At 54.3% G+C, this 57,671-nt stretch carries 47 protein-coding genes (2 of these 47 running past the window's edge); 32 read left to right on the forward strand and 15 right to left on the reverse strand.

Annotated elements, in window-relative coordinates; all coding sequences use genetic code 11:
• The 4 genes from IEW12_RS21545 to IEW12_RS21560 all read left to right on the forward strand — a co-directional run.
• On the forward strand, positions 1 to 930 hold the 3' portion of the coding sequence (locus tag IEW12_RS21545; RefSeq protein WP_188568182.1) for a DegQ family serine endoprotease. Its footprint begins 594 nt before the window's first position; only the last 930 of its 1,524 coding nucleotides appear in the window; the start codon falls outside the window, past its left edge; it ends in the stop codon at positions 928 to 930.
• Positions 931 to 1,088: 158 nt separating this feature from the next.
• Positions 1,089 to 1,337 (forward strand): glutaredoxin family protein, encoded by a 249-nt coding sequence (locus IEW12_RS21550; RefSeq protein ID WP_188568183.1) that lies wholly within the window; start codon positions 1,089 to 1,091, stop codon positions 1,335 to 1,337.
• On the forward strand, positions 1,334 to 1,951 hold the full coding sequence (gene rnhB, locus IEW12_RS21555) for a ribonuclease HII (protein ID WP_188568184.1): 618 nt from the start codon (positions 1,334 to 1,336) through the stop codon (positions 1,949 to 1,951). Before IEW12_RS21550 ends, rnhB begins: the two co-directional genes overlap by 4 nt.
• Complete coding sequence (locus IEW12_RS21560) at positions 1,948 to 2,730, forward strand: TrmH family RNA methyltransferase (RefSeq protein ID WP_188568185.1); 783 nt, start codon at positions 1,948 to 1,950, stop codon at positions 2,728 to 2,730. The genes rnhB and IEW12_RS21560 overlap by 4 nt, the downstream gene beginning before the upstream one ends.
• A gap of 45 nt (positions 2,731 to 2,775) precedes the next feature.
• Here IEW12_RS21560 and ppsR read toward each other — a convergent pair whose 3' ends face one another.
• Positions 2,776 to 3,624: a posphoenolpyruvate synthetase regulatory kinase/phosphorylase PpsR gene (ppsR, locus tag IEW12_RS21565; RefSeq protein ID WP_188568186.1), complete on the reverse strand. Its 849-nt coding sequence runs from the start codon at positions 3,622 to 3,624 to the stop codon at positions 2,776 to 2,778.
• Between the two features lie 343 nt (positions 3,625 to 3,967).
• On the opposite strand from ppsR, the gene ppsA reads away from it, so the two are divergent.
• From ppsA to IEW12_RS21585, 4 genes are all read left to right on the forward strand, one after another.
• Positions 3,968 to 6,397, forward strand: a complete 2,430-nt coding sequence (gene ppsA / locus IEW12_RS21570; protein WP_188568187.1) for a phosphoenolpyruvate synthase — start codon at positions 3,968 to 3,970, stop codon at positions 6,395 to 6,397.
• Positions 6,398 to 6,706: 309 nt separating this feature from the next.
• Positions 6,707 to 7,138, forward strand: a complete 432-nt coding sequence (locus IEW12_RS21575) for an NfeD family protein (protein WP_188568188.1) — start codon at positions 6,707 to 6,709, stop codon at positions 7,136 to 7,138.
• Between the two features lie 100 nt (positions 7,139 to 7,238).
• Positions 7,239 to 8,189, forward strand: a complete 951-nt coding sequence (locus IEW12_RS21580; protein ID WP_188568189.1) for an SPFH domain-containing protein — start codon at positions 7,239 to 7,241, stop codon at positions 8,187 to 8,189.
• A gap of 121 nt (positions 8,190 to 8,310) precedes the next feature.
• Positions 8,311 to 9,012 (forward strand): DNA alkylation repair protein, encoded by a 702-nt coding sequence (locus IEW12_RS21585; RefSeq protein ID WP_188568190.1) that lies wholly within the window; start codon positions 8,311 to 8,313, stop codon positions 9,010 to 9,012.
• Between the two features lie 184 nt (positions 9,013 to 9,196).
• Here the strand turns inward: IEW12_RS21585 and IEW12_RS21590 are convergent, their stop codons facing one another.
• Positions 9,197 to 11,455 (reverse strand): sialidase family protein, encoded by a 2,259-nt coding sequence (locus IEW12_RS21590; RefSeq protein ID WP_188568191.1) that lies wholly within the window; start codon positions 11,453 to 11,455, stop codon positions 9,197 to 9,199.
• A gap of 293 nt (positions 11,456 to 11,748) precedes the next feature.
• On the reverse strand, positions 11,749 to 13,149 hold the full coding sequence (locus IEW12_RS21595) for an aminotransferase-like domain-containing protein (protein WP_188568192.1): 1,401 nt from the start codon (positions 13,147 to 13,149) through the stop codon (positions 11,749 to 11,751).
• A gap of 278 nt (positions 13,150 to 13,427) precedes the next feature.
• Between IEW12_RS21595 and IEW12_RS21600 the strand changes: the two genes are divergently transcribed.
• Positions 13,428 to 13,661 carry a hypothetical protein gene (locus tag IEW12_RS21600; protein ID WP_188568193.1) on the forward strand — a complete coding sequence of 78 codons (234 nt, stop codon included), beginning with the start codon at positions 13,428 to 13,430 and terminating at the stop codon, positions 13,659 to 13,661.
• Positions 13,662 to 13,849: 188 nt separating this feature from the next.
• On the opposite strand, the gene IEW12_RS21605 is transcribed toward IEW12_RS21600, so the two are convergent.
• The 9 genes from IEW12_RS21605 to dapC all read right to left on the reverse strand — a co-directional run bounded on the left by IEW12_RS21605 (position 13,850) and on the right by dapC (position 25,299).
• On the reverse strand, positions 13,850 to 15,871 hold the full coding sequence (locus IEW12_RS21605; RefSeq protein ID WP_188568194.1) for an alpha/beta hydrolase family protein: 2,022 nt from the start codon (positions 15,869 to 15,871) through the stop codon (positions 13,850 to 13,852).
• Positions 15,872 to 16,096: 225 nt separating this feature from the next.
• Positions 16,097 to 17,185: a CaiB/BaiF CoA transferase family protein gene (locus tag IEW12_RS21610; protein ID WP_188568195.1), complete on the reverse strand. Its 1,089-nt coding sequence runs from the start codon at positions 17,183 to 17,185 to the stop codon at positions 16,097 to 16,099.
• Positions 17,186 to 17,197: 12 nt separating this feature from the next.
• The gene (locus IEW12_RS21615) at positions 17,198 to 19,183 is read right to left on the reverse strand and encodes an ATP-binding cassette domain-containing protein (RefSeq protein ID WP_188568196.1); all 1,986 of its coding nucleotides are present in this window, start codon (positions 19,181 to 19,183) and stop codon (positions 17,198 to 17,200) included.
• A 134-nt stretch (positions 19,184 to 19,317) separates the two neighbouring features.
• Positions 19,318 to 20,208 (reverse strand): 50S ribosomal protein L3 N(5)-glutamine methyltransferase, encoded by an 891-nt coding sequence (prmB, locus tag IEW12_RS21620; protein ID WP_188568197.1) that lies wholly within the window; start codon positions 20,206 to 20,208, stop codon positions 19,318 to 19,320.
• A 67-nt stretch (positions 20,209 to 20,275) separates the two neighbouring features.
• Positions 20,276 to 21,403 (reverse strand): succinyl-diaminopimelate desuccinylase, encoded by a 1,128-nt coding sequence (gene dapE / locus IEW12_RS21625; RefSeq protein ID WP_188568198.1) that lies wholly within the window; start codon positions 21,401 to 21,403, stop codon positions 20,276 to 20,278.
• Between the two features lie 4 nt (positions 21,404 to 21,407).
• A complete protein-coding gene (locus tag IEW12_RS21630) occupies positions 21,408 to 21,782 on the reverse strand; it encodes an ArsC family reductase (protein WP_188568199.1) in 375 nt (124 codons plus the stop codon).
• 113 nt (positions 21,783 to 21,895) lie between these two features.
• The gene (locus IEW12_RS21635) at positions 21,896 to 23,032 is read right to left on the reverse strand and encodes a PilT/PilU family type 4a pilus ATPase (RefSeq protein WP_188568200.1); all 1,137 of its coding nucleotides are present in this window, start codon (positions 23,030 to 23,032) and stop codon (positions 21,896 to 21,898) included.
• 151 nt (positions 23,033 to 23,183) lie between these two features.
• Positions 23,184 to 24,011, reverse strand: a complete 828-nt coding sequence (gene dapD, locus IEW12_RS21640; RefSeq protein WP_188568201.1) for a 2,3,4,5-tetrahydropyridine-2,6-dicarboxylate N-succinyltransferase — start codon at positions 24,009 to 24,011, stop codon at positions 23,184 to 23,186.
• Positions 24,012 to 24,078: 67 nt separating this feature from the next.
• On the reverse strand, positions 24,079 to 25,299 hold the full coding sequence (gene dapC, locus IEW12_RS21645; protein WP_188568202.1) for a succinyldiaminopimelate transaminase: 1,221 nt from the start codon (positions 25,297 to 25,299) through the stop codon (positions 24,079 to 24,081).
• A 322-nt stretch (positions 25,300 to 25,621) separates the two neighbouring features.
• Here dapC and smc point away from each other — a divergent pair, with 322 nt between their 5' ends.
• The 5 genes from smc to def all read left to right on the forward strand — a co-directional run bounded on the left by smc (position 25,622) and on the right by def (position 34,156).
• Positions 25,622 to 29,146 (forward strand): chromosome segregation protein SMC, encoded by a 3,525-nt coding sequence (gene smc, locus IEW12_RS21650; RefSeq protein WP_188568203.1) that lies wholly within the window; start codon positions 25,622 to 25,624, stop codon positions 29,144 to 29,146.
• Positions 29,143 to 30,267 (forward strand): cell division protein ZipA C-terminal FtsZ-binding domain-containing protein, encoded by a 1,125-nt coding sequence (locus IEW12_RS21655; protein WP_188568204.1) that lies wholly within the window; start codon positions 29,143 to 29,145, stop codon positions 30,265 to 30,267. Before smc ends, IEW12_RS21655 begins: the two co-directional genes overlap by 4 nt.
• 3 nt (positions 30,268 to 30,270) lie before the next feature.
• Positions 30,271 to 32,640 carry an NAD-dependent DNA ligase LigA gene (ligA, locus tag IEW12_RS21660; protein ID WP_188568205.1) on the forward strand — a complete coding sequence of 790 codons (2,370 nt, stop codon included), beginning with the start codon at positions 30,271 to 30,273 and terminating at the stop codon, positions 32,638 to 32,640.
• A 13-nt stretch (positions 32,641 to 32,653) separates the two neighbouring features.
• Positions 32,654 to 33,532: a UTP--glucose-1-phosphate uridylyltransferase GalU gene (gene galU, locus IEW12_RS21665; protein ID WP_188568206.1), complete on the forward strand. Its 879-nt coding sequence runs from the start codon at positions 32,654 to 32,656 to the stop codon at positions 33,530 to 33,532.
• A 90-nt stretch (positions 33,533 to 33,622) separates the two neighbouring features.
• Positions 33,623 to 34,156, forward strand: coding sequence for a peptide deformylase (gene def / locus IEW12_RS21670; protein ID WP_188568207.1), 534 nt, complete (start codon positions 33,623 to 33,625; stop codon positions 34,154 to 34,156).
• Positions 34,157 to 34,245: 89 nt separating this feature from the next.
• Here def and IEW12_RS21675 read toward each other — a convergent pair whose 3' ends face one another.
• The 3 genes from IEW12_RS21675 to map all read right to left on the reverse strand — a co-directional run bounded on the left by IEW12_RS21675 (position 34,246) and on the right by map (position 38,480).
• The gene (locus IEW12_RS21675; protein WP_188568208.1) at positions 34,246 to 34,992 is read right to left on the reverse strand and encodes a pseudouridine synthase; all 747 of its coding nucleotides are present in this window, start codon (positions 34,990 to 34,992) and stop codon (positions 34,246 to 34,248) included.
• A gap of 96 nt (positions 34,993 to 35,088) precedes the next feature.
• The gene (locus IEW12_RS21680; RefSeq protein WP_188568209.1) at positions 35,089 to 37,650 is read right to left on the reverse strand and encodes a [protein-PII] uridylyltransferase; all 2,562 of its coding nucleotides are present in this window, start codon (positions 37,648 to 37,650) and stop codon (positions 35,089 to 35,091) included.
• A complete protein-coding gene (gene map / locus IEW12_RS21685) occupies positions 37,650 to 38,480 on the reverse strand; it encodes a type I methionyl aminopeptidase (RefSeq protein ID WP_188568210.1) in 831 nt (276 codons plus the stop codon). The genes IEW12_RS21680 and map overlap by 1 nt, the downstream gene beginning before the upstream one ends.
• Before the next feature lie 312 nt (positions 38,481 to 38,792).
• Between map and rpsB the strand changes: the two genes are divergently transcribed.
• The 18 genes from rpsB to IEW12_RS21775 all read left to right on the forward strand — a co-directional run.
• The gene (gene rpsB, locus IEW12_RS21690; RefSeq protein WP_188568211.1) at positions 38,793 to 39,542 is read left to right on the forward strand and encodes a 30S ribosomal protein S2; all 750 of its coding nucleotides are present in this window, start codon (positions 38,793 to 38,795) and stop codon (positions 39,540 to 39,542) included.
• A 117-nt stretch (positions 39,543 to 39,659) separates the two neighbouring features.
• Positions 39,660 to 40,541, forward strand: a complete 882-nt coding sequence (gene tsf / locus IEW12_RS21695) for a translation elongation factor Ts (RefSeq protein ID WP_188568212.1) — start codon at positions 39,660 to 39,662, stop codon at positions 40,539 to 40,541.
• Positions 40,542 to 40,798: 257 nt separating this feature from the next.
• Positions 40,799 to 41,515: a UMP kinase gene (gene pyrH, locus IEW12_RS21700; protein WP_188568213.1), complete on the forward strand. Its 717-nt coding sequence runs from the start codon at positions 40,799 to 40,801 to the stop codon at positions 41,513 to 41,515.
• A gap of 157 nt (positions 41,516 to 41,672) precedes the next feature.
• Positions 41,673 to 42,233 carry a ribosome recycling factor gene (gene frr / locus IEW12_RS21705; RefSeq protein ID WP_188568214.1) on the forward strand — a complete coding sequence of 187 codons (561 nt, stop codon included), beginning with the start codon at positions 41,673 to 41,675 and terminating at the stop codon, positions 42,231 to 42,233.
• 41 nt (positions 42,234 to 42,274) lie between these two features.
• Positions 42,275 to 43,027, forward strand: a complete 753-nt coding sequence (gene uppS, locus IEW12_RS21710; RefSeq protein ID WP_188568215.1) for a polyprenyl diphosphate synthase — start codon at positions 42,275 to 42,277, stop codon at positions 43,025 to 43,027.
• Positions 43,028 to 43,042: 15 nt separating this feature from the next.
• Positions 43,043 to 43,861 (forward strand): phosphatidate cytidylyltransferase, encoded by an 819-nt coding sequence (locus IEW12_RS21715; RefSeq protein ID WP_188568216.1) that lies wholly within the window; start codon positions 43,043 to 43,045, stop codon positions 43,859 to 43,861.
• 5 nt (positions 43,862 to 43,866) lie between these two features.
• A complete protein-coding gene (ispC, locus tag IEW12_RS21720; protein ID WP_188568217.1) occupies positions 43,867 to 45,096 on the forward strand; it encodes a 1-deoxy-D-xylulose-5-phosphate reductoisomerase in 1,230 nt (409 codons plus the stop codon).
• Positions 45,093 to 46,457, forward strand: a complete 1,365-nt coding sequence (gene rseP, locus IEW12_RS21725; RefSeq protein WP_188568218.1) for an RIP metalloprotease RseP — start codon at positions 45,093 to 45,095, stop codon at positions 46,455 to 46,457. The genes ispC and rseP overlap by 4 nt, the downstream gene beginning before the upstream one ends.
• Positions 46,458 to 46,789: 332 nt before the next feature.
• A complete protein-coding gene (gene bamA / locus IEW12_RS21730; protein WP_188568219.1) occupies positions 46,790 to 49,153 on the forward strand; it encodes an outer membrane protein assembly factor BamA in 2,364 nt (787 codons plus the stop codon).
• 45 nt (positions 49,154 to 49,198) lie between these two features.
• On the forward strand, positions 49,199 to 49,717 hold the full coding sequence (locus IEW12_RS21735) for an OmpH/Skp family outer membrane protein (RefSeq protein ID WP_229751270.1): 519 nt from the start codon (positions 49,199 to 49,201) through the stop codon (positions 49,715 to 49,717).
• Positions 49,718 to 49,725: 8 nt separating this feature from the next.
• Positions 49,726 to 50,781, forward strand: a complete 1,056-nt coding sequence (lpxD, locus tag IEW12_RS21740; protein ID WP_188568220.1) for a UDP-3-O-(3-hydroxymyristoyl)glucosamine N-acyltransferase — start codon at positions 49,726 to 49,728, stop codon at positions 50,779 to 50,781.
• Between the two features lie 2 nt (positions 50,782 to 50,783).
• Entirely contained in the window at positions 50,784 to 51,272 is a 489-nt protein-coding gene (gene fabZ / locus IEW12_RS21745; protein ID WP_188568221.1) for a 3-hydroxyacyl-ACP dehydratase FabZ, read from the forward strand.
• Between the two features lies 1 nt (position 51,273).
• Entirely contained in the window at positions 51,274 to 52,062 is a 789-nt protein-coding gene (gene lpxA, locus IEW12_RS21750; RefSeq protein WP_188568222.1) for an acyl-ACP--UDP-N-acetylglucosamine O-acyltransferase, read from the forward strand.
• A gap of 8 nt (positions 52,063 to 52,070) precedes the next feature.
• Entirely contained in the window at positions 52,071 to 53,237 is a 1,167-nt protein-coding gene (lpxB, locus tag IEW12_RS21755; protein WP_268237264.1) for a lipid-A-disaccharide synthase, read from the forward strand.
• Positions 53,238 to 53,276: 39 nt separating this feature from the next.
• Complete coding sequence (locus tag IEW12_RS21760; RefSeq protein ID WP_188568223.1) at positions 53,277 to 54,056, forward strand: TatD family hydrolase; 780 nt, start codon at positions 53,277 to 53,279, stop codon at positions 54,054 to 54,056.
• Between the two features lie 41 nt (positions 54,057 to 54,097).
• Positions 54,098 to 54,805: an ankyrin repeat domain-containing protein gene (locus tag IEW12_RS21765; RefSeq protein WP_188568224.1), complete on the forward strand. Its 708-nt coding sequence runs from the start codon at positions 54,098 to 54,100 to the stop codon at positions 54,803 to 54,805.
• A 521-nt stretch (positions 54,806 to 55,326) separates the two neighbouring features.
• Entirely contained in the window at positions 55,327 to 57,060 is a 1,734-nt protein-coding gene (locus tag IEW12_RS21770; RefSeq protein WP_188568225.1) for an ABC transporter permease, read from the forward strand.
• 9 nt (positions 57,061 to 57,069) lie between these two features.
• A protein-coding gene (locus IEW12_RS21775) for an ABC transporter ATP-binding protein (protein ID WP_188568226.1) crosses the window boundary here: on the forward strand, positions 57,070 to 57,671 show its start. It continues 703 nt past the right edge of the window; 602 of the gene's 1,305 nt are visible here — the first part of the coding sequence; its start codon is at positions 57,070 to 57,072; its stop codon lies off the right edge, out of view.

A 57,671-nucleotide genomic window follows, 5' to 3' on the forward strand; every position in this document is an offset into this window, starting at 1 on the left:
AAGATACGCGCGGGCGAATGGGTGATCGCCATCGGTTCACCGTTTGACCTGGAAAACACGGTGACGGCGGGTATCATCTCGGCCAAGGCGCGCGATACCGGCGACGAAACACCGCTGATCCAGACCGACGTTGCCGTCAATCCGGGCAATTCAGGCGGGCCCTTGATCAATATGCGTGGCGAAGTGGTTGGCATCAACTCGCAGATCTATAGCCGTTCCGGTGGCTACATGGGGATCTCGTTTGCGATTCCTATCAATGAGGCAATGCGCGTTGCTGAGCAATTGAAATCTTCCGGCAAGGTGACACGTGGCCGTATAGGCGTACAGATCCAGTCGGTATCCAAGGAAATTGCCGAATCCATAGGCCTGAAAACTCCTCAGGGTGCTTTCATCGCTGCAGTGGAGCCGGGTGCTCCGGCAGAGAAGGCAGGCTTGCAGGGCGGTGACGTGATCCTGAAATTCAATGGCGTCGCCATCGATAAGTCGATAGACCTGTCTCGCCTGGTCGGCGGTACCAAGCCTGGCACCAAGGCCAGCGTTTCAATCTGGAGAAACGGCGCTATCCGCGAAATGAGCGTGACCGTTGCTGAAGTCGTCACAGAAAAAGATAAGGCTCCGCAAAAATCCGAGAAAAAAGGCAAGAAGGAGCAGGCTGCCAATGCGATAGGCGTTACCGTCAGCGACCTCAGTGATGCGCAAAAGAAAGAGCTGCATGTCACTAGCGGAGTCGTTGTGGAGACGGTAGATGGGCCGGCAGAGCGCGCAGGTCTGCAGCCAGGCGATGTTATTTTGACCATGAATAATCTCGAGGTCAAAGATGCCAAGCAGTTTTCCGCCATGCTGGCGAAGGCCGACACCAAGAAAGCGGTAGTTTTGCTGGTGCGCCGCGATGGTATTTCGCAATTCGTGCCTATCCGTCCTTTGCAGTAATTCCTCATTATCCTGCGCTAGCCAGTGCATATAAAGCTGCCCACGGAAGTGGGCAGCTTTTTTTATAACAGGCTTGGGTCGTCAAGACTTATAATGCAGCCGTTATTGTTGTTTCTTCCAATTCCGCCGCCCAGGCGTTGTTTACCTGTTCTACCTCCATGATCCAGTTCACTCTCTATTCGCGAAGCTATTGCCACCTCTGCGACGACATGCTGCAAGCCCTGCAGGCCTATAATGCTGAGCAGGCATTTACCGTCAAAGTTGTGGATGTGGACGCCGATGATGCCTTGGTCGCGCTGTATGATGAGCTGGTACCGGTGTTGATCGGTAAAAAGGGCGACGGTGAGGAGCAGCAAATCTGCCATTACTTCCTGGATCACGCAAAGCTGAAAGATTTCCTGTCATGAGCAAAGCCGGCGCTACGCTACCCTTATTCGACCTGTTCGACTACGAAGGCGAAATTATCTGCGGAGTCGACGAGGCAGGCCGCGGCCCGCTGGCCGGCCCGGTAATGGCGGCTGCGGTAATACTGGATCCGGCACGGCCCATTGCCGGCTTGCGCGATTCCAAAAAACTGACTGAGCAGAAGCGCGACTTGCTGGCCCTGGAGATCAAGCAATATGCGCTGGCCTGGGCTGTTGCCGAATGCTCGGAGCAGGAAATCGATGAATTGAATATCCTGCAGGCGAGCATGCTGGCGATGCGGCGCGCTGTAGAGGCGCTGAAGATCGTGCCGACGCTAGCCCTGATAGATGGTAACCGCTGCCCGGTGATGGCGATACGCTCAGAGGCCATCGTCAAGGGGGATGACAAGGTTGCTGCCATTTCTGCCGCATCAATACTGGCCAAGACCGCGCGCGACCTGGCTTTGGCGAAGCTGCATGAAATCTATCCGCAATATGCGCTGGACCAGCACAAGGGCTATCCTACTGCCTTGCACCTGGAACGCCTGCGCGAGCACGGCGTATCGGCGATACACAGAAAATCCTATGCCCCGGTAAGGGCATTGCTGAACATATGAAATCCATCACCTCACGCGATAATCCGCTCTACAAAGAGCTGAGGCACCTTGCCACCAGTTCGCAGGCGCGCCGCAAGGCCGAGCGCACGCTGCTGGACGGCGTGCACTTGTGCGAAGCCTATCTGCAGCATGGCGGCGTGCCGCAGTTGTGCGTCGTCGCCGAAAGCTGCCTCGCCCACCATGAAGTGGACCCTTTGCTGGCGCGTTGTGCGGCTAGCGGCACGCAAACCATTTGCCTGCCGGACGTGCTCTACAATGCGCTGAGCCAGGTAGAGCATGGCGTAGGACTGATGTTCATCATCGCCACGCCCAATCCTGCGTTGCCCAAGAGCGTGGACCAGTCCTCGGTAGTGCTGGATAATTTGCAGGACCCGGGCAACCTGGGGTCTATCCTGCGCAGCGCGGCAGCGGCAGGCATCAAGAATATATTTTGCAGTTCAGGCACGGTCTTTTCCTGGTCGCCCAAGGTCATGCGTTCCGGCATGGGCGCGCATTTTCTGCTGAATATTTACGAGAATGTGCATCTGGAAGAATTGCTGAAAGATGTGCGCATACCGGTGCTGGCAACCAGCTCCCATGCGGCGGAAACTATTTACCAGGTCGACCTGAATCAGCCCGTGGTATGGCTGTTCGGTCATGAGGGGCAGGGGGTTGCGCCGGAACTGATGGACCTCGCGACGCATAATGTCACGATACCCCAGCGCGGAGAAATAGAGTCGCTGAACGTGGCAGCGAGCGCCGCGATCTGCTTCTTTGAGCAAGTCAGGCAGAGCCTGTAAAAAAAACCGGCCGAGCATGCACTGCTGGCCGGGTATTTGTTTGTCTTAGTACACTCGTACGTCTGATTTGATCTCTTGCAAAATAGTCGTCGAGATTTCCTCGATTGATTTTGCCGTCGAAGACAGCCAGCGTATGCCTTCCCGCTTCATCATGGCTTCTGCCTCATTGATCTCATAGCGGCAATTTTCCAGTGATGCATATTTGCTGCCGGGGCGCCGTTCATTGCGTATCTCGGACAGGCGTTCCGCAGCAATACTCAATCCAAATATTTTTCCCTTGAATTCCGGCAGCGCCGAAGGCAGTTTACCGCGCTCGAAATCATCAGGTATCAGCGGGTAGTTTGCCGCCTTGATACCGTACTGCATCGCCAGATACAGGCTGGTTGGTGTTTTACCCGAGCGGGATACGCCGACCAGTATCACGTCGGCAGTGGACAAATTCTTGTTGGATTGTCCATCATCATGCGCCAGTGAAAAATTGATCGCCTCGATGCGATTTTTGTATTCTTCCGAATCGGCGATATTGTGGCTGCGTCCTATTGTATGGGTAGACTTCACGCCCAGCTCTTGCTCCAGAGGCGAGACAAAGGTCTGGATCAGGTCCATATGCATGCCTTTGGACTTGAATACGACATTGGCCAGGTCGGTCTTGACCAGGGTGGAAAAAACGATGGGGCGCTTGCCATCCGGCGTGACCGCCTCATTGATGCGGCGTACGGCATCATGGGCCTTTTCCAAAGTGTCGATGAAGGGCAGGCGTACCTGCTTGAATTTCATGTCAAACTGGGTCAATACGGAGTGACCGAAGGTTTCCGCAGTGATGCCTGTGCCGTCCGATACAAAAAATACGGTGCGATTGGCGGAAGGCAAGGGCTGATTGATTTTATCGGTCATGGTATTGGCTGGGTGCTTAATAAAGGAAGCAGAATAAGGGAAACAAACAAAAATATTGCTTTTAAGAACTAATATTGTTTAAAAAATTTTCAATATATCAACCCAGGCGATGAATAAGCTTATATATAAGTTGGTAAATGAATTGGCAAACAAGTCCGCAAATAAGCTGATAAATATTGAAACAAAAAAGACGCTAAATTCTAATGTCCCTACAGTAAATTTTGCAGCACACCATGTAAAATGGCAGCCAACAGGATTTACAGTTCTCTTGCGCCAAGAATAACAAAAAAAGAGCAATGGACGAAGCAGCACGAAAGATTTCTTACCATCAAAAGAGGTTGTTATGTCCAACGCAGTTACGACAGGAGGGGCTGACGGCAAGTACGTCGCTTCGTTCGAGCATTTACGCATGACGGATGTTGAGTCCGTCGGCGGCAAGAATGCATCCTTAGGCGAAATGATCAGCCAGCTGGCCACAGCCGGCGTTCGTGTACCGGGTGGTTTTGCTACCACGGCACAGGCATTCCGCGATTTTCTTTCCTACAGCGAAAACGGCGGCACAACACTGGCCGCACGTATTGCCAGCCGCCTGGAAACCCTGGATATCGAAGACGTCAAGGAACTGGCGAAAGCCGGCGCTGAAATACGTCAATGGATCATTGATACGCCGTTCCAGCCACGCCTGCAACAGGAAATCGACGAATTTTATAAAAAATTGGTGGCCGATTCTGTCGGTGAAGTCTCTTTTGCGGTGCGCTCGTCTGCGACAGCGGAAGACTTGCCGGATGCTTCTTTTGCCGGCCAGCAAGAAACTTTCCTGAACGTTGTCGGCATAGAAAACGTGCTGGAAGCGATGAAGCATGTGTTTGCATCGCTTTACAACGACCGTGCGATTTCCTACCGTGTACATAAGGGCTTTACCCACGCTGAAGTCGCCTTGTCTGCCGGCGTGCAGCGCATGGTACGTTCCGACCTGGGCGCGGCAGGCGTGATGTTCACGATTGATACCGAGTCCGGCTTCAAGGACGTGGTATTCATCACTTCCAGCTACGGCCTGGGTGAAACTGTCGTGCAGGGCGCGGTGAACCCGGACGAATTCTATGTGCACAAGCCAATGCTGGAACAGGGCAAGCTGCCTGTGATTCGCCGCAATATCGGCTCCAAGCTGATCAAGATGGAATTCACCGGCGAAGCCAAGGCTGGCCGGTCCGTGAAAACTGTTGACGTGCCGGTAGAACTGCGCAACCGCTATTCGCTGAATGACAATGAGATTGTCGAGCTGGCGAAATATGCGGTGATCATCGAAAACCATTACGGCCGTCCTATGGACATCGAATGGGGTAAAGATGGCCGCGACGGCAAGCTGTACATCCTGCAGGCGCGTCCTGAGACAGTGAAGTCGCAGCAAAAGGCGACCGATGCGCAACAACGTTTCAAACTGAAGGGTACTAGCAGCGTCCTGGTATCTGGCCGCGCTATCGGCCAGAAGATCGGTGCCGGCCGCGTACGCGTGATCCATGATCCTTCCGAAATGGAAAAAGTGCAGCCGGGCGACGTGCTGGTAGCCGATATGACCGACCCTAACTGGGAACCGGTAATGAAACGCGCTTCCGCTATCGTCACCAACCGGGGCGGCCGTACCTGCCACGCGGCGATTATCGCGCGCGAACTCGGTGTGCCGGCGGTAGTCGGCTGCGGTGACGCGACCGACGTGCTGAAAGACGGCACATTGGTCACAGTCTCCTGCGCTGAGGGCGACGAAGGCAAGATCTATGACGGTTTGCTGGAAACCGAAGTGACAGAAGTCGCCCGCGGCGAGTTGCCCAAACTGCCTCTGAAAATCATGCTGAACGTTGGTAACCCGCAACTGGCATTTGATTTCCAATCGGTGCCGAATGCCGGTGTGGGCCTGGCCCGTCTGGAATTCATCATCAACAATAATATCGGCGTACATCCCAAGGCTATCCTGGAATACCCGAACATTGATGCCGACCTGAAAAAAGCGGTGGAATCGGTAGCTCGCGGCCACGCATCGCCAAAGGCATTCTATGTAGACAAACTGGCGGAAGGTATCGCCACCATTGCGGCGGCATTCTGGCCTAAACCTGTCATCGTGCGTTTGTCCGACTTCAAGTCCAACGAATACAAGAAACTGATAGGCGGTTCCCGTTACGAACCGGATGAAGAAAATCCTATGCTGGGCTTCCGTGGCGCAGCGCGCTACCTGGCCAAGGATTTTGCCGAGTCTTTCGAAATGGAATGCCAGGCGATGAAACGCGTCAGGAACGATATGGGCCTGACCAACGTTGAGATCATGGTGCCTTTCGTGCGTACGCTGGGGCAGGCCGAGAAAGTGGTCAACTTGCTCGGTAAAAACGGCCTGAAGCGTGGCGAGAACGGCTTGCGCCTGATCATGATGTGCGAAGTGCCTTCCAATGCAATCCTGGCTGATCAGTTCCTGGAATTCTTTGACGGCTTCTCTATCGGCTCCAATGACCTGACCCAGTTGACACTGGGCCTGGACAGGGATTCGGGTATGGAGTTGCTGGCAGCAGACTTCGACGAGCGCGATCCAGCGGTGCGCGCCTTGTTGTCGCAGGCCATCGCATCATGCCGCAAATTGGGCAAGTATGTGGGTATCTGCGGCCAGGGCCCATCGGATCATCCGGATTTTGCAGAATGGCTGATGAAGGAAGGGATAGAGTCCATTTCCCTGAATCCTGATTCAGTGATTGATACATGGCAAAAACTGGCGGCGGTCAGCAAGTCTTGATCTTTGCGCCGGATTGATGGATAAAAATGCGGGCTGATGTTGATAGCCCGCGTTTTTTGTTGGAGCAATACAACAGGCCGGCCTTCATGATGTGAAACGGTTGAATTCCTGAAAAAACAGACTACACTGCAAGCATTGAAACAAAACAAGAAAAATATCAATACCAGTCATCTCTATTTGAAAGCCCCTGTCACTTACCGGTGATGGGGGCTTTTTGTTTTGTGCTTGGGCCAATGGAAAGAGCCAGATGAGTGTTTTAACAGAAGGAGAAAACAAGAGTGCAGCACTGTTTGATAAGAGAGGAAATCAATGAGTATCTGGATTAGCTGGATGGTGGCGGCAGGAGTGGTCGTTATTCTGGAGCTGTTCACCGGAACTTTTTATCTGTTGATGATCGCCATAGGCCTGGTGGCCGGCGGTCTGGTGGCGCTGATGGGCAGCGGCCATGAATTGCCCTATATCGTCGCTGGCATCGTCGGCGTGGCTGCGACACTGGCCCTGCACCGCAGCAAGTATGGCTGGAAAAAGAACTCGGATGCGAGCCAGGATCCGAATGTGAACATGGACATAGGCCAGAGTATCACCGTCAAGGAGTGGCAGGATAACGGCAATGGCAAATTCTCGGCGCGCGCGATGTATCGCGGTGCTTTGTGGGATGTGGAGTTGGTCGCCCCGGCAGCGGCGGCAGGCGTGTTCACTATTGTGGAAGTGCAGGGCAGCCGCCTGATGGTGAGGGCTTGAATGAAAACCCGGGCGAATAGGTGACCGCTCAAGCCCGTATCATTGCAGGCAGCAGACAGACGTCAAAGAATGACAGTAAATAATATTGAATGGAGAAGTCATGGAATATTTTGGTAGTTTTGCGCTGGTCATATTTGTTATCGCCATCGTGTTCGTTTTTAAAACGATCAACGTCGTGCCGCAACAGCATGCATGGGTTGTAGAGCGCCTCGGCAAGTATCACAGCACGCTGGGGCCGGGACTCAGCATCGTCGTGCCCTTCATCGATCGTATCGCCTACAAGCATGTACTGAAAGAGATCCCGCTGGATGTGCCGCCTCAGGTTTGCATTACTAGGGATAATACGCAGTTGCAGGTGGACGGCATACTGTATTTCCAGATCACCGATGCAATGCGCGCGTCCTACGGCTCTTCCAACTACATTGCGGCCATCACGCAACTGGCGCAGACCACCTTGCGTTCTGTGATCGGCAAGATGGAGCTGGACAAAACCTTTGAAGAGCGCGATCACATCAATACCGCGATCGTCAATGCGATTGACGAATCCGCCGCCAACTGGGGCGTCAAGGTATTGCGCTATGAGATCAAGGATCTGACTCCGCCAAAAGAAATCCTGCATGCAATGCAGGCGCAGATCACGGCAGAGCGTGAAAAACGGGCGCTGATTGCCGCATCGGAAGGCCGCAAGCAGGAGCAGATCAATATCGCTACCGGCGAACGCGAGGCGTCAATCGCAAAATCCGAAGGCGAAAAGCAAGCCTCCATCAATCGCGCACAAGGCCAGGCCGCAGCCATCCTGGCTATCGCACAAGCCAGCTCGGAAGCGCTGCGCGTTACCGCAGCGGCGATTCGCGAACCCGGCGGCTCCGATGCGATGAACCTGAAAGTGGCAGAGCAATACGTGGCAGCCTTCTCGCAATTGGCCAAGACCAATAACTCTGTCATCGTGCCGGCCAACTTGGGTGATATGAGCAGCCTGATTGCGAGTGCCCTGCAAGTCATGAAGTCGCAGAAAACCGATATCGTGAAGCCGGCGTCTTTGGGTAAATAAAGCTCATCGGTAGAAGAGTACAGTAGCCGCATCCATCCCTGGCGAACGGCCTTGCCGTTCGCCATTTTTCACTTATTTTCACTTATGATGGCAGTCTGATTCCTTGTTTCCGTATACCGATATGAGTACCTCTGCGATTTGCAATGCGATACAGCTTGCGCTTGAACCCTGGGCAGATCCCGCCAGGGCACAGGGCATGGCCGCCTATATGAAAGGACATTTTTCCTATATGGGTATCGCCACACCGCAAAGGCGGGCAGCGGTGGCGGCTGTGATGCGCGAATTGAAGTCGGCGTCAGCGAAAGAGCTGCTGGCCATTGCCGATGCCCTGTGGCGCCTGCCGCACAGGGAATACCAGTATGTCGCTATAGATATCCTTTCCAAATATAGCCGCAGCCTGGGCAGTAAGGACGTTCCTCACTTGCTGACTCTGGCACAAAAGAAATCCTGGTGGGACAGCGTGGATGGCTTGTCCGGCGCGATAAGGGATATCTTGCAGTGTGAACTGCCAAGCAACGGCAAAGTCCAGGTGATCATGGACGAGGCGCTGGAGCATTCGGACTTGTGGGTAAGGCGTATCGCAATGATCCACCAGCTAGGCTGGCGTGACGATACCAATACTGAAAGGCTATTCCGCTATGCGAAGCAGCTCGCGCATGAGCAGGAATTTTTTATACGCAAGGCGATAGGCTGGGCTTTACGTGATTATGCGTGGCATGATGCGGGGATGGTTGCCGGCTTTCTGGAGGAGAACAAAGCGCAATTGTCGGCGCTGACTTACCGGGAAGCAGGGAAGCATCTGGAGCGTTTGCAGACTGGCTAAGCCCACGCTTGTACATCTCGTCGCCCGCCATTATCCGGTCTTAGAAATTTCTCGGCACTCTTCAAATTTCCCCTGCTCCCCTCCGTCTGCCGATTGATGATCTTGGCGTGGAGGGAAGCAGAGCAGCGTAACGGCATAACCATATGGCGACATATCAGCCTATGGTTTTCAGAACCAGAGGCAACTAATTCGCAATAACCTGGCTGGAAAAAAGCCAGATGCCATTGGCATACGCGGCTTTGGGCAGATGGTTCGTGATGCTGGGTTGTACTTTCCAGGTAATGCCATCCGCACTGGTCGCAAAGTCGAGCAGGCCGCTGGCGATGAACTGGCCACCGCCATAACTGACGTTGAACAGCGAAGAACCCGGCAGGAGCTGGATGGATCGTGCAGTCCAATTGGCGCCGTCAGGGCTGGTGTAGATATTTCCGTAAGAGTTCGCGACGAAGACCCCGTTGCCGAAAGAGATATCCCAGGCGATATTAAGCTTAGGCGTGGTCTGGCTATTAGTTACCCAATTGACGCCGTCGGTGCTGTTCATAATCCAGCTCAAGGAGGTGGCAGCGTCGCTGCCCACCGTGACGAAGCGGCCGTTGCCGAAGGCGATAGCGTAGATATCTTTGGTGGGGTCATCAAAGGCCTTGTTCCAGCTTATGCCGTCAGTACTCGTCAATATCTTTGTTCCGTGCGTGAATATGCTGACGCGTGTGAAAGCGACATATTTGCCTTGCGCGTACACCATGCCTGCCGGACTTTGTAGCAGGGTATTGTCGTGACGGGTCCAGGCCAGGCCATCCGGGCTGCTAAAGGTGGCCAGGTTGCCTATTGCGGTGTAGTGCTGGTCGGCATACACGATAGCGCTGATATTATCGGCGCCAGGAACCATGCTGGCTGTCCAGCGCAAGCCGTCGGTGCTGACAGCTATTTTGTTGGGGGCCACTTGGAAGAAATGCTCGTTTGCTGAAAATGTAGTGCCGCCTTCAGGCAGTAGGGGAGTTGCCAGCGTCCAGTTGAGAGTATCCGTGCTACTGACGATGCTGGATCCATTGTCCACAGTGCGGTTAACGGCAATAAAGCGTCCGCCCAAATTTTGCAGGCCCGTAGATCCTAGCGTATTGGATACATCATAACCGGCAAGGGTCCAGTGAGTGCCATCCGTGCTGCTGGCCAGTGTGCGATCTACAGCGGAAAAACCGACGAATTTGCCGTTGGCATAGATCACATTATCCGGAGTGATGTTGGGTTGTGAAGCCGTCGCGGTCCATGTCTTGCCATCCGCACTGGTCAGGATACTGGCAGGGCCGAGGGCGACATATTGATTGCCGGCATACAAAATGGGACCGTGAGTATCACTAAACTGCTGGGGGGCTTCATTCCAGTGAACTGCATCGTCGCTCCACAAAATGTGGTAGTCGGATGCTGCTCCCTGGAGGGCATTGATATTTGCGCGGACAGCAAAGAATTTTCCGTTTGCATAGGTCAAATTTTGGATCTGGAGCACGTTGGCAATCGTTGTGCTGTCCCAATCCACTCCATTTCTACTGGAGAAAATTTGGCGGCTGTTCGCCGTCACAAATTTGCCGCCGGCAAAAAAATCCGGATAGACGCGATAACCGGTCTGATCGATGAGCAAGTCATGCTGGTTCCAGTGCTGACCGTCATTGCTGGTGAACAGGACATCTTTGTCTATCGTGGCGCCGCAGGCCGTTCCCCTTTGCCCATATACGAGGTAAGTGCCATTGCCATACAAGGGCTTGCTCAGCTTGTAGCAAGTGCCGGTGCTTTGCGCGGTCCATGCCAGACCGTCGGGGCTGGTGGCAAAAGCACCGTTTTCTCCTACCGCAAGAAACTGGGTGCCTGAGAAAATCACGTCCTGGAATCCGGATGTGAAAATATAGTTTTGTAATGCCCAGTTCACGCCGTCCGTACTCGTATAGAAGCCTTGGTCGACTGCGGAGACATAGCGCCCATTACCATAGGCAACTGCGCTAAGCAATTTGGAAACCTGGGGCGCGAACGCCAGTTTGATCTCTGATGGGGCCAAGGTAACATTGACAGCCTGGCTCGGCTGGCTGGACGCTCCGTCCTTGCTGGCGACTACGATCAGGGAATACGTCGTCCCATTCAGCAGGCCGGTAATGTTGAGCGGCGAGACTGCATTTGCAATGGATCGTCCTTGCGGTAGCTGGGCGGCATTCGCGGGCGTGACAGAGGGATCGGCTGCAAGATAGACGGTGTACGACATGCCGGGGCTGGTATCCCAGCGCAGGTTGATCTGCTTTGCCGCAGGCGTGCCGTTCAGGCCTGTGGGTGCTGCAATACCCGCATCACTGGTGTTGCCACCTCCACTGCCGCCACAAGCGCTTAGCATCACTGTCCCGAGCAACAAGGCGATCTGCATCCATGAAAATGCGCGTAAACTGATTCTGGAGATAAATCTCATGATAAAGATGGTCTGGATAAAATGAATGGCCGCCAAGGGCTGACTCTGGGGACTCTTAAACCGGATACACAATCGCGCAACTGAGCCAATAGCATGTCTGCTTATCTGCACTGTCACTGAATGGTAACATAGTGACAATGTTTTGTTATGAAGTCAATAAATTAACTGGGTGAAACTCCACTCGCGAAGCTCACTACTATAAATAAACTCTGGGGCAGCAAACCAATGTGCGGCCGCATTGAGAGAACTCCCGGCGGAAGCACAGTGTTTCCTGCACAGTGTTTCCTGGGCAGTTAAACCACAGCAGCGCTAAACGACTCGGGTCGCCGCGCAAGCAGATGAGACAGCCTTTGAAGACCTGCCTGTAAGCGCCCACGGTCCCTGATGCTACCCAAAGAGATCCGAATTGCATTCACGGATCCGCTGCCAGTGGCGAATGCCTCCGCCGGTGTGACTGCTATGCCTTCGCTGTCGGCTGCACGTGCAAGCTGTGAGGGGTTCCAATACGCCGGCAACTCAATCCATACATGCAAGCCGTCTCCGGCGCCGCTGTACCGCCCCGCCAAAATATCGCTAGCCATCCGGTGGCGCAGGCGCGCTTCTTTGCGTACGCCTTCCATCAATCCGTCAGCCGAGCCGTCGAGTATCCACTGAGTGGCCAGTGCGGCCGTCAGAGGAGTGACCATCAGCGCAAATGATCTTAGCGCGACCAGGAAACGTTCGCGCTCGTGCGGATCGCGTATTAACACGAAGGCGACACGCAAGCCGGGCGTCAGGCATTTCGACAGGGTTGAGATGTAGCACACCTGTTCTGGGGCAAACGTGGCAATAGGTGGCGGCGGGGCATCGGCCAGGAGCCAGTAGGGATCGTCCTCGACGATGCGTACATTGCAGCGCTTCGCGATGCTGGCGAGCTCCTTGCGCCGGCGTTCCGGCATGGTGATGGCGGTTGGGTTCTGCAATGTCGGATTGAGGTAGACCAGCCCAGGCTTGTGCTGGCGGCATGCGTCCTCCAGCATCTCAGGCATCATCCCGTGCTTGTCCGCTTCCACCGCAATGATGTGCCGGCCGAATTGGATCGCTGCGGCACGCAAGCCGGGATAAGTCGTTGGCTCTGCCAGGATAACATCGCCAGGCTCCGTCAACGCAAGGATCAATGCCGCGATAGCCGCTTGCGCACCCGGACAGACAACAAGCTGTCGAGAATCCAGATTTCCAAGCATCGGTGCCAGCCATTTGGCCCCAGCCTTACGATCGGAGTCGCTTCCTCCACCCAAGTGGTAAGTCATCAGCAATTCACTATCTGCCCTCATCAGTACTTGAGACAAACCTTGTTTCAACATGTCGTCGAAGTCCACGTCATCCGGCGGTGGCGGGGTATTCATGCTCAGGTCGAGGATGGCGGTCAATTCGACTTTCGGCGCCGCGACATAGGTGCCTCGAGCGCCGCGCCCCTCCAACAGGTTGCGGCGCCTGGCTTCGTCGTATGCGCGTGTGATCGTCGTCAGGTCGACGTCCAGCTGTGCTGCCAACTGGCGCTGCGGTGGTAGGCGGTCACCCGGTTTCAGCGATCCGTCTACCACCGCCGCCTGCAACGCATCCGCAATCTGCAAAAAACGTGGCCCGCCTTGCGCGGCCAATCGAGGTAACCATATTGGCAAATTTTTATCTTGTATGGTTTTCAACTGGGACATTTTGTCTCAATGTATGGAAATTGTTTTCAAGTAGTATGTCTTAGAACCTGCAGCAATACCATCTTTGCATGGCAGTTGCTGAGGTTTTTTCCTCTCTCATCTGGATTCGGTAAATCACCCCGCTGGATGCCTTTGTTATGTCACAGGTGGATGTAAAGAAAGATTCAAGCAGGATGCCTGGGGGAATGGTTGGAACAAAAAATGAAGCTGCTGAAGCAGCGTTTTGAGGTAGTGCTCCTCACGATAAATAGTCAAGTAATAGCCTGGAAATACTCAAAATGATGGATTGGATCCCTATAGTCTTAGTTACATTCAAGGCTCTCGTGCTCGGCATAGGCATGTTTTTCGCCATCAAGTGGCATTACGATCAGGGGAATAGGCTGAAGGATAAGCTCGCGGTGCTACGCGCCGGCGGTAAGGTGGCCATCGTCTTCGTGCTAGCGCTGCTGGTCCTGGGGCTGGTCACCTTCGCCCTTGGCAGGAAGCTCGGTTTGGATTTGACCTTCCCATGACGGCAAAGAATAGCCGGCCGATTCCAGTGATGCCACAACAATTCCCCGATGCGGCTATTGGGCAGCGTAGGCAGGCGGGCCAGATCAAGCCTCAGCTACTACAGCTAATATGAATCGATTTCGTCAGGGACGATTTCTTTGACCCAAATACTGCCGAATTTCGAAAAATTATGGTTTGAGCACCGCGCCTACAGTTTATTCTTACTCGTAAATGATTTGTTTTCGTCTTTTTCTATCGTTACTATTTCGGATGGTAGATAGATCGGTTTCGGCTTTTTACCATTTTGTTCCAAACATTGGTCTAGAAATCCTTCGAGCGCTAAATAAAACGGCCGTTGCGCTTGCCCCTGTGAGACAAAGTGGGAGCCTTCGGGAAAAACCAAGAAACTTATGGGCATTTTTTCTTCTGTGGCTCTGTTCACAAACGCCTTAATATCATCTATTGAGGCCGATCTATCCTTCGCACCGTGGAGCAGCAACAGTTTAGCTGTAAGGTTTTTCGTGCGAGAGATTGGCGATCGCTGAGCCATCCGGCTTCTAACGTCTTCTGAATCCGGGTTGCCGATTTGTGAATATAAATCATAGGCAAGTGCTTTATTGTTCGCCACATTAAATCGTACAAACGACTCCAGATCTGCAGTAGCTGAATAGGCTACTGCACATTTAAACCCCTGGCGTACATCTGTAGCCGCCATTAACGTGAGGTAAACGCCATGGCTACCACCAATGACGGCCACTCTTTGCCTATCGAAGTTACCTGAAGAGAGGACATGCTTTGTAACGTCTTCAACGTCGTCCAGCATCCTCCCTCCCCATTCCCCGTCCGACAGATGCTCGAATACTTTTCCAAAGCCTCTTGAGCCCCGATAATTAATATTAAGGACTGCATAGCCTTTATTGGCAAGAAGAGCGTTTTCCCTTTGAAATCCAATGCTGTCCCTGGCTTTCGGTCCACCGTGTAAATTCACTACCAGTGGGCAGCGATGCTTAGAATTACAACCAGTCTTACTCGGAAACGTCAGATATGAAAGTATTTCGACGTTATCGGCTGTTTTGTAAACAAACGGCCGCATACTCGACGGATTTGAAAACTGAGCATTACCCTCGTTCAGCTGCTGGATTGGCTTAATCTCATTGAGATTAGTATCGTACAGGTAGTATTTCTTAAAGTTACTTTCATTCGAAAAAGTCGCCAGCCAGATGCGATCATCCTTGGATCGTGAAATGGCACTCAAGTAGCCCGGCAATTCAGAAAGCTTATCGATAAAGGGAGCGATTCCCGATGTCAGAGAAATCCACTCCGGACTTTGAAAGTCTGTTTTCACCGCATCGGGGACGTGCGTTGTCGGTGAAATCATCGCATCACGTATGTCGGCTCGATTTGACCTCAATATAGTGATATCACCACTACCTAGATCCACTTCAAACAACGCAAGCGAATCGGTACTATCTCCACCTAAGAATGCCGCCTTATATTTTCTATCGCCACCCTGATAAATTGAAATGAGCTCACATTTTTCTGGTGATTTACTGGAAGTCAGAGTTGCCAGCCTCGTCTGCCTCTTATCTTGATTAACAAAAAACCACGCCAATTGTCCTTCCTCCATTTTTTGCCCAATATATCCAGGCATATGGTGAGGCAATACAGCCACTGGCCGAATACCGTCAATAGCGTCGACGGTAACGAAGATACTATTCTCTTGGTCCCAGACTCGATATCGTTTTCCATCCGTGCTGTCTATCAAAGCAATTTGGGGAAATCTATATTGATTGGCCCAGGAAACGCTTATGTACGACGGCTTAAGATTTTCCTCTAATAGCACAGCGCTTGCACGTTGCAAGTCAGCTTTTAGCAGCACCGGTGTCCGGCGATTCATATCTGTCGCAAATATAAACAGATCGTCTTTCTGCGGATCGAAGAAGAAAACATTCGGAACATAATTTGCCTCTAGCGCTAATTCCTTTTGTTCCTGCGATTGGCTGGAATTATCGATAATGGAGAGTGCTGTCTTACTATCGTGCAGACGGAGACTGACTATGTATTTTCCAGATGGGCTTAGCTGAGAACCAAAGTACGTTGGAGCTTTAAAGATCTCGTCAAGTGATATGACGGGCGCATTTTCTGCCGTTGCTGCTGACGATGCCGCTGCGCTTGAAATACCGAGAATGGCGGCAATGATTCCAATAAGTGTACTTTTACGAACTAACACTAGGCATCCTTCGTGAAAATTTAAGCTGGAGATTTTTTTGAAGTTCAAAAAGAAAAAAACCGCAAAGCCTTGTAGATACTAGCTTTGCGGGGTTTTTCATTTTACGGCAGTAGTGATGGTCACTACTAAATTCTGGCGGGCCTCCCGTGAGTCGAATACGGTACCATCGGATTATGAGTCCGTTGTTCTGAAGCCGTGCGGGAAGGTGCAAAGCTGTCGCCGTAACTAGCTGGAAAATTTAACGCTGGTCCCAGTCGCCCAGTACTCACCCTCGGTTTCATGCAAGGCTTTCAATGCCATTTTGCGTGCCTGGAATAAAGGGTGTTCCAATGCTTCTTCGGTGCGCAGTATCGGGGTGACGCAGCAGTCGGCTGCGGCAAATTTTTCGGTCCAATAAGCCATGCCATGTTCGGCAAAGATGGCGTCCAGTTCTGCCTTTAATGCCATCGCGTCCTGGCCGCCCACGCGCTGGCCGTAAGCCCAGTGCCGGGGTTTGAAGTCTGGCCTTTGCAGCACATCGCAGCAGGCTTCCCAGAACTTGGGTTCCAATGCGCCTACTGCCATGAAGCGGCCGTCGCTGGTACGGTAGACGTTGTAGCAGGCTGCGCCGCCGGTCAGCAGGTCTTTGCCTGGCGCGGCAGTCTTGCCGAAGTTATTGACGGCGACCAGGGGCATGATGTTGTGGGCGAAGACCGCATCGGTCATGGAGACATCGACAAAGCGGCCGTGGCCGCTGGTCTTTGCGCCGATGATGGCGGCGAGTATGCCTTGCACAGCGGCTTGTGCACCGCCCAGCAGATCGCCGACCTGCAGGTTGGGCAGTGCGGGCACGCCGTCCGGGCCGACGTTCTGGTCTAGCATGCCGGCATAGCCTATGTAGTTGATGTCATGTCCAGCCAGCAGCGCAAAGGGGCCGTCCTTGCCATAGCCGGAGATTGCGCACATGACGAGCCTGGGATTGCGCTGCTTTAAAACTTCCCAGCCTACGCCCAGCTTGTCCATCACGCCGGGGCGAAAACTTTCGACGACAACATCGGCCGTATCGACCATCTGCAGAAACTGCTCGCGGTTGGCTGCGTCTTTCAAATCCAGGCACAGGAATTCTTTGCCCCGGTTCACCGCGACAAAAAACTGCGATACCGACTTGCGCACATAACCCATGCTGCGCGCATAGTCGCCTATGCCTTTGTCTTCTATCTTGATGACTTCAGCACCCATGTCCGCCAGGTGCATGGTGGCGACCGGGCCTGGCAGCAAACGGGTCAGATCGAGAACTCGGATTCCTTGCAGGGGCAGATCGGTCGCTGATGTCATTGAGTGAGTGTATTAGGCGATGAGTTCCAAATATTCCTGCTGTTGCAACCAGTCTGCCTCTGTCTGCTCCAGTTCTTTCAGCAGATAGGCCTGGTCTACCAGCAGGGCCTTGAGTTTTTCTTTGTTCGCGTCGTCATAGATGGTCTGGTCTGCCAGTTTGCCGTCTATCTCCTGCTTGCGCAGGTTCAGCTTGGCCATCTGGTCTTCCAGCTTCTTGATCAGGTTTTCTATCGGCTTTCTTTGTGCAGACAGGCGCTGCCTTTCTTCTGCAGATTGACGGCGTTTTTCCTTGTCATCGGCTTTGTCGGCGACGGCAATCGGCTTGGCCTGCGGCAGCGCTTCTGCTTTTTTCTTTGCAGGCAGTTCCGGGGCTGCCGCTTTGGCCAGCTTGTTCTTGAACAGCCAGTCACGGTAATCATCCAGATCGCCGTCAAAAGGCTGCAGCTTGCCGTCGGCAACGATGATGAACTGGTCGGTCGTGGCGCGCAGCAAATGACGATCATGGGATACCACCACCAGCGTGCCTTCAAACTGCGCCAGCGCTTCGGTCAGCGCTTCACGGGTTTCCAGATCCAGATGGTTGGTCGGTTCATCAAGCAGCAGCAGGTTGGGGCGCTGCCAGACGATCATCGCCAATGCCAGGCGTGCCTTTTCGCCGCCGGAGAAGGGCGCTATCGGGCTGGTGACCATGGTGCCGGGGAAATTGAATCCACCCAGGAAGTTGCGCAGTTCCTGTTCGCGCACATTCGGCGCTATATGCGCCAGATGCCACAAAGGCGATTCATCGTGACGTAGCATTTCTACCTGGTGCTGGGCGAAGTAACCTATGGACAGGCCCTTGCCGGTATGCATGTCGCCCGCCAGCGGTGCAATCTCGCAGGCGATGGTCTTGATCAGCGTGGATTTACCGGCGCCGTTCACACCCAGCAGGCCGATGCGCTGTCCGGTTTGCAAGGAAAACTTGATGCCGGAAACGATTTTCTTTTCCGTAAAGCTGTGATCGGTCTGCGACTCCATGCGGTAGCCTGCATCCACATCTTCCATCACCAGCAAAGGATTCGGCGCGCTGAGCGGCTCGCGGAATTCAAAAGAAAATTCAGCTTGAGCGCGCAACGGCGCCAGCTCTTCCATCTTGGCGAGGGCCTTGACCCGGCTCTGCGCCTGTTTAGCCTTGCTGGCCTTGGCCTTGAAGCGCTCAATAAAGGATTGCAGATGGGCACGCTTGCGGTTTTGCTTTTCTATCGTACCCTGGGCCAGGATCAATTGCGCAATGCGCTGGCGCTCAAACGCGGAATAGTTGCCCGAATAGCGCTTCAGTTTTCTTTCATCGATATGCACGACGACATTGACGACTTCATCCAGGAAATCGCGGTCATGCGAGATGATGATCAGCGTGCCTTCATAGCGCTTGAGCCAGTCTTCCAGCCAGATGATCGCATCCAGATCCAAGTGATTGGTCGGTTCATCGAGCAATAGCAGGTCGGACTTGCACATCAGCGCTTGCGCCAGATTCAGGCGCATACGCCAGCCGCCGGAGAAGTTGGCGACCGATTGTTCCATCTGATCCAGGCTGAAGCCCAGTCCCAGCAGCAATTGCTCGCCGCGCGAACGCACCGTGTACGCGTCGGCATCTGCCAGCGCGCCGTAGATTTCTCCTATGGCCAGGCCGTTTTCCGGGGTCTCGGGCTGTGCCTCCAGCTCTGCCAGTTGTGCTTCTAGTTTGCGCAATGTGACGTCGCCGTCTATCGCGTAATCAATGGCCGAGCGTTCCAGCGGCGGGGTTTCCTGCGCTACGTGCGCAAGCTGCCATTTGGCGGGGAACTCTATGCTGCCCTGGTCGGGATGCAGTTCGCCGCGCAGCATTGCGAACAGACTGGATTTGCCGGCGCCATTGGAGCCGATCAGGCCTATCTTGTCGCCGGGGTTAAGCGTGACATCCACACTGTCAAAGAGTGGTTTGGTGCCACGGGCCAGAACGACTTGGAGAAAACGTATCATTGAATTACTTTAAGAGAGGTGGGCAAAAGCCCATCTTGCGCGAGCTTGATCGTGCTTTTAAAAAATACTGGTTTTGAATCAGCGTAAAGAAAAACGGGTATTCCGGTTTGCTACTGTGTTGCCGCTTTTTGAGCTTATTGCAACTGGCTGGCATTCAGCAAAAAGACCATGTCGTCGCCGGCGCTGGTGGATAGCCAGGTCAGATCCAGGTCTGCAAAGGCCTGCTCTGCAAAAGCGCGTTCATTACCTATTTCCACCATCAGGATGCCGTTCGGCGTCAGGCGCTTGCCGGCGCCTTCAACTATCTTGCGCACCAGATCCATACCGTCATTACCGCCGGCCAATGCGATTTGCGGCTCGTGCAGGTATTCCTGCGGCAGTTTTGCCATGGAGCCGGAATTCACATACGGCGGATTGGTGATGATCAGGTCATACTTCTTGTCAGGCACATTGGCATACAGGTCGGACTGTATCAGCGTTACGCGGTCTTGCAGTTCATACTCGTCCACATTGCGGCGCGCGACTGCCAGCGCATCGGCGGAAATGTCGACTGCGTCCACTTGTGCATTGGAGAATGCATCAGCCAGCATGATGGGCAGGCAGCCCGAGCCGGTGCACAGTTCCAGGATATTTTCTACAGCTTCAGCATCATCCACCCATGGTGAAAAACGCTCGGGGATGAGTTCTGCAATAAAGGAGCGCGGCACGATTACGCGCTCATCCACGTAAAAACGGTAAGTGCCCAACCAGGCTTCATTAGTGATATATGAGGCCGGCACGCGTTCCACCGCGCGGCGCTCTATGACTGCCAGGACAGCCTCTATCTCTTCCGGCAACAGCTTTGCATCAAGGAAGGGATCTATCTTGTCCAGCGGCAGCTTTAAAGTGTGCAGCAGCAGATAGGCAGCTTCATCCAGTGCGTCGGCACTGCCATGGCCAAAGAACAGCTTGGCAGTATTAAAGCGGGTGACTGCATAGCGCAGTAAATCTCGCAAGGTGGAAAAGGGCAGGGATGAATGTGTCATTTGTTGCGTTCTTCAGTGTGTTATCTGCTGGTGGTTCTGGCATGTATCTGGTCAGTCCGCGGGCTAATCAGCCCAGCAGATTTTCCAGCGTGCGGCGATAGATATTCTTCAAAGGATCGATGTAACGTACCTCCACATGCTCATCGATTTTATGGATGCTGGCATTCGGAGGCCCAAATTCTACTACCTGCGGGCATATCTTGGCGATGAAACGGCCATCCGAGGTGCCTCCTGTCGTCGATAACTCGGTTTCCACGCCGGTTTCCGCTTTGATCGCAGCAGACAGCGCATCGCTGAGCTCGCCTTTCGGGGTCAGGAATGGATGGCCGCCGACGGTCCATTTCAGGTCGTATTCCAGCCCATGCTTGTCCAGGATCGCATGCACGCGCTGTTGCAAGCCTTCTGCAGTGCTGGCGGTGGAAAAACGGAAATTGAAATCGATCACGACTTCGCCAGGGATGACATTGGACGCGCCAGTGCCGCCGTGGATATTCGACATTTGCCACGAGGTCGGCAGGTAATAATCATTGCCCTGGTCCCATACTTCGGCAACCAGTTCGGCCATTGCCGGTGCTGCCATATGGATGGGATTCTTTGCCAGTTGCGGGTAGGCGATATGTCCTTGCACGCCCTTGACAGTCAGTTTGCCCGACATGGTGCCACGCCTGCCGTTCTTGATCGTATCTCCCAGTTCGTCCACCGAGGTCGGCTCGCCGACGATGCAGTAGTCCAGTTGTTCGCCGCGTTCTTTCAGCTTGTTGCAAACCACGACCGTGCCATCTGTTGCCGGGCCTTCCTCGTCGCTGGTAATCAGGAAACCGATAGAGCCCTTGTGGTCAGGGTGGGCAGCGATGAATTCTTCCGTCGCTACCACCATTGCTGCGATCGAGGTTTTCATGTCAGCCGCGCCGCGTCCATACAGCTTGCCTTCGCGGTGGGTGGGCACGAACGGGGCGGACTGCCATTGGGCTACCGGGCCGGTAGGCACCACATCGGTATGGCCGGCAAAGACGACCAGGGGCTGTGCAGTGCCGCGGCGTGCCCACAAATTGGTTACATCGCCGGACTGTATGGTCTCGCAGTGAAAACCCATCGGGGCCAGCAAGGAAATCAGGGTTTGCTGACAGCCCTTGTCTTCAGGGGTGACCGAATCCAGTGCGATTAATTGTTCGGTCAGCGCAAGTGTTTTGCTCATGAAATTACTTAAAAAGTTGTTCGTACTGTTGCGCCGAAAAACCGACGTCGACCTGCTTCGCCTTGGCTGATTTCGTATCCGCCTGCTGCAGCACCGGCCGCTTGATGATGGACGGGGAGGTCAGCATCAGCGCGATGGCAGCATCCGTGTCTGCTGCCGAGGCCTTTTGCTCATCGCTGAGTGCGCGCCAGGTGGTTCCCTTGCGGTTGATCAGTACATCCAGGCTGACGTGCTTGAGCCAGTCTTCTACCGTGCTGCGTTCCAGCCCGTTTTTCTTGAAGTCATGAAATACAAAATCGACGCCCTTGTCCTGTAGCCAGGTGCGGGCTTTCTTGACGGTGTCGCAGTTAGGAATGCCATATAAAACGATACTTTGCATGTTCTCTTTATTTCTCTTGTCTATTTCTCTCCGAACAGGCTGCTGCAAGTCGGCTACAACTCAGCTATAACTCGGCTTGAACCCGGCACCCCGGCGCCGGGCTCGCTGCCTTTTTACATGTTCAGCGTAAACTCGGTGAACGATGCCTCATCCTTCTTTTCCGGTTCAGGCTCTGCCTGTACCGGTGCCTGAGCCGCTTCATTATTCAGCAGCCACATCAGGTTGTTGGCTGAATCCGCGTTGGCGAGGCCTTCTTCCTGGCTGATCAATCCATCCTTGATCAACTGCATCAGCGCGCGCTCAAAGGTTTGCGAGCCGGGGGACAAGCTTTTCTCGATCGCTTCCTTGATCGCAAAGATGTCGCCCTGTTCAATCAATTCAGCCACATAACGAGTATTCAGCATGATCTCCACTGCAGGGCAGCGGCCGCCATCCATCGAACGTATCAGGCGCTGCGAGATGATCGCACGTATCGATGAAGACAGATCCAGCAGCAATGCAGTGCGGCTTTCCATAGGGAAGAAGCTGATGATACGGTTCAGTGCCTGGTAACTATTATTCGCATGCAGCGTTGCCAGCACCAGGTGGCCCGATTGCGCGTAGGCGATCGCCGCCAGCATGGTTTCCAGGTCGCGGATCTCGCCGATCAGGATGCAGTCCGGGGCCTGGCGCAAAGAGTTTTTCAGAGCGGTTTTAAGGCTTTCCGAGTCAGTGCCGATTTCACGCTGGTTGACGATGGATTTTTTGCTCTTGAAGAGATATTCGATCGGATCTTCCAGCGTCAGGATATGGCCGGTCCTGACTTCATTCCTGTGGTCCAGCATCGATGCAATCGTAGTCGATTTGCCGGAGCCGGTTGCACCTACGACCAGGATCAGTCCGCGCTTTTCCATGATCAGCTCAGGCAACACCGGCGGCAAATGCAGCGTTTCGATAGCCGGGATATGGCCTGGAACGAAACGCAGCACCGCAGAAATACTGCCGCGCTGCTTGAAGGCGGAAAGGCGGAAGCGGCCTATGCCCGGTGCGCCTATACCAATATTCAGTTCACTCTCTTTTTCCAGCACCTGCATATGCTCAGGTGACACTACCTCGTTGAGCAGGGACAGGATATTGGCCTGATCCATTTTCTGCTGGTTGATAGGCAGCAAATTACCGTTGATCTTGAGATGAATCGGTGAGTTCATCGCGAAGAACATATCGGATGCGTGCTTTTCCTTCATCAACTGGAATAAACGTTCCATTGCCATAATCGTGTCCTAGCTTGTTGTCGTGCTATTGATCAGAAAATAAGATGAAGAAAACGGGGCGGCGGGTCTGGCCATCATGCCCATCGGTTTGTAAAACTGGGGGCAGATGGCCGGCCTGTCTGCGTGCTAACTTGTGTGCTTACTTGCGTTCTTACTCGCCGCGCAGCAATTCGTTGATGCTGGTTTTGGAGCGGGTTTGCGCATCCACTTTCTTGACGATGACTGCGCAATACAGGCTGTATTTGCCATCCGCGGAAGGCAGGTTACCGGATACGACCACGGAACCCGCAGGGATGCGGCCATAGCTCACTTCGCCAGTTGCACGGTCGTAGATCTTGGTCGATTGGCCTATATACACACCCATGGAGATGACCGAGTTCTCTTCCACGATAACGCCTTCCACCACTTCGGAACGGGCGCCGATGAAGCAGTTGTCTTCAATGATGGTAGGGTTGGCCTGCATAGGCTCCAATACGCCGCCTATGCCTACGCCGCCGGACAAGTGCACGTTTTTACCGATCTGTGCGCAAGAGCCGACCGTGGCCCAGGTATCGACCATCGTGCCTTCATCGACATAGGCGCCGATGTTGACATAGGAAGGCATCAGCACCACGTTTTTGCCGATAAAGCTGCCGCGGCGCGCCACTGCAGGCGGTACCACGCGGAAGCCGCCCTTGGCGAAATCGTCAGCGGTATAGTTGGCGAACTTGGTAGGAACCTTGTCGTAGAACTGCATGTCGGCGCCGGCAGGCATTGCGATATTGTCTTCCAGGCGGAAGGACAGCAAAACTGCCTTCTTGATCCATTGATTGACTTGCCATGCGCCATCCAGCTTTTGCGCTACGCGCAGGCTGCCTTTGTCCAGTTCTTGCAGTACGTGAGCAACTGCTTCACGGATTTCTGCAGGCGCGGATTTAGGAGAAAAACTGGTGCGGTCTTCCCAGGCTTGGTCGATGATTTGCTGTAATTGTTGAGTCATGTCTACGTTTCAGATGTTGGCGTTGATTGAATTGCTGATGATGTAAATTTTAATTTCGGTTTGCGTCTTAGGCGGATGCCAGCTTTTTGGTAAAAGCGGCAATACGCGTGGCGGCTTCCATGCATTCTTCGACTTCGGCCACCAGGGCCATGCGGATGCGGTTTTGTCCGGGGTTGATGCCGTGTGCATCGCGCGCCAGATAACTGCCTGGCAATACCGTCACATTATATTCTTGGTAGAGGCGCTTGGCGTACTCGGTGTCTGAAATCGATACCAGTTTATCGACCTTGGCCCACAGGTAAAAACCGGCGTCCGGCAGGCCGACATCCAGCACTTCTTGCAATACCGGCGTTACCTGAGCAAATTTCTTGATATATTTATCACGGTTTTCTTGCACATGGACTTCATCATCCCAGGCAACAACGGAGGCCGATTGTATGGTTGGGCTCATCGCGCTGCCGTGATAGGTGCGGTACAGCAGGAATTTTTTGATGATTTCTGCATCGCCGGCTACAAAGCCGGAGCGCATGCCCGGCACATTGGAGCGCTTGGACAGGCTGGATAGCGTAATCAGGCGAGGGTAGGAATCGCGGCCCAGGGCCCGGGCTGCCTGCAAGCTGCCTAACGGTGCTTCAGCCTTGAAATAAATTTCCGAATAGCACTCATCGGCGGCAATGACGAAACCGTAGCGATCCGACAACTCGAACAATTCTTTCCAGTCTTCCAGCGTCAGCACCGCACCGGTAGGATTGCCGGGCGAGCAGATATACAGCAATTGCACCCTGGACCAGACATCGGCCGGGATGCTTTTGTAATCCGGGGAAAAATTGCGCGCAGGATCGGCGTTTGCAAAATACGGTTCGGCGCCGGCCAGATAGGCCGCGCCTTCATAAATCTGGTAGAACGGATTAGGGCAAATAACCAATGGCAAGCCATTCGGTGCTGCTGCCGGGGTGATGACTGTTTGTGCCAGCGCAAACAATGCCTCGCGGGAACCGTTGACCGGCAGGATCTGGGTCGCCGGATCAAGTGCGGGTATGGCGTAGCGCCGGGCCAGCCATTGTGAAATGGATGCGCGCAAGGCTTCCGAGCCCATTGTGGAGGGGTAGCTTGCCAGTCCGTCCAGGTGCGCAGTCAATGCCTGCTTGATCAGGGCTGGAGTGGGATGCTTGGGTTCGCCTATGCCCAGGCTGATCGCCTTGAATTCCGGATTGGGCTTAACGTCAGCAAACAACTGCTTCAATTTTTCAAACGGATAAGGTTGCAGCTTGTTCAGAAAAGGATTCACGGGAGTCACATTAAGTAGGGATACGCTGAATAAAGCAAATAAAATGCGGCAAAACCCTCTTTTCGCGGAGTTGGGCTAGCCATTTGCAAGCTGTATTATAGCCTTTGGATAAGCGTTGCTTCACGGAATACTCGCTTTGATAGCTTATTCAAATGGCAAAAAATGGAAAATTGACGCCATCAAAATGATATGATGCGCTTGTCTAAATGGGTATTTATTGAGCGAGATGGAAGATATCCATGTGGATATCTTCCAGGAAAGAGCGAATTTCCGCTTGAGCAATAGCAGGATTTGATCAGATAAAACTACAACAGCTTATAACGTGCGATTAACTTCTATTAAATTGTCGGGATTTAAATCTTTCGTAGATCCCACGAATTTCCAGGTTCCAGGTCAGTTGGTCGGGGTGGTTGGCCCTAACGGTTGTGGAAAATCCAACATTATTGACGCTGTGCGCTGGGTCTTGGGTGAGTCCAAGGCTTCCGAGCTGCGCGGTGAATCGATGCAGGACGTTATTTTTAACGGTTCCACTAACCGCAAACCGGCCGGGCGTTCGTCCGTGGAGCTGGTTTTTGACAACAGTCTGGGCAAAGCCGCCGGCCAATGGAGCCAATACGCCGAAATCGCCGTCAAGCGTACGCTGACGCGCGATGGCACTTCCACTTATTACATCAATGGCCAGCCGGTGCGCCGGCGCGACATCCAGGATATTTTCATGGGTACTGGCTTGGGGCCGCGCGCTTACGCGATTATCGGCCAGGGCATGATTTCCCGGATTATTGAAGCTCGCCCGGAAGAATTGCGTATTTTCCTGGAAGAGGCCGCTGGTGTGTCGCGCTACAAGGAGCGCCGGCGCGAAACCGAAAACCGCATCCACGATACGCATGAGAATCTGGTGCGGGTAGAAGATATCTTGCGTGAACTGAATAGCAACCTGGAAAAGCTGGAAGCCCAGGCTGTGGTTGCCAACAAGTTCAACGAACTACAGTCCGATCAGGAAGAAAAGCAGAAACTGCTGTGGCTGTTGCGCAAGAAAGAAGCCGCAAGCGAGCAGGAAAAGGTATTTGCCGAGATCGAAAGAACGCAGATCGACCTGGAAGAACAGACCGCAAAGCTGCGCCATGTCGAAGTCGAGCTGGAGCATATGCGCCAGGCCCACTATGCGGTCGGCGACAGGATGCACCAGGCGCAAGGCCATTTGTACCAGACCAATGCCGAAATCGGTAGCCTGGAAGCGCAGATCAAGTTTGTCATCGAATCGCGCAGTCGTTTGCAATCGCAATTGAACTCCCTGACTGCGCAGCGCGACCAGTGGCAGCGTCAGGGACAGCAATTCCAGGATGATCTGGCGGAAGCGGAAATCCAGGTGGAAGAGCTGGCTGAGCGTTCCGAGCAGGCGCTGGAGATGGCGCAACAGCATAACGACAAGCTGCCGGCACTGGAGCAGATCTGGCGTGAATCGCAATTGAAGACGACCGAGTCGCGCGCCAAGATCATGCAGTTGCAGCAGCAGATAGAGCTGGAATCTGCACACCAGCGCAATGCCTCGAATATCCTGGCCACGCTGACCTCGCGCCGCGAACGGCTGTCGCAGGAAAAGAGCGGCCTGGCAATGCCTGATAGCGCGCATCTGTCCAACCTTTCCATGCAACTGGAAGAGAAAAAACAGGTGCTGGAAGAGGCGACGATGCAACTGGAGGAGGCGCAGGAATCCCTGCCGCGCCTGGAAGAAGAGCGCAAGGCAGCCCAGGAGCAGGTCAATAAGGATACCGCGGCGAGTGCGCAGCTGGATGCGCGCCTGCTGGCCTTGAAGCAATTGCAGGAAAAAGTACAGACCGAGGGCAAGGTTCAGCCCTGGCTGGAAAAACATGAGCTGAGCGCCTTGCCCAAATTATGGCAAAAGCTGCATATCGAAGCCGGCTGGGAAACTGCGCTGGAATCGGTATTGCGCGAACGGACTTCGGCATTGGAAATGTCCAACCTGGACTGGGCCAAGGCTTTCTTTAATGATGCGCCGCCGGCCAAGCTGGCCTTGTATACGCCACAAGTCGCCGCTGCGGCGATGGAGCCGGTTGCTGGCCTGAAGCCTTTGCTGAACCTGCTGCAATTGAATGACGCCGGTGTGCGCAGCCTGATGCAGGATTGGCTGCACCAGGTCTATGCGGCGGAAGATGTCGCTACCGCCTTCATGGACAGGGCCAAGCTGCCGCAGGGAGCCTGCTTTATCACCAAGCAGGGCCATGTCATCAGCAAATCCAGCGTGCGTTTCTATGCATCGGATTCCGAGCAGGATGGCGTGCTGGCACGCCAGCAGGAAATAGAAAACATCGGCAAGCAAAGCCGCGCGCAAAGCATGCTGGCGGATGAGGCCAAGACCCGTGCCGTCAGGGCCGAGTCGGCTTACACCCAGGCCAGCCAGCGCCTGCAGGAGCTTCGGCAACGTGTAAGTACGCTGACGCAATCGGTGCACAGCCTGCAGATAGAGTTCATGAAGCTGTCCGAGGTGCAGGAGCGCTTCAACCAGCGCAGTACGCAGATACAGAACGATCTGGCGGAAATCGCGGCGCAGGAAGCAGAGCAGCAGCAGGCCAGGGCAGAATCGGAAGAAAAATTCGAGCAACTGGATGTGGAGCTTGCAGAGCTGCAGGAAAACCATGAAGACGGGCAAACCGTCTATCTGGAAAAAGAGCAGCAATTGAACGATGCCAGGACACAGTTGCGTGAGCTGGAAAGGGCGGCACAGGAAGCCGCCTTTGCAGAGAAATCCCATCGCAGCAAGATGGAGGAACTGCGCCGCAGTATCGCCACCGCGCTGGAGCAGGCGGCCCAGTTGTTTGCCAATATGCAGCAAGGCAAGCTTGAGCTGGAAACCATGGACGACCAGACTGCGCAAGCTGGTCTGCAATCCCTGCTGGAAAAACGCAGCGACCAGGAGCGCACGCTGGCGGACGCAAGGCATGAGCTGGATCAATTGACACAGAAGCTGCGTCAGCATGAAGAATCGAAGATGCAGGTGGAGCGTAGCCTGCAGCCGCAGCGTGACCGTATCATGGAACTGCAACTGAAAGAGCAGGCTGCACGCCTGAGCCAGGAACAGTACGCCGAACAATTGCGCAATTTCGAGGTCGATGAAGAAGCGCTGTCGCAAAAACTGCATGCGGACATGAAACCATCCTACTTGCAAGGCGAAGTCACCCGCCTGACCAATGCGATTGCGGCTTTGGGGGCGGTGAATATGGCGGCACTGGAAGAGCTGGCGCAGGCGACAGAACGCAAGACTTTCCTGGATTCTCAGCATGCCGACCTGACCGAAGCGATTACGACGCTGCAGGACGCTATCCACAAGATAGACATAGAAACACGCGATCTGCTGCAAGATACCTTTGACAAGGTCAACACCCATTTTGCGGAATTGTTCCCTATCCTGTTCGGCGGCGGCCAGGCCAAGCTGATCATGACCGGCGACGAAATCCTGGATTCCGGTGTACAGGTGATGGCGCAGCCTCCGGGCAAGAAAAATGCGACTATCCATCTGTTGTCCGGTGGTGAAAAGGCATTGACGGCGACCGCGCTGGTGTTCTCGATGTTCCAGTTGAATCCTGCGCCTTTCTGCTTGCTGGATGAGGTGGATGCGCCGCTGGATGACTCAAATACCGAACGTTTCTGTAATATGGTGAAACGTATGTCGGCAAACACACAGTTTTTGTTTATTTCTCATAATAAAATAGCGATGGAAATGGCACAGCAATTGATAGGCGTGACCATGCAGGAACAGGGAGTTTCTCGAATCGTTGCGGTGGATATGGAGTCTGCCGCAAACTTTGCTTCTGAGGCGCAAGCAGCATGACAGATCTACAAATAAGCTTATTGGCAATCGGTGGGACCATCGTCGTTGGCGTAGTTATCTTTAACAAATGGCAGGAGCACAAGGCTAAAAAAAGCGTGGAACGCGCTTTCTCTACCGGTCACGACGATGTGCTGATGAACCCGCACGACCATGTGGAAGAACAGGCCTCCTACCAGCCGCAGCAATACCAGCAGCACGAGCACGACGGCGTTGCAGACTACCGGCAGGAGCCTAGTCTGGATGTCGCGACCATGGCTGAGGATGACCAGGCCTTTGTGCCGGATGCGATACAGGCGGAAGCTGCACCGGCATTGGCTAAACAGGAAAAAGAACTGCCGGTTGATGAATTGATCGACTGCGTCATTCCGCTGGAGTTTGATACGCCGGTACGCGGCGAGAAGATTTTGGCCGAGATACACAGCCTTAGATATGTCGGCAAGAAGCCGGTGCACTTCATCGGCCAGAGCCATTCCGGCGAACGTGACGTAATCGCTCACGGCGGCATTTATACAACCCTGTTTGCCGGCATACAAATGGTCAGCCGCGGCGGCCCTTTAAATGAGCTGGAATATTCCGAATTTGTGATGAAACTGCGCGAGATTGCCGACCGCCTGAATGCCCATCCGGATATCCCGGACATGAGCCAGGTCATGTCGACGGCCAGGGAATTGCACCAGTTCGTTTCCGAGCATGATGCTCAGTTGAGCGTCAACATCATGGCCAACAGCGCTCCATGGGCGATCAATACCTTGCATGCCGCACTGGAAAAGCAGGGCTTTGACTCCCGCCCGGACGGCAGGCTGGTGATGCCGGATGGAGACGGCGGCGCGCTGTTTTCCTTGTCTACCAATGTGGGCATCAGCGAAACCGTGACCTCACGCCTGACCTTGCTGCTGGACGTACCTTGCGTTGCGCCTGCGCGTGACGGTTTCGGAGCGATGGCAGCCTGTGCCAAATCACTGTCCACCCGCCTGGGCGGCACGGTCGTCGATGACGGCAACCAGCCGATCTCCAAAGCGGCCCTGGATGAGATCGCCGAGCAGGTTCATGCCTTTTACGGTGCGATGGCAGAGTCGGAGATCCCGGCGGGATCAGTTCGCGCGCAACGCCTGTTCAGCTAAAAAATGCAAAACGATTTATTTGGTAAAAAGTCGCCGGAAGCCGATGGCCCGGCGGCAAGAGTCGCTGAGCTGCATAAAGAACTGAACAAGCACGCGTATGCCTACTATGTGCTGGATAATCCCAGCATCCCCGATGCCGAGTACGACAAGCTCTTCAAAGAGCTGCAAGCGCTGGAGCAACAGCATCCTGAACTGTTGAGCGCCGATTCGCCCACCTTACGGGTGGGTGGAGTAGCTCTGCCGGAGTTCAAGCAGGTACAGCATGCGGTACCTATGCTGTCGCTGAACAATGGCTTTGAAGATGCCGATATCACCTCATTTGATCGCCGCGTCCGCGACGGACTGGGTATCAATCATGATGTGGAATACGCGATTGACCTGAAGTTTGACGGTCTGGCGATCAATTTGCGCTATGTCGACGGCTTGTTTACGCAGGCAGCGACACGCGGTGATGGCTTTACCGGTGAAGACGTCACAGAAAATATCCGTACCATCCATAGCATCCCACTACGCCTGAACACCGAACACCCACCCAGGATTCTGGACGTACGCGGCGAAGTGCTGATGTTCAAGGCTGATTTTGACAAGCTCAACCAGCGCCAGCGCGATGCGGGCGGCAAAGAATTTGCCAATCCACGCAATGCCGCCGCCGGCAGCCTGCGTCAACTGGATTCCAAGATCACCGCACAGCGCAAGCTGAGGTTCTTTTCTTATGGCATAGGCGCACTGGAAGGTGCTGAGATGCCGGTTTCGCATGCAAAGCTGCTGGACTGGTATGCAGAGCTGGGTTTGCCTGTTTGTGAAGACCGTGGCCTGGTAACCGGCGCGCAAGGCCTGCTGGAGTTTTATGCCGCCATCGGCCAAAAGCGCAAGAGCCTGGCCTATGACATTGATGGTGTCGTTTACAAGGTCAATCGTTTGCAGCAGCAGCAGGAGCTGGGCTTTGTGTCACGTGCGCCGCGTTTTGCGATTGCGCATAAATTCCCGGCGGAAGAGGCCACCACGGTCGTGCAGGAGATAGGCGTGCAGGTGGGGCGTACCGGTGCGCTGACGCCGGTGGCGCGCCTGGCGCCGGTATTTGTCGGTGGCGTTACCGTCACCAACGCGACCTTGCATAATGAAGACGAGGTCAAGCGCAAGGACGTGCGTGTCGGCGATACTGTCATCGTACGCCGCGCCGGCGACGTGATTCCGGAAGTGGTGTCCGTCGTGCTGGAACGCAGGCCTGTGCCTGAGCATGCGCCGTTTGAATTGCCGAAGACCTGCCCGGTATGCGGTTCGCATGTGGTGCGGGAAGAGGGCGAGGCGGTTGCACGCTGTTCAGGCGGCTTGTTCTGTTCTGCGCAGCGCAAGGAGGCAATACGCCACTTTGCTGCGCGCCGCATGATGGATATTGACGGGCTCGGCGAGCGTTATATTGATAATCTGGTCGAGCTTGATTATGTGCGCGGCATTGCCGACCTGTACAAGCTGACACTGGATGACTTGCTGGAAATGAAGCGCCGCGGCGACGAGCGCGACGGCATCACGCCCGAGACTGTACAGCAGGGCAAGATCGCCACCAAATGGGCGGAAAACCTGATCGAGGCGATTGCTGCCAGCAGGCAGCCTGTGCTGGAGCGTCTGTTGTTTGCGTTGGGTATTCGTCATGTCGGTGAATCGACTGCCAAGACCCTGGCCGACTGGCTGGGCCGGCTGGAGTTGGTAAGGCGTGCACCGGCACCATTGCTGCGGCTGTTGCCCGATATAGGCACGACGGTTGCTGAAGCGATTGCCGATTTTTTTGCCGAACCCAAGAACCAGCAGGCGATAGATGCGCTGCTGGCTGCCGGAGTGGCGCCGCGTGATGAACATGCTCCCAGCGCCAAGCTGCGTGATAAATTGTCGCAGCCTGCGCTGCTGGCCGCGCTGGCGATACCCAAGCTGACTGAGACTCGCTGCAAGCAACTCGTGGATAAGGGAATGACGCTGGCGGCCCTGGCGCAGGCCGATGTCGATTATCTGCATCACTACGCCTTGCCTTCCGATATCAGCAATGCGCTGGCAGCATGGCTGAATGTGCCGGGGCAGCGCGAGCGCCTGGCAGAGTTGAATAGCCTGCACGCAGATTTGCTGGCGCAATTGCCGCAGCAGGCAGAGTCGGAGGGTATCTTGTCCGGCAAGACTTTTGTGCTGACCGGAACGCTGCCGACGCTAAGCCGGGATCAGGCAACGGAAATCATAGAAAAGGCCGGCGGCAAAGTGTCAGGTTCTGTCTCGAAGAAAACCAGCTATGTCGTGGCTGGGGATGATGCGGGCAGCAAATTGCTGAAGGCGCAGGAATTAGGCGTGACGGTATTGACCGAAGTGGAATTAATGCAAATTGTTCAATGAATCTGGAGATGAAATGACAAGAATCAAAAAAGCAGTATTCCCGGTTGCGGGCCTGGGCAGCCGTTTTCTGCCGGCTACCAAGGCGCAGCCAAAAGAGATGCTGCCCATCGTGGACAAGCCATTGATCCAGTATGCAGTGGAAGAGGCGGTCGAGGCGGGTATTACCGAGATGGTGTTCATTACCGGCCGCAACAAGCGCGCGATTGAAGACCATTTCGATAAGGCTTATGAGCTGGAAAGCGAACTGGAAGCGGCCAATAAGCAGGCGCTGCTGGATCTGGTGCAAAATGTGATTCCGAAGAACATTACCTGCATTTACATCCGCCAGCAGGCGCCGCTGGGCCTGGGCCATGCAGTATTGTGCGCCCGCCCGGTTGTCGGCGACGAGCCGTTTGCCGTATTGCTCGCAGACGATCTGATGGACGCCGATCCAGGCCAGCCTTCCGCCATCGCACAGATGACGCGTTTGTATGAGCAGGAAGGCGCCAGCATTATCGCAGTGCAGGATGTGCCGCGGGAGTTCACACGCCAGTACGGTATCGTCAGCGGTACGCCCTACAAGGACAGGCTGGAAAAAATGCACGGCATCGTGGAAAAACCAATGCCGGATGTTGCTCCTTCCACTTTGGCGGTCGTGGGCCGTTACGTATTGTCGGGCAAAATTTTCTCTTACCTGGAAAAACTGGGCAAGGGTTCCGGCGGCGAAATCCAGTTGACCGACGGCATTGCACAATTGCTGCAATCCGACCCCGTACTGGCCTACCGCGCCATGTCCACACGCTATGATTGCGGCTCCAAACTCGGTTACCTGAAGGCCAGCGTGGCGCTGGGCCTGAAGCACGCTGAAACCGGTCCGGAATTCCAGGAATACCTGCGTTCATTGAAAGCGTAACGGAAAATCTGTGATTGCTTTTGAGGACTATAATTGGGAATGGCGCCGCTGTTGTGCAGGCATCTTTGTGAATGGGAAGGGTGATTTGCGATGATTCATGAAATATTGAAAATGGGCGATCCCCGCTTGCTCAGAGTAGCCGAGCCGGTCAAGGAATTCGGTACGCCGGAGTTACAGAAGCTGGTTGCCGATATGTTCGACACGATGGCTGCCGCTAATGGCGCCGGTCTGGCGGCCCCGCAGATAGGCGTCAACTTGCAATTGGTTATCTTTGGCTTCAAGGATAATCCGCGCTATCCGGATGCACCCTCGGTGCCGGAAACCGTTTTGCTTAACCCGGTGCTGACGCCATTGGGCGAAGAGACTGACGATGCATGGGAGGGCTGCCTGTCCGTGCCCGGCATGCGCGGCCTGGTGCCGCGCTGGAGCAAGCTGCGCTATGAAGGCTATGACCAGTTTGGCAATCGTATCAGCCGCGATGTCGAAGATTTCCATGCGCGCGTCGTGCAGCATGAATGCGATCACCTGAATGGCGTGCTGTACCCTATGCGCATCAAGGATTTGACGCAGTTCGGTTTTACCGAAGTGCTGTTTCCGGACATGGATCCGAATGACGACGATTGATAAAGATTGATAGCGCGATCAATAACAATCGACAACGATGAGAACCAAGAAAAAAGCCGCAGAAATGCGGCTTTTTTATGTGTGCTGCGTCAGAACTGTTCGTCCTCGCGCAGATAGCGCCATTGTCCTTCGGGCAGATTGCCCAGCCTGACTTTTCCTATGCGCACCCGCTTCAGGCCTATTACTTTCAGGCCCACCATATCGCACATGCGGCGGATCTGGCGTTTTTTGCCTTCGCGCAAGATAAACCGCAACTGGTCTTCATTTTGCCAGCTTACCTTGGCGGGCAGCAGGGCCTTGCCGTCCAGGGTCAGTCCATGGTTCAGGCGCTTCAGTTCGGTATCGGGCAAGCGGCCCGGCTTGCTGTATTGCACGCGGACCAGATACTCTTTTTCTACACTGGTATCCTGGCCTATCAGGTGCTTGGCAACGCGGCCGTCCTGGGTCAGCACCAGCAAACCGACGGAATCGATATCCAGCCTGCCGGCTGGAACCAGGCTGCGTAACTGGGTAGGGTGGAACTGGGTTTGCACCGCATCTTCAGTCCAGCGGGTTTCCGGCTTGACCAATGCGATAGCAGGCTGATAGCCATCTTCTGCCTGGCCGCTGACATAGCCTACCGGCTTGTTGATCAGGATAGTCACGCGTTTGGATTGTTCTGCTGCGGCCTGGCGTTCTACCGAAACTTTTTGATGCGGCAAGACCTTGCTGCCCAGTTCGGAAACGACTTTGCCATCCACCCGCACCCAGCCGCGTTCTATCCACTCGTCGGCTTCGCGGCGTGAGCAGATTCCCAATTCGGACATTCTTTTTGATAAGCGTACTAGTTCGGTCATGATAAAGCGGGTGATCTATGGTTGTATCTGTGATTAATAATTGTTGCTTAGTTGCTGCTGCCGGAATTGATTATGCGCCAGTTTTTAATTTAGCTATCAAACGCGCAGCGATTCCAGCAGCTCTGTTTCTATCTGCAACTGGTTGCGTGCATTCTGCAGTGCCGGGCCGTCGACCAGGAAAACGTCTTCCACCCGTTCGCCCAAGGTCATGATCTTGGCGGTGTGCAGATTGATCTTGTATTTGGCCAGCACATTGGCAATCGCATACAGCAGGCCGGTCCTGTCATTGGCCGAGATAGACAGCAGGAAATACTGGCCCCTCTCGTCCGGCCGCAAGTCCACCGTAGGAATGATAGGGAAGGTGCGCGACAGCCTGGAGAGACGGCCTTTGTTGGGCGAAGACAGCGGGGTTTGCAGCGTCAGCACTTCGGCCAGTTCATGCTCGATCAGGTTGATGATATCGCGGTAGTTGTTGGCAAATGCCGGTTCGATGACCAGGAAGGTATCCAGCGCGTAGCCGCCCTTGGTGGTGTGGATTTTCGCATCCAGGATGCTGAAATTTTTGCCGTCGAAATAATTGCAGATACGCGCGAACAGATCCGGCTGGTCCTTGACGTAAACAGTTACCTGCAGGCCTTCGCCTATCGGTGACAGGCGGCATTTGACCACGGGTACCGGGCTGTCTATCCTGTCGTGCAGCGAACGGGTTTGCCATGCGATGTCGGATGAGTCATGACGCAGGAAGTAAGCGACATCCAGTTGCTGCCACAGGCGCTCATGCGCGTCGCCCGGCAATCCGTACAGGCGCAGCGCTTTCAGCGCTTCTTCCTGGCGGTTTTTCAGCTCACGGTCTTGCGACGGCGCTTCGCCACCCAGCACGCGCAGCGTGATGCGGTACAAGTCTTCCAGCAGCTTGCCTTTCCATGCATTCCATACCTTGGGGCTGGTGCCGCGGATATCGGATACCGTCAGCAGATACAGTGCCGTCAGATGGCGCTCATCCTTGACCAGCGTGGCAAATGCCTGCACCACGTCCGGATCGGACAAGTCCTGTTTCTGCGCTACATGCGACATTGTCAGATGGTGCTGCACCAGGAAGATGATCAGCTCTGAATTTGCTTTGGAGATGCCATGGTCGTAGCAGAACTTCTTGGCGTCGGCCATGCCCAGCAATGAGTGATCGCCGCCGCGGCCCTTGGCGATATCGTGGAACAGCGCGGCAATATACAGCACCCAGGGCTGCGTGAAGTTGGCCATCAACTGGCTGCAGAATGGATACTCGTGCGCATGCTCCGTCATCGCAAAGCGGCGCAGGTTGCGTACCACCATCAGGATGTGCTGGTCTACCGTATAAACGTGAAACAGGTCGTGCTGCATCTGGCCTATGATGCGGCGGAAATTCGGCAGGTAGCGGCCCAGGATGCTCATCTGGTTCATGCGCCGCAGCGCATGGGTCAGGCCCTGTGGCGACTGCAGGATTTGCAGGAACAGGCCACGGTTGAAAATGTCATGCCTGAAGCCGGCATCGATCAGGAAGCGGGCATGCCACAGCGCGCGCAGGCTGCGGGCTGTCATGCCTTTCAGCTCTGGATGGCGGGCCAGCAGCAGGAAAATTTCCAGCAATGCGGAAGGGCTATCCTCGAACAAATCGTCGCAGGCGATATCAATCAGGCCGTTGACCACATTGAAGCGCTCATTGATAGGTTGTGGAACCGATGGCTGCGGAAACAGGTTGGCCTCGATGTTTTGCAGCAGTATGGTATTGAGTTGCGTGACGGCCTTGGCCGCCCAGTAGTACCTCTGCATCAGGTGCTCGCTGGCACGGCGCGATTCTGTGGTCTTGAAGCCGAAGGTTTCCGCGATCTTGGTCTGCACGTCGAAAATCAGCCTGTCTTCGCGGCGTCCGGCATGGATATGCAGGCGGATGCGGATATCCTTGAACGCACGCTCATTGCGTTTCAGCTGGCGGGCCTCGATATCGGTGATCAGCCCGCGGTCTGCCAGTTCTTTCCACGAGTTGCCCAGGTTGGCGGCCTTGGCCACCCACAAGATCACTTGCAGATCCCTGAGGCCGCCGGGGCTTTCCTTGCAGTTAGGCTCCAGGCTATAAGGCGTGTCTTCATACTTTACATGCCGTTGATGCAGTTCCAGCAGCTTTTCCTGGAAAAAATTCTGCGGATTCATGCTCGCCGTATAGCGTTCCTGTAATTCCTTGAACAGCTTGCGGTTGCCGGTAATCAGTCTCGCTTCCAGTAAGCTGGTCTTGACGGTGATGTCGGCTTCAGACTCTTCCAGGCACTCGTCGACCGTGCGTATGCTGTGGCCCAGGTCCAGGCCTATGTCCCAGAATATCTGGACCAGGTGTTCCAGCTTGTCGCGAGTATCCTTATCCGGCTGTTCGCACAGCAGGATCAGCACATCCACATCCGAATACGGATACAGCTCGCCACGGCCGTAACCGCCGACGGCGATTAGCGCAGAATTTTTGGGCAGTTCAAAGCTCTTCCATATCTTGCTCAGCACGACATCAACGCTGCGGCACAAATCCTGCAGCAGCTGCTCGGCCTTGAAGTTGGTGTTGAAGGCGGCAATCACGGATTGCTGCGCCGCTTTCAACTCTTCCTTGAACTGTAATGCGGGCGACGCGCTTACTGCCATTATGCGGGTACGCCTGTTTGCGCTTGTGCCGTGATGAATGCCGGTGGGGGAGGGGAGCCTGCCGACAGAGTCAATACTTCATAGCCGGTTTCGGTGACCAGGATGGTATGTTCCCACTGGGCTGAAAGGCTGCGATCCTTGGTCTTGATAGTCCAGCCATCGCCCATTTCCTTGATTTCGCGGCGGCCGGCGTTAATCATCGGTTCTATTGTAAAGATCATGCCGGGGCGCATTTCTTCCAGCGTGCCGGGACGGCCATAGTGCAGGATTTGCGGTTCTTCATGGAAGACCTTGCCTATGCCGTGGCCGCAAAATTCCCTGACCACGCTATAGCCGGCCTTTTCCGCATGCTGCTGTATCGCATGGCCAATATCGCCCAGGTGCGCGCCGGGCTTGACCTTGGAAATGCCTATCCACATGCATTCATAGGTGATTTCGCTGAGGCGCTTGGACAATATCGACGGCTCGCCGATCAGGAACATGCGGCTATTGTCGCCATGATAACCATCTTTGATGACGGTAATGTCCAGGTTGACGGAGTCGCCGTTTTTCAAGACTTTGTCGCCCGGTATGCCGTGGCAGATCACATCATTGACAGAAGTGCAGATCGCTTTGGGATAAGGGGTATAGCCGGGCGGGCAGTAGTTCAGCGGCGCAGGGATTGTGTCTTGTACATTCGTCATGTATTCATGGCACAGCCTGTCTAGTTCACCGGTGGTGATGCCGGCTTTGACGAAGGGGGTAATATAGTCCAGCACCTCGGAGCCTAGCCTGCCCGCAATGCGCATGCCGGCGATATCTTCAGGTGTTTTAATAGAAATAGGTGTCATGCTGAGCCAACCGTGTATGCAAAAGGGGAATATTGGAGCTGATTCCACCGTGACACTGCATTAAGGCTGCATTGTCTTCGGTGAAACGGGGTTTCACCCGAATTATAGTCCAGCCAAGCAATGTCCGCTTATACAATAGACTCTATCCGCTTGAAAGGTGGGTGATTTTCGTAGTACAATTGATGGTTAGCTTGAATGAGTTTCTTGCTAATGATTGGAAAATCATTTTATCAATGCACGAATCTGGTCTAAAAGGGTGTCCGGTAAGCATCGGATCACTGACTGGATTCAAGACCTAACCCTGGAGTTATTATGTCTGTAACAATGCGCGAAATGCTGGAAGCCGGCGTCCACTTTGGTCACCAAACCCGTTTCTGGAACCCAAAGATGGCTCCGTTCATCTTCGGTCACCGCAACAAGATTCATATCGTCAACCTGGAAAAAACTCTGGGTATGTACCAAGAGGCGATGAAGTACATCCGCCAATTGTCCTCCAATCGCGGCACTATCATGTTCGTCGGCACAAAACGTCAAGCGCGCGAAATCATCGCTGCTGAAGCGCAACGTGCAGGCATGCCTTTCGTCGACCAGCGCTGGTTGGGCGGTATGCTGACTAACTTCAAAACTGTTAAAACATCGATCAAGCGCCTGAAAGACATGGAAGCTTCGGTAGAAGACGGTTCTGTAGAAAAGCTGAGCAAAAAAGAAGCGCTGATGTTCCAGCGTGAAATCGTCAAACTGCAAAAAGCAATCGGCGGTATCAAGGATATGGGCGGCATCCCTGACGCAATCTTCGTGGTTGACGTTGGCTACCACAAAGGTTCCATCACTGAAGCAGCGAAACTGGGTATCCCTGTTATCGGCGTGGTTGATACTAACCACTCCCCAGAAGGCGTAACTTATGTTATCCCTGGTAACGATGACTCCTCCAAAGCGATCGCCCTTTACGCTCGCGGCGTTGCTGATGCAATCCTGGAAGGCCGTGCCAATGCAATTAACGAAGTAGTTGAAGCAGTGAAACCTGATTCTGACGAATTCGTTGAAGTAGAAGACCAGGCTTAATTGTAAGCTTCTGCTAATTGATATGCAGGTAAAAGGGGCAACAGCTGTTGGCCCCTTTTTTTAAACAGATTTTGATAATCAGCGCCTTGTGGCGTTAATTTGAATTAGGAGAAAAACATGGCGGCGATTACAGCAGCGATGGTAGGTGAATTGCGTGCAAAGACTGATGCACCGATGATGGAATGCAAAAAAGCCCTGACTGAGGCTGAAGGCAATATGGAACGTGCGGAAGAGCTGTTGCGCGTTAAGCTGGGTAGCAAAGCTTCCAAAGCAGCTTCCCGTATTACTGCTGAAGGCGTTGTTGCTGCTTTTATCTCCGGTAATGTTGGCGCGCTGATCGAAGTTAATTGCGAAACAGACTTCGTGACCAAGAACGATGACTTCATCGCTTTTGCCAATTCCTGCGCAAAACTGGTTGCTGAAAGCAATCCTGCAGACGTTGCGGCATTGGCTGCCCTGCCATTTGAAGCTGGTACTGTTGAATCCCACCGCGCTGCCCTGATAGGCCGTATCGGTGAAAACATGTCCATCCGTCGTTTCACACGTTTTGAAACAAACGCAAAACTGACTTCTTACCTGCACGGTACACGTATCGGCGTAATGGTTGAGTACGAAGGTGCGGATGAGCAAGTTGGTAAAGACGTTGCGATGCACATCGCTGCGATGAAACCAGTTTCCCTGTCTTCCGACGCAGTTCCTGCTGATCTGATCGAGAAAGAGCGTTCAGTTGCATCCCAGAAGGCTGCTGAATCCGGCAAGCCAGCTGACATCGTTGCAAAAATGGTAGAAGGCTCGGTACAGAAGTTCCTGAAGGAAGTTTCCTTGCTGAACCAGCCGTTCGTCAAGAACGACAAGCAAACTGTTGAGCAAATGCTGAAATCGGTTAATTCCTCTGTTAAGTCTTTCACCATGTTCGTAGTGGGTGAAGGGATAGAGAAGAAGCAAGACGACTTTGCAGCGGAAGTGGCCGCTCAGGTCGCGGCAGCAAAACAGGCGTAAGCAAAAAATGCGGGCCGAAAGGCCCGTTTTTTTACGCTGAATCTTGTTGGAATGGCATCTGCCATTCCAATTTGCATTGCGAATAAGCAGGTGAGAAGTAGCTGTTTTATGTTGGGATCGTTGTTCTTGTCAGTGCCATGCGGCTTGGTTGTAAAAAAGAACTGAAACAAAACGTAATAATATGCTGTTGCAACGCCGGACTTGTTTTTAATGCTAATTGAAAATTATTTATCTATTTACCAGAAGGAGTCCAGACCGTGACCAAACCTGCTTACAAGCGAGTTCTCTTGAAGCTCTCTGGCGAAGCCTTGATGGGCGACGACCCGTTCGGCATTAATCGTGCAACGATTGAGCGTATGGTGGCAGACGTTGCCGAAGTTGCAAAACTGGGTGTTGAGCTGGCGATTGTTATCGGCGGCGGCAATATTTTCCGTGGCGTAGCGCCAGGTGCGCAAGGCATGGACCGCGCAACGGCAGACTACATGGGTATGCTGGCGACAGTCATGAACTCCCTGGCTTTGGCTGATGCAATGCGCCAGGTGGGCATTACAGCCCGCGTGATGTCGGCGATTGCGATTGACCAGGTCGTTGAGCCTTATGTCCGTCCAAAGGCCTTGCAATATCTGGAAGAGGGCAAGATCGTCGTGTTTGCCGCAGGAACGGGCAATCCGTTCTTTACTACCGATACTGCAGCAGCATTGCGCGGCTCGGAAATTGGCGCCCAGATCGTACTGAAGGCAACCAAGGTCGATGGCGTCTACACAGCCGATCCGAAAAAAGACCCGACAGCGACACGTTATTCCACCATTTCTTTTGATGAAGCGATTGCCCGTCACCTGCAAGTCATGGATGCGACCGCATTTGCCTTGTGCCGCGACCAGAAACTGCCGATCAAGGTATTTTCCATTGTGAAGCCGGGCGCTCTGAAGAACGTTATCCTGGGTGCAGACGAAGGCACCTTAGTACACGTATAATTTATCGTTTAATATTATTTGCTTGCTTGTCGGCATGGGTTTTTACCCTTCAGGCTTGGCATAGGATAATCGCAGCGACCCCTCGGGTCGCGAGGCGGATGCCTGTTTCAAGTCTTGAACTGCCGGCATGGCCAGGATCGATGCATAGGAGGACAGAATGACTGTCGTAGATGTAAAGAAAAATACCGAACAAAGAATGCAAAAGTCGATAGAGACGCTGAAGGCTGACCTGTCCAAGGTTCGCACTGGCCGTGCTCATACCGGCATTCTCGATCACGTCATGGTGGACTACTACGGTACCGCCACCAATATCACTCAGGTTGCCAACGTAACCCTGGTGGATGCGCGCACTATCGGCGTGCAGCCTTGGGAAAAGAAGATGATCTCGGCGATCGAAAAGGCTATCCGTGATGCCGATCTGGGCCTGAATCCTTCCACTCAGGGCGACATGATCCGCGTTCCTACGCCTCCGTTGACGGAAGAGCGCCGCAAGGAAATGGTCAAGCTGGTCAAGACCGAGGGCGAAGATGCCAAAATCGCGATCCGCAATATCCGCCGCGATGCCAATGAGTCCTTGAAAAAGTTGTTGAAGGATAAAGCATGCTCCGAAGATGACGAGCGTCGCGCACAGGATGATGTCCAGAAGTTGACTGACAAATTTGTCAGTGAAGTCGACAAGCTTCTGGCTGAAAAAGAAAAAGAAGTTTTGACAGTTTAAGCCGCTGCTCTGGCAATTTTCTTTCATCACCCTGGAAATACATGACCCACGCTAGCTCTACAAAAGAAATCCCTGTTGTCGGTGCCATTCCTAGGCATATTGCCATCATCATGGATGGCAATGGCCGCTGGGCGACCAAACGGTTCTTGCCGCGTGTGGCGGGTCATGCCAAGGGGGTAGAGGCCGTGCGCGCGGTCGTGGAGGCTTGCGCGCGCAAGGGTGTGGATTACCTCACCCTGTTTGCCTTCAGTTCCGAAAACTGGCGCCGTCCGGAAGAGGAGGTGTCCTTGCTGATGCGCCTGTTCATGACTGCGCTGGAAAAAGAAGTCGCCAAACTGCACGCGAACGACATCCGCCTGAAAGTGGTAGGCGATCTGTCGCGCTTTGATCTGAAGCTGCAAAAAATGATCGAGGCTGCCGAAGCCAGGACTGCCAACAACAAGCGCATGACATTTACCATATGCGCCAATTACGGCGGCCGCTGGGACATCATGCAGGCAGTCAATCGCCTGCAGAAAGAAGGCAAGATGGATGATGGCGTTAGCGAAGAGCAGATCGCTTCCTATCTTTCCATGGCCTATGCGCCTGAGCCTGACCTATTCATCCGCACCGGCGGCGAAACGCGTATTTCCAACTTCCTGCTATGGCAACTCGCCTATAGCGAACTGTATTTTACAGATACTTTCTGGCCGGATTTCGACGCAGCTTCCCTGGATGAGGCTATCCTGTCTTACCAGTCCAGGGAGCGGCGCTTCGGTCAGACCAGTGCCCAATTGGTGGAACAGGCATCCTGACCTCATAGGAATTCAATGCTTAAAACTCGCATAGCGACGGCGGTAGTCTTGTTGGCAGTTTTATTGCCTATCCTGTATTTCGGGAATTTTTTCGCATTCTCCATCGTAACCATCCTGTTCTTCGGGGTGGCATTGTGGGAGAGCTTGCGCCTGTTCAAAAATCCCGCTCCCATGATTGCTGCGGTTGTATGGTCTGCGCTGTTTGCCTACATCATATTGAGCGGTGCCGCGGTTTCTTTCTCTCTCCTGTTCATGTTGTGTGCGGCATTCTGGCTGCTGCGGCTGATTCCCGCATTGAAGCTAGGCCTGCCCGCATTTAATGGTCCTTCCAATTCCTTCCTGAGCGGCATCTATAGCGCATCCATCTTCGGTTGCTTTGTCGCCATCGCGGTACTATTCAGGCACTCGCCGGTTTTCTTGCTGTCGGTGATGGCGATCGTCTGGGTTGCCGATATAGGCGCCTATTTTTCCGGCAAGGCCTTCGGCAAGAACAAGCTCGCGCCATCCATCTCTCCCGGCAAGTCCTGGGAGGGGGCGATAGGCGGCTGGATTGCAGTGCTGATTATTTCTTCGCTGGTGGCGGTGATGGCCTCCTTGCCTGATACTTTCCCCGCCCAGATGCTGGCCAAAGGCGGCTGGGGCGGGCTGCTGGCTGTGATGACGGTATTGTCGGCGGCCAGCGTGGTCGGAGATTTGTTTGAATCCTTGCTGAAGCGCCGGGCAGAAATGAAAGACAGCAGCAATTTATTGCCCGGCCATGGCGGCGTCCTGGATCGTATCGATGCATTGATACCGGTATTGCCGGTGGCTGCACTTTTGAATTATTGGTGGTAACTCGCATGGTGAACGGCATCGACAAGGCACAACAGGCACAACAGGCACAACAGGCACAGCAAGCGCAACGCTTAAGTATTCTGGGTTCAACCGGTTCAATAGGGGTTTCCACACTGGATGTTGTTGCGCGTCACCCTGATCGTTATCAGGTATATGCATTGACTGCGCATACCCAGGTGCAGAAATTGGCGCAGCAATGCGAGCAGTTCCGGCCCGAAGTCGCAGTGGTGGGCAGCGCGCAGGCAGCGGCAGAATTACAGGCGCTGCTGCGTGAAAAGCATATTGCTACCGAGGTCGAATACGGTCCCGAGGCGCTATGCAAGGTTGCCAGCGCGCCTGGCTGCGACGCGGTGATGGCAGCCATCGTCGGCGCCGCAGGGCTGGCCTCGTCGCTGGCGGCGGCGCAGGCAGGCAAGAAGGTCTTGCTGGCGAACAAGGAGGCACTGGTCATGTCCGGCCAGTTGTTCATCAATGCCATCATTGAAAATGGCGCCACGCTATTGCCGATTGATAGCGAGCACAATGCCATTTTCCAGTGCCTGCCGCGAGATTATCAACGACAGCCTGACCGTCATGGTGTCCGCAAGATTTTGTTGACGGCCTCCGGCGGCCCCTTCCTGTACCGCGATGTAGAATCCTTGACGGCGGTAACGCCGGAAGAAGCGGTTGCCCATCCCAACTGGGTGATGGGGCGCAAGATATCGGTCGATTCTGCGACGATGATGAACAAGGGCCTGGAAGTGATAGAGGCCCATTGGCTGTTCGCGACACCGGCGGAGCAAATCGAAGTGGTCATCCACCCGCAAAGCGTGATCCATTCCATGGTGTCCTATGCAGACGGCTCGGTGCTGGCCCAACTGGGCAATCCTGATATGCGCACGCCTATCGCCTACGGTTTGGCCTATCCTGAAAGGATAGATTCCGGCGTTGCGGCACTGGATTTGACCAAGATTGCCAAACTGAATTTCGAGGCCCCTGACTTCAAGCGTTTTCCATGCCTTGCGCTGGCATTTGATGCCCTGAAACAAGGCATGTCTGCGCCGACGGTATTGAACGCAAGTAATGAGATTGCTGTCCAAGCGTTTTTGGACAGGAAAATCGGCTTCAGGATGATAGATCAGATTATTGCCCGCACGCTGGATAAGATTCCTGCTGCCGCCATCAGCGATCTGGGCTCGATACTTGAGCAGGACAGGCTGGCGCGCGAAGTTGCCGAGGCGTTTATCCCATCATGATGCTATTGCAGACAATCATCGCTTTTCTGGTCGCGCTTGGAACGCTGGTCGTGTTCCATGAGCTGGGCCATTACACTGTCGCCCGCCTGTGCGGTGTCAAGGTATTGCGATTTTCTGTCGGCATGGGGAAGGTGATTTATTCCCGCAAGTTTGGCGCTGACCAGACTGAATGGGCCATTTCCATTCTGCCCCTTGGCGGCTACGTCAAGATGCTGGATGCCAGGGAGCAGGATCTGACGCATCTCCCTGAAAAAGAGCTGGCGCGGGAGTTTTGCCGCCAATCCGTATGGAAGCGTATCGCCATCGTCGCCGCAGGCCCAATTGCCAATTTCCTGCTCGCCATTGCCTTGTTTTCTGGCCTGTATTTACACGGAGTTCCAGAAACCGTCAGCAGGATACAAGTTAATCAAACGCAGACGGCGGCTTATGAAGCCGGCCTGCGTTCCGGCGACCTGGTCACTGCGGTCAATCAGCAGCCTGTGCTGGGCTGGTCTGATCTGCGCTGGAAGCTGATGGAACTGGCTCTGGAGAAGGCGACGGCGGAGGTCAGTGTCAAGAGGGCCAATTCTGACCGGGCAGGTGCATTTGATGAAATGACGCTGGTTCTGCCTCTAGCCCAGCTTTCCAGTAAAGACCTGGAAGGGGATTTCCTGTCGAAACTAGGCGTTTCCGTGGCATTGCCAAGGCCAACCCTGGTGGATGTACTCCCGGATGGCGCCGGCATGAGGGCAGGCTTGAAGGCTGGTGACGTGATCCTGGCCATCGATGGCAAGAATCTTGCAAATGCGCAGGAGTTCACTGAAGCGGTGAGGGCCGCACCAGGGCGAACTCTGGGGCTGGAGGTCAGGCGTGGTTCAGAGGCGCTGGATATCGATGCCGTTCCCGAGGCGTATGACCTGAACGGCACAAAGGCGGGGCGTTTGCAGGTGCAAATGGCTGGCCCGGAGATGACCGTGGTGCAGACCCCATTGCTACCGTCTTTAAACCGGGGTATCCAAAAAACTTGGGATACCAGCATCATGACGTTTAAAATGCTGGGCAAAATGCTGACCGGCGAGGTTTCCTGGAAGAATATTACGGGTCCCATCACGATCGCGGATTATGCCGGACAGACTTCCAGATCCGGGGCAATCAGCTATATCAGTTTCATTGCGCTGATCAGTATCAGCTTGGGAGTAATGAATTTGCTACCTATTCCAGTGTTGGATGGGGGGCATTTGTTGTATTATTCGCTGGAAGTTTTGACAGGGAAACCTATCTCGGAACGTTTTGGCGAAATTGCCCAGCGCGCAGGCGTTGCTTTACTGATGACGTTGATGGCACTGGCTTTTTTTAATGACATCGTCCGACTAGTGTCATAATGCTCGGCTTGGTGCGCCGGGCGTCGTATTTCCCCATGGAAATGTTGAATTTTCCGGTGTGACGTGAACGGATGCGTTCAAACCAAAACGCATGGGGCTTTTATGCAAGGAAGGATGTATTTGCCTTGTATATGGCTATCCATCGTGTGTTTTGGTTTGAACTCGGAGGGAGTGGGTAGCACGGGGCGATATGCGCGTGGATGTAGTACGCGATATGTAGCAGGCCCCTAAGTGCAGCACTGTTGCTGGTGCAGCGCTGGCCCGGACCGGATTTGGTTTTACTTCCATAAGCAATTTGATTGTCAACAGGCCCTAAGATTAAATAACAACCAATGAAATTACATATCGAGAACTTCGAGCACTTTACTTTGCCTAAATTACGCCGACATGTGTTGGCATTAGCTGCATTCGCTGTATGTTCTGGTAGCGCAATGGCGATCGAACCATTCGTAGTAAAAGATATCCGAGTTGAAGGGATTCAGCGTACCGAGGCGGGAACGGTATTCAGTTATCTTCCTGTGCGCGTAGGCGAGACATTTGATGACGCAAAAAGTACGACAGCGATCAAATCCTTGTACGCCACGGGCTTCTTCAAGGATGTGCAGATCGAAGTGCAGGATGGGGTCCTGATCGTCCTGCTGGAAGAGCGCCCATCGATTGCCGGCGTGGATTTTACCGGCACCAAGGAATTTGAAAAAGACAACCTGATCAAGGCGCTGAAAGATATCGGCGTTGGTGAGTCTCGCATTTTCGATAAAGCATCGGTAGATCGCGCCGAACAAGAGTTGAAGCGTCAGTACCTGTCGCGCGGCTTGTATGGTGTGCAGATCACGACTACGGTCACGCCTATCGAGCGCAACCGCGTTAACGTGACCTTTGCCGTCGATGAAGGTGAAGTCGCCCGTATCGCACAAATCAATATCATCGGCAACAAGGCCTTTTCCGACAGCGAATTGCGCGAGATGCTGGCCTTGACAACGCCGGGCTGGTTTACCTGGTACACGAAGGCGGATCAATATTCCAAGCAGAAATTGTCCGGCGATCTGGAAACGCTGAAGTCGTTCTACCAGAACCGCGGCTACCTGGAAATGCAGGTGGAATCGACGCAGATTTCCATTACACCTGACAAGAAAGACATCTACATCACCATCAATCTGATTGAAGGCGATAAATACACAGTATCGGATATCAAGCTGGAAGGCGAAATGTTCGGCCGCGAGCAGGAATTGTCGTCGCTGGTATTGCTGAAGAGCGGCGATACCTATAATGCGGCGCGCCTGACGGAAAGCACCAAGCGTATTTCCGAGCGACTGGGTAATTTCGGCTATGCGTTTGCCAACGTCAATGCCAACCCATTGCTGAACAAGGAAAAACGGGAAGTCGCGTTTACCATCTTTGTTGATCCGGGCAAGCGCGTGTATGTGCGCAAAATCAATCTCGCAGGTAATACCAGGACCAGGGATGAAGTTATCCGCCGCGAATTCCGCCAGTTTGAAAGCTCATGGTACGACGGCGAGAAAATCAAGCTGTCGCGCGACCGCGTAGACCGTCTGGGTTACTTCAAGGAAGTCACTATCGAGACGCCTGAAGTGGCCACCAGCACCGACCAGGTAGACGTGAACCTGACGGTAACTGAACGTCCGACCGGTAATATCCAGTTGGGTGCAGGTTATTCGCAGACGGAAAGGCTGACCTTGTCCGGCTCCATCCAGCAGGCCAATGCCTTCGGTAGTGGTGACACGATAGGACTGGAAGTTAATACCAGCTCCCTGTACCGTACGATTGCGCTGTCGCATACCAATCCTTACTTTACCGATGACGGCGTCAGCAAGAGTACGGAATTGTATGTGCGTACTACCCGTCCTGTTATCGGCAGCGTCGGTGACTACCGGATCCAGACTACCGGCGGCAAGCTGAGTTTTGGCGTACCATTCTCCGAAGTGGATACTGTCTTCTTCGGTATCGGTTTTGAGCGTACTGTGGTTGAAACCTTCTACGGCAGCCCTTACCGCTACCTGAAGTATGTGGCTGACTACGGTACTGCAGAGAAAGATCCGACATCGATCAACTATGGTGTCGGCGATGCCATCACCAACTCTTTCCCGCTGACTGCCGCATGGCAAAGGGATAGCCGTGACAGTGCGCTGGTGCCGACGGTTGGTCGTTATCAACGTGCCAACCTTGAGTTGTCGGCAACAGGCAGCTTCAAGTACTACCGTGCAACTTATCAGGCTCAGTTGTTCAAGCCCATCTGGCGCTCGCTGACCCTGGCTTTGAACGGTGAGTTCGACTACGGGCATGGACTGGGCGGCAAGCCTTATCCTTTGTTTAAGAACTACTATGCCGGTGGTATCGGCTCCGTCCGTGGTTACGAGTCATCTACGCTGGGTACCAAGGATCCAAACGGCGATGCGCTGGGCGGTGCAACAAGGTTGTTTGGTAATGTAGAATTACAAGCGCCTTTCCCAGGTTCGGGTAACGATAAGAGCTTGCGCGTATTCACCTTCTTCGATTTCGGTAACGTATTTGACGAAAATCAGAAGATACGCGTGCAGGATTTGAGGGCGGCGGTTGGTGTCGGCCTGAGCTGGATTTCACCGGTCGGTCCGCTGAAACTCAGCTTCGGTAAACCTGTGAATGCCAAGCCTGAAGACAAGAAACAGGCATTCCAGTTTAACCTGGGTGGCGGTTTCTAAAGATACAATGGCGGTGTGTTAATTTATGCAATGCGGAGAAATATTTTGAAGCAATTTACTACCCCAACCATTTTGCTCCGAAGCCTGATGATGTATGTGGCCTGCCTGGGCGTATTTGGTCAGGCACATGCGCAGGATGTGAAAATCGGTTATATAGATGCACAGCGCCTGTTGCAGTCGGCTTCTGCGAAAGCAGCCGAGGAAAAAATGGCGCAGGAGTTTTCCAAGCGCAATAAAGAGCTCCAGGATCTTGCTACCAAGATCAAGACCATGGCCGAGAAATATGACAAGGATGCTCCTGTCATGTCCGAGGGCGATCGTATCAAGAAACAGCGCGAGCTGACTGATCTGGATCAGGACTTCAAGCGCAAGCAGCGTATCTTCAATGAAGATGTGAACCAGCGCAGGAGTGAGGAACTGGCCAGTTTTTCCGACCGCGTAAAGAAGGCAGTGAAACAGATCGCCGAAGCTGAAAAGTACGACATCGTTTTGCAGGAAGAGCCAATTTATTACAATCCTCGCGTAGATCTTACCGAGAAAGTACTTAAAGCTATCTCCAAGTAAAAAACACCATGACCACCGTAAGCATTCGGCTGGGAGAATTGGTCGATCGCTTCGGTGGTCAATTAATTGGCAGCCCCGATATCCAGGTAGCCGGCATTGCTCCTTTGAGCGATGCGGATGAACGCTACCTTACTTTCCTCACCAATCCCAAATTCAGGTCGCAGGCCGAGCTGACACGTGCAGCTGCGCTGATACTGTCTGCCAAGGACCTGGAGCATGTCGGTCCGGTATACACCGGGGCACGCATCGTTGCCGACAATCCGTATGCCTATTTTGCGCACGTTGCCCAGCACTTTGCGTCGCTACAGGCGATACCGCCTGAGCAGGGCGTGCATCCGACGGCCCATGTAAGCCCGCATGCGATAGTGGCGCCCACTGCCAGCATAGGCCCGAATGCAACGGTGGAGGCCGAGGCGGTAATCGGCGAGCATGCCGTGATCGGCGCCGGCGTATTCATCGGGCGCGGCGTCAGCATAGGTGACGGCACCCGCTTGTTTGCCAATGTCACCATTTATGATTACTGCGTGATCGGCCAGCGTTGCACGATACAGTCCGGCGCGGTGATCGGCGCCGAAGGCTTTGGCTTTGCCAATGAGAGCGGCAAATGGGTCAAAATTCCACAGACCGGCCGCGTGCTGATCGGCGACCATGTCGAAATCGGCGCCAACACCACGATCGACCGCGGCGCTTTGGCGGACACCGTCATTGAAGAGGGTGTGATACTGGATAACCAGATCCAGATTGGCCACAACTGCCATATAGGCGCCTATACTGCGATGGCAGGCTGCGTCGGCGTGGCCGGCAGCGCGAAGATAGGCAAGTATTGCACTTTTGGCGGCGCTGCAATGGTGCTCGGGCATTTGACCATTGCCGACAAGGTTCATATTTCGTCCGGGAGCATGGTCTCCCGTTCCATACTGGAGCCAGGCCAGTACACAGGCTTCTATCCGCTGGCAAAAAATGCAGACTGGGAAAAATCTGCCGCGATCGTCCGTAATTTGTCGACGATGCGGGAAAAAATCCGCCAGCTGGAAAAAACAATCAAATCGCTCACTGAAAAGTAATAATGAATACCTTAGACATCAATCAGATCAAGCAATATCTTCCTCATCGCTATCCCATGCTGCTGGTGGACCGCGTCCTGAACTGGGAAAGCGGCAAATCCATCACGGCGATCAAGAACGTGACTGCGAATGAAGAATTCTTCAACGGCCATTTCCCCAATAAGCCGGTGATGCCTGGCGTGTTGATGATAGAAGCGCTGGCGCAGACTGCCGCGATCCTGTCCTTCCTGACGATGGGGCAAAAGCCGGATGAGAGCACACTGGTCTACTTCCTGGGCATAGACGGTGCGCGCTTCAAGCGCCCTGTGGAGCCGGGCGATCAATTGAAGATGGAAGTGGAAATCGTGCGCGTTGCGCGCGGCATCTGGAAATATAAGGCCAAGGGTTCAGTCGATGGACAACTGGCGGTAGAGGGTGAGCTGATGTGCACCATGCGCACAGCCAATGACGTGCCTGTGAACCTGCCTGCAGGCACTGTGGCCGGAGAATAAGATGAGTATCCATCCAACTGCAGTCATCGATCCCAAGGCCAATCTCGATAGCTCGGTCGAGGTGGGGCCTTATTCCGTCATCGGCCCTAATGTCAATATCGGCGCCGGCAGCAAGATAGGCCCGCACGTGGTGATTGATGGCCATACGACGATAGGGCGCGATAACAAACTGTTCCAGTTTTCTTCCATAGGCGGCGCTCCGCAGGACAAGAAATATGCGGGCGAGCCGACCCGGCTGGAAATCGGCGACCGCAACGTGATCCGTGAATTCTGTACCTTCAACCTGGGTACGACCCAGGATGGCGGTGTGACTACGGTCGGCAACGACAACTGGATCATGGCCTATGTGCATCTGGCGCATGACTGCCATGTGGGTAGCAACACGATTTTCGCCAACAATGCGCAGTTGGCGGGCCATGTGCATATCGGCGACTGGGTGATCCTGGGTGGTTTTACCAATATCCACCAATTCTGCCGCGTGGGTTCGCACGCGATGACAGGCATGGGTACGACGCTGACGCAGGACGTTCCTCCTTTTGTGATGTTGTCCGGTAATCCGGCAGCCGCACATGGCATCAATGCCGAAGGCCTGAAGCGCCGCGGCTTTAGCCGCGAACAAATTGCAGCCATCCGTCAAGCCTACAAGCTGATCTACAAGTCTGGCCTGACTCTGGAAGAGGCAAAATCTGCTCTGGATACCGAGCAGGCGGCACTGGCCGCGAGCGAAGCGATGCACATGCAGGCAATGCGCAGCTTCCTGGATACGACCACGCGCGGCATCGTCCGCTAAGCTTGTCAGTGAACAGTCCAATCAATCGCCCCATTATTTCGATGGTTGCAGGCGAGACCTCCGGCGACTTGCTGGCGGGCCGCCTGTTGTCCGGCCTGCGGCCGCAATTGCCGGATTCCTTGATGCACGGCATAGGCGGTCCCCGCATGGCGGAGCATGGCTTTGTCAATGACTGGCCCATGGACAAGCTGGCGGTGCGTGGCCTGTTTGAAGTACTGGCTCATTACCGTGAAATTAGCGGCATACGCAAGCAATTGCGCGAACGGCTGCTGGTGGAAAAACCGGAAGTGTTCATCGGCGTGGATGCGCCGGATTTCAATCTGGATCTGGAGATCCAGTTGAAACAGGCCGGCATCCCAACCATGCATTACATCAGCCCGTCGATCTGGGCCTGGCGCGGCGGCCGTATCAAGAAGATCGCGCAGGCTGTTTCGCATATGCTGGTGGTTTTTCCGTTTGAAGAGCAGATTTACCGCGATGCAGGCATTCCGGTGACCTATGTCGGTCACCCCTTGGCGCAGGTCATTCCGCTGCAGCCTGACGTGGCTGCGGCAAGAACGGAGCTCGGCCTGCCGCTGGACGCGACGATCGTCACCATCCTGCCCGGCAGCCGCATGTCCGAACTGAAATACAATACTGAAGCCTTCATCGCCGCTGCCAAGCTATTGCTGCAGCATGACCCGAAGATACAGATAGTCGTGCCCATGGCTGGTACGAAGCAGCGCAGCTACTACATCAAACTGGTGGTTGAAGCCGGCCTGGAAGAAGTGCCGGTACTCTTGATCGACGGCCAGTCGCACGCCGCGATTGCCGCCGCCGATGCAGTGCTGGTTGCCTCCGGTACCGCCTCGCTGGAGGTGGCGCTGTTCAAGAAGCCCATGGTCATTGCCTACAAGATGATGGAAGCCTCGTGGCAGATATTGCGCCACCTGGGCTACCAGCCATGGATAGGCTTGCCCAATATCATCGCGCGTGATTTTGTTGTGCCGGAATTCCTGCAGCATGCCGCATCGCCACAGGCATTGGCGGATTCACTGTTGAAGCAGTTGAATGATGCCGGCCTCAGGGATTCGCTGAAGCAACGCTTTACCGACATGCACCATAGCCTGTTGCTGGACACGGCCAACGTTTCCGCTCAAGCCGTATTAGAATTGATGGCAAGCCGCAAGGCCTGAGCTTTTCCGGCACCACTTAATTTTCTCCTGGTTCTACGCATGTATATCGATTCTCATTGCCATATCAATTTCCCCGAACTGGCCTCCCGCCTGCCTGAGATCATGGCAAAGATGGAGGAGAACGGGGTCACGCATGCGCTGTGCGTGTCGGTGGACTTGCCTGATTTCCCGCAGGTGCTGGAACTTGCGGAAAAGTATCCGAATATTTATGCATCCGTGGGCGTGCATCCGGATTATCCGGATACTGAAGAGCCTAGCGCCGAGCAACTGGTGAGATTGTCCCAGCACCCGAAGATCGTCGCGATAGGCGAGACCGGCTTGGACTATTTTCGCCTGCAAGGCGATCTGGAATGGCAGCGCGAGCGCTTCCGGCAGCACATACGTGCATCCCGTGCCACCGGCAAACCGCTGATCATCCATACCCGCTCCGCATCCGCAGACACCATACGCATCATGCAGGAAGAGCGCGCGGGTACCGACAAGGGCGGGGCTGCCGGCGTGATGCACTGCTTTACTGAGTCGCTAGAGGTGGCGCAGGCGGCCATAGAAATGGGCTTTTACATTTCCTTCTCCGGCATAGTCACGTTCAAGAGCGCCAAGGAATTGCAGGCTGTGGCGCGCGAGCTGCCTATGGAGCGTATCTTGATCGAAACCGATTCGCCTTATCTGGCGCCGGTACCTCATCGCGGCAAGATGAATGAGCCCGGCTTCGTCAAGCATGTTGCGGAATACCTGGCTGACCTGAAGCAGGTGCCTCTGAAGCAGGTGCAGCAGATCACGACAGAAAACTTCTTCAAGCTGTTCAAGATTGCACAGTGAGTTCGCATCCATCCTTGAAGTTCAAATTGAATAAAGTGCGCATGCCTAAAAATTATAGTTTGCTCGCCCAGGCGCTGGTTTGCCGCTGCCGGTCCGGTTTGCGGCTTGCTCTTATTATCGCTTTCTCGGCGATATGCTGCATCGCCACGCCTGCTGCCACAGCCGGCGCGTATGACGATTATCTGGTGGCGGTCAAGTTTGACGACATTAATGTCCTGCGCACTTTGCTCAAGCGCGGCATGGATCCGAATACGGTTGAAAAGGTGCGCGGCGAATCCGGCATGATGATCGCCTTGCGCGAAAATTCGATGAAGGTGTTTGATGCCTTGCTCACAGCGGATGGCATCAATATCGAGGCGAAATCAAAAAATGGCGATACTGCACTGATGATCGCCAGCTTCATGGGTAATCTGGAGGCCGTCAACAAATTGATTGCCGCTGACGCCGAGATCAACCGGCCAGGCTGGACTCCCTTGCACTACGCAGCGGCCAAAGGCGACCCGGTGATCATCTCAGTCTTGTTGGAAAATTATGCGTATATTGATGCAGCATCCCCCAATCGCACCACGCCGTTGATGATGGCCGTGCGTTCAGGAAAAACGCCGGCAGTAAAGCTGCTGATGGAGGAGGGGGCTGACATAACATTGAAAAATGACGTGGGTATGACGGCCCTCGATTTTGCTGTCGATCTGGAGTTAAAAGAGATCACCGGCATGCTGCGTGCAGCCTTAAAACAACAGGCGAAATAGCACCAGCTTCGACTTCTTTTGCCGCTCCGGCAAATGCCGGGAAAATCAATATCAAATGATATTGCCAGCCTATTGCCATCGTGCTACAGTTCGCGCTTCGCTTTAATGGAGCACATTCTGTGGATAGTTATAGTAGTCGATCTTGTATCGACCACATAATGGCAGAGTAGGCGCGCATCCTGCCGCTAATCTGCCAAAATGGCGGGTAGCGGTGTCAATCAGCTGATCAAAGCTGCATTTTTACTGACCCAATTTATTTCTGCGTTTCACCACGCATCTTGTCGTAGCTGTCACATTTACCCTATATAGTCTGCATCAGGCTATATCCGGTCCAGTGTGCTCGTGCATGGTGGGCGCTTATGATATTCCGTGTTGATCGGAGCCGTTCTCGATAATGTTCACATTATCGTTTGCCGGTAAGGGAGGTTTTTTGTATTTCATCATCAGCAATCAGGTAAATCTGGTCAAGCCGGCGTACGCCGTTGCCACGCCCGGATATTTGCGGCAAGCGGAGGGGCAGCATGTTTGAGCTGTTCAGTCCGCAAAAAACAGAAGCCGCCGGCCAGGGCCGCGGGCCCAACCGCTGGGACTGGGCTTTATTGCCGCTGGTGCTGGCACTTCTGATCGTATTCGCTTTCGGCGCGATGCAGATGAGCCACCCATTTTCAGTGGGCGAGACTTCCTATATTTCGCTGGACCCCATCTACCTGCCTTATTATTTGCTGCGCACCATCCTGCGCATGTTTACCGCACTGGGCTTTTCCCTGTTGTTTAGCCTGGCGTTTGCGGCGATAGCAGTGAAATATGCCAAGGCGGAAAAAATCATGGTGCCGATGCTGGATATCCTGCAGTCGGTGCCCATCCTCGGTTTCCAGGCAATCGCAATCGCGCCCTTCATTGCTCTGTTTCCCGGGAACCTGTTGGGCGTCGAATGCGCGGCGATTTTCGCGATCTTTACATCGCAGGCCTGGAATATGGCGTTCAGCCTGTATCAGTCTATACGCACGGTTCCCGCCGAGCTGAGCGAGGCAACCCGGATTTTCCGCTTGTCCAGCTGGCAGCGTTTCTGGCGCCTGGAATTGCCGTTCGCGATGCCCGGCCTGTTGTGGAATATGATGATGTCGATGTCGGGCGGATGGTTTTTCCTGGTTGCTGCCGAGGCGATTTCGGTTGCCGGACAGGATATCAAGCTGCCGGGCATAGGCTCCTATATTGCAGTGGCTATTGAGGCAAAGAATGGCGCTGCAATTGCCTGGGCAATCGGCGCAATGCTGACTGGCATCCTGCTGTACGACCAATTGTTTTTCCGTCCGCTGCTGGCCTGGGCCGACAAGTTTCGCTTTGAAGAGTCGCAATCGGAGACGGCGCAAGAATCCTGGCTGTTGCAATGGATGCGCAGCAGCCACTGGTTCCGTGGCTTTACCGATAAATTGTGGGTCTGGCTGAGCCGCCCCTTGCATTGGTTCAGCGTGCGCTACGACGGTACCTCTACCAAGGCAAGCGTGCGCCAGATCAACCCTGTATGGTCGCGCGTGTGGGATGTCGTATTGACGTTGGCCTGCCTGTGGGCGGCATACCGGATGATCACCTTCATACACAGCGACGTAGGCTGGGGCGAGGCAGGGCATGTGGTCGGGCTGGGACTGATTACCTTGCTGCGCGTGATGCTGCTGATCGCGCTGGCCTCCGTTGTCTGGGTGCCTATCGCCGTGTGGATAGGCCTGCGCCCGCAGTATTCGCAGCAGGTACAGGCCGTGGCGCAATTCCTGGCGGCATTCCCGGTGAACCTGATGTTCCCGCTGGTGGTTTTTGTGGTTGTGACGCTGAACCTGAGTCCGAATATCTGGCTCAGTCCGCTGATGGTATTCGGCACCCAGTGGTACATACTGTTCAACGTGGTGGCAGGCGCGTCAACGATTCCCAGCGAACTCAGGCTGGCATCGGACAATCTGGGCCTGAAGGGCTGGCTCAAATGGAAGCGTGTGTATCTGCCGGCGATCTTCCCCAGCTATATCACCGGCGCGATTACCGCCAGCGGCGGTTCCTGGAATGCCAGTATCGTGGCCGAGTATGTGACATGGGGTAAGACTACGCTGATCGCCGATGGCCTCGGCAGCTATATCAAGCAAATGACTGAAGCCGGCGATTTCCATCGCATTGCACTGGGCATAGGCGTGATGTGCATATTCGTCATGTTGTTGAACCGTTTTTTCTGGCGCAAGCTGTATTTGCTCGCCGAAGACCGTAGCCGTTGAGGATGCAAGATGAGTCAAAATTTATTGATAGAACTGAAGGGTGTCGCCAAGTCTTTTCGTGCAGCAGATGGCACGGCGCGCAGTGTACTGGAAAAGGTCGATTTTGAACTGAAAGAGGGCGAGATCGTCGCTTTGCTGGGCAAGTCCGGCTCAGGAAAGTCGACCTTGCTGCGCATTATCGCCGGCCTGATCCCATCCGATACAGGCAAGGTGGCCTATCGCGATCGCCCTATCTATGGCCCTGTGGCCGGCATAGCGATGGTGTTTCAATCCTTTGCACTCTTCCCATGGCTGACGGTGCAGCAAAACGTCGAGCTGGGTCTGGAAGCGCAGGGCGTACCTGCTGACGAAAGAGAAACCAGGGCAGATGCGGTGCTGGAGTTGATTGGTCTGGCTGGTTTCGGTGGTGCCTTGCCGCGCGAACTTTCCGGCGGCATGAAGCAGCGCGTAGGCATTGCGCGCGCGCTGGTGACCAATCCAGATGTGCTGCTGATGGATGAGGCTTTTTCCGCACTTGATGTGCTGACTGGCGAAACCCTGCGCAACGACATGCTGGAATTATGGGACGAAGACCGCATCCCCACCAAGGGCATATTGATCGTATCGCACAA

Source organism: Parundibacterium terreum, from assembly GCF_014636315.1.
Classification (GTDB): domain Bacteria; phylum Pseudomonadota; class Gammaproteobacteria; order Burkholderiales; family Burkholderiaceae_D; genus Undibacterium; species Undibacterium terreum.

Coding starts and splice junctions, on each gene's coding strand:
- IEW12_RS21550 (WP_188568183.1), top strand. CDS start 1,089: ATGATCCAGTTCACTCTCTATTCGCGAAGCTATTGCCACCTCTGCGAC.
- rnhB (WP_188568184.1), top strand. CDS start 1,334: ATGAGCAAAGCCGGCGCTACGCTACCCTTATTCGACCTGTTCGACTAC.
- IEW12_RS21560 (WP_188568185.1), top strand. CDS start 1,948: ATGAAATCCATCACCTCACGCGATAATCCGCTCTACAAAGAGCTGAGG.
- ppsR (WP_188568186.1), bottom strand. CDS start 3,624: ATGACCGATAAAATCAATCAGCCCTTGCCTTCCGCCAATCGCACCGTA.
- ppsA (WP_188568187.1), top strand. CDS start 3,968: ATGTCCAACGCAGTTACGACAGGAGGGGCTGACGGCAAGTACGTCGCT.
- IEW12_RS21575 (WP_188568188.1), top strand. CDS start 6,707: ATGAGTATCTGGATTAGCTGGATGGTGGCGGCAGGAGTGGTCGTTATT.
- IEW12_RS21580 (WP_188568189.1), top strand. CDS start 7,239: ATGGAATATTTTGGTAGTTTTGCGCTGGTCATATTTGTTATCGCCATC.
- IEW12_RS21585 (WP_188568190.1), top strand. CDS start 8,311: ATGAGTACCTCTGCGATTTGCAATGCGATACAGCTTGCGCTTGAACCC.
- IEW12_RS21590 (WP_188568191.1), bottom strand. CDS start 11,455: ATGAGATTTATCTCCAGAATCAGTTTACGCGCATTTTCATGGATGCAG.
- IEW12_RS21595 (WP_188568192.1), bottom strand. CDS start 13,149: ATGTCCCAGTTGAAAACCATACAAGATAAAAATTTGCCAATATGGTTA.
- IEW12_RS21600 (WP_188568193.1), top strand. CDS start 13,428: ATGATGGATTGGATCCCTATAGTCTTAGTTACATTCAAGGCTCTCGTG.
- IEW12_RS21610 (WP_188568195.1), bottom strand. CDS start 17,185: ATGACATCAGCGACCGATCTGCCCCTGCAAGGAATCCGAGTTCTCGAT.
- IEW12_RS21615 (WP_188568196.1), bottom strand. CDS start 19,183: ATGATACGTTTTCTCCAAGTCGTTCTGGCCCGTGGCACCAAACCACTC.
- prmB (WP_188568197.1), bottom strand. CDS start 20,208: ATGACACATTCATCCCTGCCCTTTTCCACCTTGCGAGATTTACTGCGC.
- dapE (WP_188568198.1), bottom strand. CDS start 21,403: ATGAGCAAAACACTTGCGCTGACCGAACAATTAATCGCACTGGATTCG.
- IEW12_RS21630 (WP_188568199.1), bottom strand. CDS start 21,782: ATGCAAAGTATCGTTTTATATGGCATTCCTAACTGCGACACCGTCAAG.
- IEW12_RS21635 (WP_188568200.1), bottom strand. CDS start 23,032: ATGGCAATGGAACGTTTATTCCAGTTGATGAAGGAAAAGCACGCATCC.
- dapD (WP_188568201.1), bottom strand. CDS start 24,011: ATGACTCAACAATTACAGCAAATCATCGACCAAGCCTGGGAAGACCGC.
- IEW12_RS21655 (WP_188568204.1), top strand. CDS start 29,143: ATGACAGATCTACAAATAAGCTTATTGGCAATCGGTGGGACCATCGTC.
- ligA (WP_188568205.1), top strand. CDS start 30,271: ATGCAAAACGATTTATTTGGTAAAAAGTCGCCGGAAGCCGATGGCCCG.
- galU (WP_188568206.1), top strand. CDS start 32,654: ATGACAAGAATCAAAAAAGCAGTATTCCCGGTTGCGGGCCTGGGCAGC.
- def (WP_188568207.1), top strand. CDS start 33,623: ATGATTCATGAAATATTGAAAATGGGCGATCCCCGCTTGCTCAGAGTA.
- IEW12_RS21675 (WP_188568208.1), bottom strand. CDS start 34,992: ATGACCGAACTAGTACGCTTATCAAAAAGAATGTCCGAATTGGGAATC.
- IEW12_RS21680 (WP_188568209.1), bottom strand. CDS start 37,650: ATGGCAGTAAGCGCGTCGCCCGCATTACAGTTCAAGGAAGAGTTGAAA.
- map (WP_188568210.1), bottom strand. CDS start 38,480: ATGACACCTATTTCTATTAAAACACCTGAAGATATCGCCGGCATGCGC.
- rpsB (WP_188568211.1), top strand. CDS start 38,793: ATGTCTGTAACAATGCGCGAAATGCTGGAAGCCGGCGTCCACTTTGGT.
- tsf (WP_188568212.1), top strand. CDS start 39,660: ATGGCGGCGATTACAGCAGCGATGGTAGGTGAATTGCGTGCAAAGACT.
- frr (WP_188568214.1), top strand. CDS start 41,673: ATGACTGTCGTAGATGTAAAGAAAAATACCGAACAAAGAATGCAAAAG.
- uppS (WP_188568215.1), top strand. CDS start 42,275: ATGACCCACGCTAGCTCTACAAAAGAAATCCCTGTTGTCGGTGCCATT.
- IEW12_RS21715 (WP_188568216.1), top strand. CDS start 43,043: ATGCTTAAAACTCGCATAGCGACGGCGGTAGTCTTGTTGGCAGTTTTA.
- ispC (WP_188568217.1), top strand. CDS start 43,867: ATGGTGAACGGCATCGACAAGGCACAACAGGCACAACAGGCACAACAG.
- rseP (WP_188568218.1), top strand. CDS start 45,093: ATGATGCTATTGCAGACAATCATCGCTTTTCTGGTCGCGCTTGGAACG.
- bamA (WP_188568219.1), top strand. CDS start 46,790: ATGAAATTACATATCGAGAACTTCGAGCACTTTACTTTGCCTAAATTA.
- lpxD (WP_188568220.1), top strand. CDS start 49,726: ATGACCACCGTAAGCATTCGGCTGGGAGAATTGGTCGATCGCTTCGGT.
- fabZ (WP_188568221.1), top strand. CDS start 50,784: ATGAATACCTTAGACATCAATCAGATCAAGCAATATCTTCCTCATCGC.
- lpxA (WP_188568222.1), top strand. CDS start 51,274: ATGAGTATCCATCCAACTGCAGTCATCGATCCCAAGGCCAATCTCGAT.
- IEW12_RS21760 (WP_188568223.1), top strand. CDS start 53,277: ATGTATATCGATTCTCATTGCCATATCAATTTCCCCGAACTGGCCTCC.
- IEW12_RS21765 (WP_188568224.1), top strand. CDS start 54,098: ATGCCTAAAAATTATAGTTTGCTCGCCCAGGCGCTGGTTTGCCGCTGC.
- IEW12_RS21770 (WP_188568225.1), top strand. CDS start 55,327: ATGTTTGAGCTGTTCAGTCCGCAAAAAACAGAAGCCGCCGGCCAGGGC.